Raw genomic sequence first — 57,671 nt, forward strand, 5'->3', positions numbered from 1 at the left:
AAGTTATCGGAAAGCTCCCGGTGGCCAGACACCCGGAACGCCGCCAGAAACTCCCGCATCAGGTGTGCGCCAGTGCTGTCAGTATTGTATCGACCATCCCAGTTGATCAGCGTTTGACACGCCGCCCTCAGGTCAAACTCTGAGTTTTGATAATCCACAGTCGGATAGGTCGTACAACGACTGGTCAATTGATTCTTCCATTCTCCGCCAAACAGTGAGCCGTTGTGGCTCATCACGGTTTTTAACTCTTCCAGAGAGAAACGGCCATCAGCGCCAGCCAGACCAGAATTGCTGCTGTCTGAGATCAGCTGGGCGTTGTAACGGGTACGAGTGCTGCGAATGGTGCCCTCAGGGCCATACATAATACTGAAATCTTCAAGCGGCTCGTCCAGATTGGAAAGCCAGTGGCTGCTGTTGGCGTTGAACACGTAATCACGGCGGGTCTGTTGGGGCGCTTGGGCGAATGGCACAACACCGGGTGATCTGGTGATGCCTGTGTCCACCCATTCAAACACAGCATCATCACCCGGCAACAAGACGCTGCCTGCACCGTCCTGCCAGATCGGCGCCAGCATGGGATCTGCTAATGCGACCTTCCAGTAACCTTCTGCCATCTGCCCCAGATTCGGAACTTGGGTACCATCGACATAGTTGGCTGTGCCTTCGCTATCAATCATCAAAGTATTAACCCAGGGAATGCCTTGATTCTCCTCGAAGGCACTGAAGAAGGCTTCGCGACTGTCCGCTTTACCCATCGCAAGCCACTGGTCCAGCATGCGGGTATTCCCGGCATTGGCATCCCGGAACGCTACGGCTGTGTCGCTATTCCAACCCAGCGCTGGTGACAGAGACGCAAGGTTGACGACCGGTCCGTGGTGGCTGAAGTACACCGGCTGGCTGTAATCGGCAAGACTACCATCAGGCTGTTTGACCTGAATCTGCACCGTTTTAGTCGTCATGTCGCGGAATTCGGTCTGACCATCTGCAAAGTACTCATAACGGGTCGGATCAGAAGGGTCCAACTCGAGCTGGTATAAGGTAAAACGCTTGGACTGCGATACCGTGTGCGTCCACCCAAGGTTCTGGTTAAACCCGATCACAACCGCTGGCACACCGATCATCGTCACGCCATTGATATCCAGCTCGCCCGGAATGGTCAGATGGTTCTGGTAAAACCGTAGCTCGCCGTCCCAGGGGAAGTGTGGATTTCCTAACAGCAAGCTTTTGGTACCGTCCTCGACTTTTTCCTCGCCCAGAGCCCAGCCATTGCTGCCGATACCCTCGGAGGTGAACACCTTAGCGGCATCCAGCTCCAGGTCAAAAGCTGCCATGCTGGCGGTCGGCGGCTGCGCTGCAGCAATGGCACTGATAAAGTTCCGCGCGCTGGCCAAACCTGCCAAATCAAGATGGTAAGCGAGCAAGTCCTCGGCGGTAATAGGTTCGACCCATTCGGCGCCCCGGCAAGGCGACGGGTAATCCATCGGGCCGGCTCGCTCAGCCAGTGAACGGTTGAATCCGGCCGCGTAACCTTTTAAAAGCTCGCTCGACGTTGGCGACAGTTCGCTGAATAATTCCGCGGCCTGTGCCGGATAATCCAGCGCCTTGTAGCCGACATCCGTGAGTATGTTCATGCTCCGTTCGCCGGGCCCAAAAAATCGGGATTTTTGAGACTTCAGTTTCACCAACTGCTCGGAGAGCGTACACAGATTGTTTCTGGCATGATCGTATCCCGCACCGTAACCTAACGAACCGTAGTCACTGGCAATGATGTGCGGAACTCCGAATTCGGTGTAACGTATATCAACCTGATATTCCGGGGTTTGCTCCGAATTTGACCCGCCGCTACAGCCGGCCAGAAGTAAGGGTGTCACAACTGAAAAAGTGATGATTGAGCGCATACCCATGCAAGGTTCCTCTTTTTTGTGGTTGTGCTTTCGGAACCGTCATTACAGCAAGCAGAGTGACGTGAATCGTCCTTGGCGATAGAACCGAACGTGTTTTTAATAAAACCTATAAAACAATAAGTTAAAGGTTCGAACAGATCGATTCGAACTTGGAGAAGCGATGAATTACTGGGTGGGTACTGTTGCGCTGGTTTGTCTGTGTATCGGCGTCATTCTGCTTTTTGCCAGCCTGAGCTGGTTTGTGAACCGGCAGAATGACAGGCTTCCGATGGCGTTCCTACTCGCACTCGTCTGCCTTGTGGTGCTTCAATCCCTGGAGTTTGTGTACCAGGCAAGTGATTGGATGGCACGCTTCCCGTTCTTTTTAAAGCTTGTCGATCCCCTGATCGTAATGATTCCGTTCACGATCTATGGCTATGTTCGGGCGATCCAGGGTGAGAATGCCTTGAATCGGCCGATGCTTTGGTGGTTCCACGCCGCCCCGATGATTCTGGTGACCTTACTCGCCATCCCGTTCTGGAGTATGCCCGGTGAGCTCAAGGTTCACTGGATGCTTCAAGGCAGGATCGCCGAAGCTCTCTGGCAACCACTCGCCCTGCATGGCAACTCCTATCTGGCTGTTATCGCAGCAGCGAGCCTTTTCTATTGGTGGTTACAGCGCCGTCAGGGAATAAGCACCCGAAAACCTGCCATTCGCGATTGGGTTGGCCACTTCCAACTCATACAGCTCATTATTGCTGGCAGCATGTCGGCCAGAATTTTCATTTATCATGTTTTTGGCGAGGCTTTTTCCGTCGCTTATGTATTAGCACCAACCACGGCATACCTTACCTATCTTTTGCTTACACATGCGCACCCGCCCACCCATGTTCCCAGAGCAACTGGGGCCCCAACTGCGCCCAGATCAGTGGCGGATGTGAATAGCCAGCCCGCAGCCGACAGTGTCGATCTTGCGTTGTTTGACCATCTCACTCAGACCATGGAACAAGGGCTATTCAAGGACAACAGCCTGACATTGCGAACCCTTACCGACGCCTGTGGAACAACCACACACCAGGCGTCGGCTGCGATCAATAAGTGCTTTGGCTCCAATTTTTATGATTGGGTAAACCACTATCGAATCAACGAAGCCTGTAACGCTCTCTGCAACACGAGCGATGGAGTATCCCAGATATGCTATGCCGTAGGATTTAATTCGAAATCAACGTTTAACACGGCCTTCCGAAAGCAAGTAGGGTGCACGCCCACGGAGTATCGAAAAAAGAATAAGGCGGCGCTAAATTCGGGTTCACTGATTCAACAACCAAAGCGACAGTAACCACTGACTGACTCCCGGATACTGTTCCAGGTCCAACACAAATTCCTGCCCCCGCGCCGCGCTTTTCAGGCGGCAATATTCCGGGGAATCATCCGGGCGCCAACGCGCCGGATTGTGGTGATAACTCAGGGGTAAGCTATCGGTCCCTGGCATGAACGCGGCCGGCAACCGCCAGTCCGTCACATTGACTGCCTCGGCTGCGGTCAATCGATGCCGGTCATCCGGGGCAGGCACCACACCGGCGCCGGGTAACTCACCAACCAGGCCGGGAATCTGCAGCTTGTCCCCACTGACATACAGGCAGTTGTGGGCGGATCGCCTACCGTGCAGATGTGGATGGTAGCCCGCCCACTCCGGCACGGGCGCCGCTTCGCAGACAGGCCAGACCGCCCCCACCTGCAACCAGCCCCAGATGGCGTGAAACGGCCGGCTTTGCGGCACAAAGCGCCAGCGCCTGCGATACCGCTCCACCTGCCGGAACAAAGCAAAGAACAGAAACAGATCACCAGGCCCCACACCATGGTTGGCGAGGTGCGCCTGGGCCGAGCCGTACTGGCCAAGCACCGGGCGCCAGCCTGGCAGCCGGGGATACGCATTCTCGATCAGGTCCGGGTCCAGGTGGGCGCCTTTGCGGGAGAAGCCGGAACGGCCGGTCAGCTGGGATACCAGGGGGCCAATGCTTTGGCCGTCGTATTGAATCTGGCTATACCGGGTGGGCGACTGATCATCTGGTATCGGAAGTGCCAGAGCGCGTCCGTCCGGAAACACAGGGTTCGGGCAACCACCGGCAGAACTGTCGAAGCCTTTGCGGCTCAGGATAAGTTTCATAGCGGCACATTATGCGTGAATTCCAGCTCCCCGATCCATTCATCCGGCACGTTTGCTCGCAGGTGAGCCATGAACGCCCTCACCCTTCTGGGTAAATGACCGTGAGGATACAGCAGGGTGACTGGCAGCACCGGCCCTCGCCACTCAGGCAGGCACAATCCGAATTGCCCAGGGTGAGCTTCCAGCCGGCGATCGGCCAACCAGTGAGGAATCAAGCCCAGGCCCCGGCCAGCCGCTATGGCATCGCCCTGAACACACGACTGATCAACGGTAAACGTCCGCACAGGCATGGCTAGCGGGTAGGTTCCCAGCTTGGGATGACGCAAAACCAGACCCGGCCCCGCCCCGCCCAGCAGGTCAACCCACTGGTGCCGATCAAGTTCGCCGGGAGACGCCGGCACGCCATATAAATCGAAATAGTCCGGGCTGCCATAGATACCCTGGCTAAGGCTCCCCAAACGCTCCTGTCTCAGAGTGGTTTCTCCAACCTCTCCGAGCCATAAACACACACCATCTTCCAACTCACCGGGAACCTCCTGCTGGGTGCCAATAGCCACCCGCACATCGCCATGCTGTTCTAGAAACGATCGCACCACACCGGAAAACCAACCACGCACGAAGGCTTCATGGCACCTTAGCTCCAGTGTACCGCTGACATCCTCCTTCAGTTCATCCAGCGCCTCCCGGCCCTGGGAAACCAACTCAAGAATCTCAACGCTGTAACGGTAAAACACACGCCCCGCTTCGTTAGGCACAATACGCCGGGACTGCCTCAGCAACAGTGGCTGCCCGACGGCCTGTTCAAGTTGGCGAATTTTCCGGCTGAGCGTCGATTTCGGCAGCCCCAGATCTTTGGTACTGGCCGTCAGGCTGCCTGTTCGCACCACTGAGACAAATGCTTCCAGCTCTGAGAGGTCATACATTTTTCTGTTCCACATTGCGAGACCAATTGCCCCAATCTACTGTTAAAATAACAATGAGAAACATTATCATTATTTTAAGGCATGCTTTGCAAGCAACCCTTTTCGGAGCCAACAGCTAAAAGCCACTTTCAAATACTTTAATGCTCAGGCCGCTTGTTCTGCGGCCTTCTCCCGGGCTACGGCTGCCGGCGCTCCTAATGACAACAAAACCGCACCTACCGAACAGGCCAGCATACTCAGGGTAATAGGCAGCAAAGCCTCCCCACCAAAGGCCGATGACAAGGCACTGATCGCACCGGCCAGAGTGAACTGGGACGCCCCCAGCATAGCCGCGGCCGTACCCCCCATGTGGGGAAAGAATTCAAGGGCGTTGGCCATATTGTTCGGCACAATCCCGCCCTGGCAACCTACCGCAGCGATGATAAATCCGGCTACCGCCCACAAGGGCCCATCCAGCAACACCACCGACACCAGACCCACCAGCATCACGAACTGGATGATGACCTGCACCCTTAACAGCACCACGGAAGAAAAGGTGCGCAGTAGCGGCCGGTTAATCAGGTTGAGCGCTGCCATCACTCCGATATTGGCGGCAAACAGAATGGAAAACGTGCTGTTCGACAGCCCAAACCACTCCTGATAGATGAACGAAGAATGGGTGATAAACAGCATCATGCTGCTGAAACACATCACCTGGATGCTGACAAAACGCATGGTCGTGCGATGCTTGAGCACCAGCACATAGTTGGTCACCAGTGTTTTGACCGGCGTGGTTGCCCGGGGCCGGGGTTTGAGCCGGGGAAACAAAGCCAGTTGCAGGACCACGGCCAGGAAGAACGCGTAGGCCGCCAGAAATACGTAGATCCAGTGCCAGTCACCCAGCGCCAGCATGAGGGCGCCAAGAGACGGAGCCGCCGCAGGGGCGATAAACATGATCAGCCCGATCAAGCCGAACAGCCTGGCCGCTTCCTGACCACCCACCTGATCTCTCACAATCGCGGGCACCGACACCGCACAGAATGCGCCGCCAATACCCTGGACCACCCGCCAGGCAATCATGCTGGCCAGGTTATCCGCCAGCGCGACCATAAGGCTGGCCAGGGCAAACACCGCCAGCCCGATAAACAGGATGTTGCGGCGGCCATAACGGTCCGATAACGGCCCGCCCACCAGTTGAGCCATGCCCAGAGTTGCCACGTAGGCGCTCAGCGTCAGGCCCACATCGGCATGGGGAATAGCAAAATCCCCGGCAATAGCCGGAAATGCGGGCAAGTAAGCATCCAGGGCCAGGGGCCCCAGTGCCACCGTCATACCAAGCAGCAGTGCAAGCTGAAAATGAGACAAGATCTACCTCCAGAGACAAGGTAGATAGCTAACAGTAATTATAGGCAGCTGGCAATCAGAGCTTTCCGAAAACCGCCTAATTCAACACACACTCACGGCTGTACGTCTGGCTCAGTTCCCGGCGCCGCTGCCGCAGACTGTTGCCCCGATCATTGCCATAACCGGCTCGAAGTCTCGCCTGTAAACGGTCCAGTTGCTTGCGGTATTGCTCGCACTGCCGGGTACGGGCTTCCTCCGCTTGCTGAGATTTGGCATAACGATTCTTGCTGTCAGGCGAGAGCAGCTGTTCCAGCTCTTTGCGGTTGCGGGTTACCCGGTCAGACTGCCGGATATTCTCAGCCATCGGCATGGTGGTCGGCGGGCGGACCTGTATCCGGTGATGCTCGTCCAGCATCGGCGGCGTGTCGGAAAAGTGAATGGAGCCGTTGGCATCGGTCCAGCGATAGATTTCCGCCTGAGCCGGCAGCGCGAGGAAAAGACATAGGCAAAACGGCAGGGCCTTGATCCTTGGCATGGGTTCACATCCTGTGAAGTTGTTGATGCTCGAGTGTGCTGGTGCCAGGCAGAAACCTGGCACCGCGTCAGACTATAACCGATGAAGAGCGGTTTTGCAGGAACCGTGTCACCGGTCCAGCAGCTCGATCCAATGCTGAACGGGCACGTCTGAGCGGGATTCCAGATGCAGCTGGCAGCCGATATTGGCAGTCACAATCCGCACCGGGTCATCGATGGTCAACGCTTCCAGCTTGTTACTCAGGAGTTTCTGGCTCATCTCCGGCTGGGTGATCGAATAAGTTCCCGCCGAACCACAGCACAGGTGCGTGTCTTTGGTGGCGGCCAGGTCAATGCCGGCACGGGTCAGCACCTGCTCCACCACGCCGTTCTGCTTCATGGCGTGCTGCAGGGTGCACGGGCAATGGAATGCCACCTTGCCTGCCTGGGCACTGGCTTTCAGGGGTTCCAGATCCTCTTTCAGCAAAAAGGCGCCGAGGTCCGTGCACAGCTCGCTCACTTTCCGGGCCTTGCTGGCATACACCGGGTCGTCCCTGAGCAGATGGCCGTAATCCTGCACCATGGCGCCACAACCAGACGCCGTCATCACGATGGCTTCCGCTCCCGCCTCGATGGCCGGCCACCAGGCATCGATGTTCCGGCGCATCTGCTCCAGGCCGCGCTCGTGCTCGGAGAGGTGATAATTGACCGCGCCGCAACAGCCAGCCTGGGGCGCTTCCACCAGGGTAATGCCGAGTTTATCCAGTACCCGGGCTGTCGCCGCATTGGTGTTGGGGGCCGCCGAGGGCTGCACGCATCCGGCAAGCCCCAGCACAATGCGGTTATGGCTTGAAGCCGGCCAGGGGCTGGCCTGCCGGCGCGGCGGTACCTTGGTACGGAGCTTTTCCGGCAGCATCGGCCGGAATGCCTGCCCGGCCCGCAGCAGCAAGCCGAACAACCGGCGATTGGGCAGCACCCGGGTGAGCGCCCAGCGCAACCATTTTTCCTTGGGCTTGCGGGGCAGTTCCTCCTCCAGCAAACCACGGCTGATATCCACCAGGCGACCATATTGAACACCGGAGGGGCACGTTGTCTCGCAGCTGCGACAGGTCAGGCAGCGGTCCAGGTGCTCCCGGGTCTTTTCCGTCACTTCCCCGCCTTCCAGAAACATCTTCATCAGGTAGATCCGGCCCCGGGGGCCGTCTCGCTCGTCATTCAGTTCCTGGTAAGTGGGGCAGGTTGCGGTACAGAAGCCGCAGTGCACACAGGCCCGGAGGATTTCTTCCGCCTCCTGGCCTTCGGATGTATTGGCAAATTGCTGAACCAGATTCGTTTGCATGATTACAACCAACTATAAAGGCGGCCGGGATTGAACAGGCCGTCGGGGTCAAACGAGTTTTTTACGCGGCGCTGAATGGTTTTCAGCGCTTCTGGTGGCGATTGCATCACCTCGCCCCGGCGGTCGCCGCCCCGGAACAGGCTGACCTGGCCACCCGCTGATCGCGCCAGTTTTTCCATGTCGGCAAGCGGGGCGTCACCAAGATACCAGCGCTGGCCGCCAACCCAGTCCATCAGCCAGGGGCCCGGCAGATCCTCGGTGGGCGCGGTTGATCCCACTGAAAAGCGCCAGAGGGGCGTCTCAGCATCGGAGAAAAACCCATGCTGCATATCCCGGATCTGCTGCCAGAAGCGGTCGCCGTCGTCGAATACATCGCCAGACCATTTGTCGGCGGTGGCCTCTACAGCCGAACGTGCGCCAGACAAACGCAGGTACACCTTGCCATCCACCCAGCAGGCGCCGGTGATGGGTTTGGGCTCACCGGTCCGGCGGTTCATGTAGTGGATCACCTCATCCATGGCCATCTCCTGAACCAGGGTGACAGAGGCCGCCGGTTTCGGCATTACTTTCAGGCTGAGCTCGGTGATCACGCCCAGGGTACCCATGGCGCCCGCCTGCAACCGGGACACATCGTAACCGGCCACGTTCTTCATCACCTGGCCACCAAACCGGAGGTGTTCACCTTTGCCGTTCAGCAGCCGAATGCCCAGTACCTGATCCCTCACCGATCCTGTCCACGGGCGGGCCGGGCCCGACAGGTTGCAGGCCAGCGTGCCGCCAATGGTGGAGGCGTCACTGAATCGAGGCGGTTCAAAGTGCAGGCATTGGCCTTCTGCCGCCAGTGCTTCTTCAATGTCTTTCAAAGGCGTACCTGCCCGCACCGTGAGCACCAGCTCAACCGGGTAATACTCCACAATGCCCGTGTGGCCGGCCAGGCTCAGGGTCTCGGCGTCTGCGCCTGGCTCACGGCCCATGAACGCCTTGCTGCCGCCACCAACAATATTCAGCTTGTTCCCGTTCTGCCGGGCCTGAAGTACCTGCTCCTGCAATTGTTGAATCTGATCAGCCATGGCTGGCACCCGCCTGTTCATGTTTGTGTTGCTTGTGTTCGATAGAGCGATATTCCTGGCAGAACCGCAGCGTCGGTACGCCCTTGCCCGGATTGAGGATGCCAGTGGGGTCAAAGGCGGCTTTCACATCGTGGAACTGCTGCAATTCCTCATCGTTGAACTGCACCGCCATCTGGCGGATTTTCTCAACACCCACGCCATGTTCGCCGGTTATGCACCCGCCCACTTCCACACACAGAGACAGAATGGCACTACCGAACGCCTCGGCACTCTCGAACTCACCGGGCACATTGGCATCAAACAGGATCAACGGGTGCAGGTTGCCGTCGCCAGCGTGGAACACATTGGCTACCCGCAAGCCGAACCGCTCGGACATGGCCTCCATTTCCAGAAGCACTTTGGCCAGGTGTCGGCGCGGAATCGTGCCGTCCATGCAGTAGTAGTCAGGCGAGATTCGACCAACCGCCGGGAATGCTGATTTACGGCCTTTCCACAACAGCGCACGCTCCGCCTCGCTGGAGGACGCACGGATGGACGTGGCGCCCAGTTTCCGGAACACCGCTTCTGCCTCGGCAATGTGTTCGTGCACTTCTTCTTCGGTGCCATCCACTTCGCACAACAGCAGGGCTTTGGCATCTCTCGGGTAGCCCGCCTGGCAAAAGTCATCGGCGGCAATAATGGCGTGACCATCCATCATTTCCAGGCCACCGGGAATGATGCCATGGGCGATAACACCACCGACCGCATCGCCGGCTTTCTCAACACTGTCGAAACCGGCCATGATCACCTGGGCCACTTCCGGCTTGGGCAACAGTTTGACCTTAACTTCCGTGACCACACCCAGAAGCCCTTCGGAACCGGTCAGCAGTGCCAGCAAGTCCATACCACAGCTGTCGAGCCCGTCGCTGCCCACTGTTACCCGGTCACCTTCGGCAGTGACGATTTCGACACTCAGCAGGTTATGGACGGTCAGCCCGTACTTCAGGCAGTGCACGCCGCCAGAGTTTTCCGCCACATTACCGCCGATGGTGCAGGCAATCTGGGATGACGGGTCCGGCCCGTAATAGAGACCATGCTGTGCCGCTTCTTCACTGATGGCCAGGTTACGAACTCCGGGTTGCAGCCGGGCCGTCCGGGCCAGCGGGTCAATTTCCAGAATACGGTTGAACTTGGCCAGCGACAGCACCACGCCCTCCTTGTGGGGCATGGCCCCTGCGCACAAACCTGTACCGGCACCGCGGGCCACCACGGGCACGCCACGTTCGTGGCAGATTCGCATGACCCGCTGCACCTGCTGTACGGTCTCGGGCAGCACCACCAGCATGGGCATTTCCCGGTACATGGCCAGGCCATCGCACTCATAGGGTTTCAGGGTTTCGTCATCGGTGATCACAAACTCCGGGTCGATAAAAGCCCGGAGCTGTTCCGCCAATTCCGTTTTAGTTAACCCCGATTTGGTGGCATGTGATGTGGTTGTCATAACGTTCTCTGATTGTTATCGGCGCTGTTGTTCAAAGTAGTCGATACCCGCCTGGGCACAATCCATGTCCTGCTGCGGGGTGCCTGAACTCAGACCAATCCCGCCAACCACCTCGCCATTCACCAGCACTGGCAAGCCCCCGCCCACCGTGCTTAAACGGCCACCCACTTCGGTATGAATACCGAAGGCCAGATTGCCCGGCACGTTGGCAGCGTTGTATTCGTGGGTGGCTTTGCGCGCGGCGGCGGCCGTAAAGGCTTTGTCCTGGGCGATAATGACGCTGGTGGTTTTGCCACCGTCCATGCGTTCAAACGCCACCAGGTTGCCGGATTCATCCACTACCGCAATGCACATGGGAACACCGATGTCGCGGGCCTTTTCGCTGGCGCCTTTGATCAGGAGCCGGGCATCTTCAATTTCCAGGCGATGGATGGTTAACATGGCTTCAACCTCGCTGACGTACAATTTCAAGTTCTACAAACCTCAGAATACTCGCCATCAGCGCAGAGATCGTCTATCGTTTTAGCAACTGGTCCTACCAGTTTGTTAAATCCCGAAACATGGAATAATTCGTAACCTCCCGCCATTCATGAAGTTTGGCGGTACAGGCAGTCTCAGCAAAAACGGATCCGTACAACCCGAAACTGGTCAGACCAGCAATAAGATCATGGGCATATCCAAAGAAATTTCCTATAAGCTTGAGCACCTGATTCTGGAAGGCGGCCTGGCGCCAGGGCAGAAGATCCCCTCGGAACGGCAGCTATCAACCAAACTCGGGGTATCCCGGTCGGTGGTGCGCGAGGCTCTGCATGAATTGCAGGCCCGGGGCGTCATTGAAACCCGCCATGGCAAGGGCTCGTTTGTTGCCAGCATTGTGCCGGAGTCCGGTGTACGGGGTGCCAATAGCACGTTGATGTACCTCTATCAGGGCCACACCCGCACCCTGTATGACCTGCTGGAAGTGCGGGAGCAGCTGGAAGGTCAGGCCGCTTTTCTGGCCGCGCAGCGGGCCACCAATCTGGACCGGCATCGCCTCACCCGGGCGTTCCGCGCACTGGAAAGCACAGACCCACTGAGCAATGCCCGCCCCGACCACGGCTTTCACCATGCCATCGTGGAGGCATCCCACAATCCGATCCTGGTGCACATTCTGAGCGGCTTGAAAAACATGATGCTGCTGACCGTTCAGGCCTCGGTGTCCAACCTGAACCCGAAGGAAGACATGCGCCGGAAAATCATGGGCCAGCACCGGCAGCTATACGAGGCTATCATGGCCGGCAAACCTGACCAGGCACGCAAGGTAGCCACCGCCCACGTTCGCTTCGTACGGCAAACCATGAAAGAAATGGAGAAAGAAGGCGATGAATTGCTGCGCATCCCCGCCCCGGAAGATCTCGCCGATCTGCTGAACGATTCAGGCTCACCGTAAGGTGTAAAATTGTTTGCATTGATCATTGATTAGGCCAGAATGACCAACAGGCAAGTGCTTCGATTTTCACCAAAATCCAACAAAGCGGTATTGATTTCCACGGCAACAGTCCGTAAAACATTCGCCTTTGTATGACAGCCTCAGGAGTACCCCATGGCGGAATCAGCGCCTCTGATTTGCAGGGACATCCACAAGACCTTTGACAAACTCGAAGTCCTCAAGGGCATTTCCCTGGAAACCCGCAAAGGCGACGTGGTCTCGCTGATCGGCAGTTCAGGCTCTGGCAAGAGTACCTTTCTGCGTTGCATCAACCTGCTCGAAACGCCTACCTCTGGCGACATTATCGTGCACGGTGATCCAATCCGGTTCAAAAACAACCGCAAGGGTGAGCGCATTCCGGCCGATAATCGCCAGGTGGAACTGATCCGCGCGCGGCTGTCCATGGTTTTCCAAAGCTTCAATCTCTGGTCCCACATGACGGTGCTGGAGAACATCATTGAAGCACCGGTAAATGTTCTCAAGATCCCCAAGAAAGAAGCCATTGAGCGGGCCGAGGCCTACCTTAACAAGGTGGGCATCTACGAACGCAAAGATTACTACCCGGCCCAGATGTCCGGCGGCCAGCAGCAGCGCGCAGCCATCGCCCGTGCCTTGGCCATGGAGCCGGAAGTGATGCTGTTTGATGAACCCACCTCGGCGCTGGACCCGGAGCTGGTGGGTGAGGTTTTGAAGGTTATGCAGAGTCTGGCCGAGGAAGGCCGCACCATGATTGTGGTCACCCACGAGATGGCGTTTGCAAGGGATGTGTCAACTCAGGTCCTGTTCTTGCATCAGGGCGTGATTGAGGAGCAGGGTTCGCCGGGCAAGGTCTTTGACCATCCGGAATCCGAACGCATGAAGCAATTTCTTGCTCCCAAGTTCTGAACTCCGGTGCTATCTTGAAACCGGAGACGGAATTGAAACTTCCATAAAGAATAAAGCCCTAACGGCAACTTACTGGAGAAGTGACACATGAAAAAACTGATTGTTGCAGCAAGCTGTGCCCTGGCCATGATCGCTGGCACCGCTCAGGCTCAGGACCGGAACCTGCGCATCGCATTCGATATCCCCTACGAGCCGTTCGAATACCGAGACGAGAACGGCGAGCTGACCGGTTTCGAAGTGGAACTGGCTACCGCCATGTGTGAAGAACTGAACGCCAACTGTGAGTTCGTCATCCAGGCGTGGGACGGCATGATCCCGGGCCTGCTGGCCCGTAAGTTCGACCTGATCATGTCATCCATGTCAATCACCCCTGAGCGCGCCGAGCGTGTACTGTTCTCCGAGCCGTACTACATCACTCCAGGCGGCTGGTTCGGCCCTGACTCCTTCAACACCGACGTAACCGACATGGACGCCATGAAGGGCAAAACCGTGGGCGTTCAGCGCGGTACCACCATGGACACCTACGTAACCGAAAACATGGGCGGCGTGGTTTCCATCAAGCGTTACACCACCGCTGAAGACATGGTTCTGGACCTTGAAGGCCAACGACTGGACGCCGTCTTTGTGGACTACCCGGTAGGCGAGCAGACCATCCTTAACCGCGAAGGTTACAAGGAAGTCGGCGAGTCAGTAAAACTCGGTGACGGTGTAGGCGTAGCCATGCGCAAGCGTGACACCCAGCTGGCCACAGATATCAACGCTGCACTCAAGAAGCTGAAAGAAGATGGTACTTATGATGCCATCATGGAGAAGTACTTCAGCTACGACATCAAGATTTAAACTGACCCCGGGAGCAGCCTGTTGGCTGCTCCCCGCTTTCCGGAATTCCCCATGCTTGATCTGAAAGGCTACGGCCCAGCCCTCGCCGAGGGGGCAGTGGTCACCATTGAGCTGGCCTTCCTCTCGCTCGCTCTCGCAGTCACCCTGGGGTTGCTTGGCGCCTCTGCCAAACTCTCTGGCAACCGGGTACTGACCGGCGTGGCAACCGCTTACACCACCCTGATTCGCGGCGTGCCCGATCTGGTGATGATGCTGTTGTTCTACTATGGCGGCCAGGTGGCGGTGAACGCGCTATCCGATTATTTATGGGAAACCCGGCAAATCGACTTTTTCTTCCAGTTCGATCCGTTCATCTCTGGCGTGGTGACCATCGGGCTGATCTTTGGCGCCTACATGACGGAGACCTTCCGGGGCGCCTTTCTGGCGGTGGATGTTGGCCAAATTGAGGCTGCCAAGGCCTACGGTTTTTCCCGCTGGCACACCTTCCGCCGGGTGATGATTCCCCAGATGCTGCGCCACGCCTTGCCGGGCATTGGCAATAACTGGCAGGTGCTGCTGAAGACCACTGCCCTGGTGTCGATCATCGGCCTGACCGATATGGTGCGGGTAGCGGAAGAAGCCGCCAAGGCCGAGCGCATGCCGTTCCACTTCTTCATTCCCGTGGCAGCGGTTTACCTGGCACTGACGGCAGGCTCTGAGTTGTTCATCAAATGGCTCGACAAGCGGGCCAATGTCGGCGTGGTTCGGGGGAATTGAGGATGCCTGATTTCATTGCCGAATGGTTGAACACGAACGATATCTTCAATGCCATGACCATGATGGAATACTGGGATGGCATGGTGACCACTGTGCAGCTGGTGTTTCTGTCGCTGGTGATTGGCCTGGTGGTTGCAGTTCCCCTGGCGATTCTGCGTACGGTGCGCAATCCGTTTGTCTCTGGCCCAATCTGGCTGTACACCTATTTGTTCCGGGGCACGCCGCTGCTGATTCAGCTATACATTATCTATTACGGTGTGGCGCAGATTCCGGGCATTCACGAGACCTTCTGGTGGACGATTTTCCGGGAGCCTTTCTACCCTGCCCTGCTGGCGTTTACGTTGAATACGGCGGCTTATACCACGGAGATTATCCGGGGGGCGATTGTGGCGACGCCCAATGGCGAGATTGAGGCGGCGAAGGCGTATGGCATGAACTGGCTGTTGCGGATGCGGCGGATTATTCTGCCCAATGCGGCGCGGCGGGCGGTGCAGGCTTACTCGAATGAGGTGATTTTCATGCTTCATGCGAGTGCGATTGCCAGTGTGGTGACGATTGTGGATCTTACGGGGGCGGCGCGGAACATTTATTCGCGGTTTTATGCGCCTTTTGAGGCGTTCATTTTTGTGGCGCTGTTGTATATGGCGCTGACGTTCTTGTTGGTGTTTGCTTTCCGCAAACTTGAGAACTATTTGTTGCGGCATCAGCGGCCGGCTAACTCCTGAGTTCTGGCTTTTGGTGCAGGCCCCGCTAGCGGCGTTTATATTGAATTTTGGTGGATGGTCAGCCGGCGGGGCAGGCTTTCCGGGAAACGCTACAAGCACATCCCTGTGCGCTTCGTTCCGGCCATCCATGGCCTCCAAGATTCCCGGAAAGCCTGCCCCGCCGTCTGACCCCAAACTCATTACGGGGATTCGAGTCTTACCCTTCTTTGCGGGGAGTCTATGAACGTTTCAAACTCACTCTTTGACTTCCACCCGGACTGGCTGGCCCATACCCTGGCCAGCGCCTCCTCCGATTTACCCGAAACCAAACACCAACTCCCGGACGGCACGCAGGTTTCCCGTAAGGCCAATGGTGTGCTGTGGCTGACACCGCCAGAGGGGCGGGAAAACCCGAACAAAGAGGCGTTGATTGTCTCTGCCGGGGTGCACGGTAACGAGACGGCGCCTATTGAGGTGTTGAACGGGTTGGTGTCGGAGTTGTTGGCCGGGCAGTGGACGCTGGCTTGCCCTGCGTTGCTGATGCTGGGGAACCCGGCCGCGATGGTGGCTGGTGAGCGGTTTGTGGATGTGAATATGAACCGACTGTTTAACGGGGCCCACAGCAGGCCGGAGTACAAAGGCCTGCCGGAGGCGGTGCGGGCTCGGTTTCTGGAGGAGATGTGTCGGCAGTTTGCGATGGCGCATCAGGGGCTGGCGTTGAGTCATTATGATTTGCACACGGCGATCCGGCCGTCGAACCGGGAGCGGTTTGCGCTGTATCCGTTTGTGGAGGGTCGGGCGGTACCGGCGGAGCAGTGTGGGTTTTTGCTGGAGGCGGAGGTGGAGACGCTGTTGTTGCAGCATCGGGAGTCCACGGTGTTTTCGTCGTTCACGGCCAGCCTGCTGAATGCAGAGAGTTTTACGGTTGAGCTGGGCAAGGTAGAGCCGTTTGGCAAGAATGATTTGCGGCGGTTCCGGGGGATTGAGCGGAGCCTTCGGCGGCGGTTTTGTGGCCAGCCGGCGCCTGCGGTTCAGGCGCCGTTCGATCATCTGACGGTGTTTGAGGTGGTGCACGAGATCCTTAATACCGGGCCGGCGTTCCGGTTTCATGTACCGGATGATGTGGCGAATTTTACCGAATACCAGCCGGGTACAGTGATCTGGGAAGACGACGAAACCTGTTATCAGGTGGGCACGGCGCCGGAAGCCATTGTGTTTCCAAATCCGGCGGTGCCGGTTGGCCAGCGGGTGGGTTTGATGATTCGGGCTAAGGGTAGTTTCGGAGCCAGGTAGTTCGCTACCCGGCCCCGGTCAGGCCTAGGCCGGGGCGTTTTCCGGTTCGGCCACTGGCAGTTTGATCAGCTTGGTGCACACAGACGGTATCACCAGCAGGGTCAGCACCGTTGAGGCCAGCAGGCCAGAGATGATGGCCCAGGCCATGGGCGGCCACAGGGTGGAACTAGAGAACGCCAGGGGCAGCAAGCCGGCAACGGTAGTGGCTGTGGTCAACAGGATGGGCCGGGTTCGGCGCTCCACGGCGGTGCGAACCGCATCACGGATGGCCCTGCCCCGTTCCAGCTCACGATCCATCACATCCAGCAGTACGATGGCGTTGTTCACCACAATGCCCACCAGGGCAATCACGCCCAACAGTGACTGAAACCCGAAGGGTGAGCCAGACAGCACCAAGCCAGGGAAGATGCCGACGGTTGCCAACGGTACGGTCAGCAGGATGACCCCCACCCGCCGGAACGAATTGAACTGCAGCAGTAGGAAAAACAGCAGCAACAGCATACCAATGGGCGCGGCTTTCAGCAGCGCCGTGTTGGCATTGTCCGACCCTTCTGCATCGCCACCCATTTCCAGCCGTGTGCCGGGGGGCAGTGGCTGTTGTTCCAGAGCCGCGTTCAGTCCATCCAGGGCCTGGCTGAAGCTGTAACCGTCTTCCAGGTTGGCGCTCACGGTGTTCACCCGTACGCCGTTGCGCAGGTACCGGGCAGCCGGCTCCCAGGTGGTTTCCACGGTAGCCACGGCAGACAGCGGCACGGCATCGCCACGGTCGTTGTAGGTGTTGACGGACAACAGCCGGGACAATGACAGCGACGTACCTTCGCGGGAGCGCAACACCATCGGGATCGGGTCATCTTCCTGGCGGTAACGTTCGGCAACCGCCCCGAAACTCTGGCCATAGAGGCTCTGGGCTACGTCTGCACGGCTCAGGCCATAACGGGCGGCGGTTGCGTCATCCACGTTGATGGCAATGCTGGGCACGCCGATATCCAGGTCGTGGCGCACGTCCACACTGCCTTCAATCCGGCGAAGCGCTGCAAACACTTGTTCGGTCGCCCGGGTACGGGTAGCGTCATCCGCATGGTAAACCCGGACTTCCACCGGCGCGGTTCTCGGCGGCCCCTGGCCGAGGATGCCGGCGGAAATGTCCACTTCCGGCATGGTTACCGCCGCCTCATTTCGCACCCAATGAATCAGGTCCGTGGTGTCGGCCAGGGTCGGTGTTCGGATAACCAGCCGGGCCCGGTTAGGGGACTGGGGCGATCGTTGCAGGTTGTAGTAGAACGCCGGGCCGGTGAAGCCAACGAACCGATGAATCTCCAATGCCTCCGGCTGGGTGCGAATGGCCCGCTCCAGGCGTTCGGCGACTTCCGCAGTGCGGGCCTGGTCGGTGCCCTCCGGCATGTACAGTTCAACAATCACCCGGGGCCGATCCGCGTTGGGGAAGAACTGTTGCGCCATGAACGGGGTCGTAGAGAGACTGATCGTCACCAGCGCTGCACCAAGCACAATCAGGCGCCCGGGATACCGGAACACCAGTCCGCCCAGAAAGCGGGCCAATCCGATCAGGCGATCACCCTGCACGTTCTTTCGGGCTTTGAGGAATCGGGCTGCCAGAAGGGGCACCGCCGAGATGGCCAGCAAATAACTGACGGACAGGGTGAGCATGATCATCACCGGCACACCGCGGGTGAAATCCGCCGCACCGCCCTTGGCCATCAGCAAAGGCGCAAAGGCCGCCAGGGTAGTGCCGGTGGAGGCGCCCAGAGGGCCAGCCAGCTCGCTGACGGCTTTTTTCAACGCGTCGAGGCGCCGCATACCTTCGTCCAGATGCCCCTGAATGTTCTCAACAATCACAATGGCGTTGTCGATCAGGATGCCCAGGGAAATCACCATGCCTATAACCGCAATCTGGTGCAGCACACCGCCGCCCAGGTCATACAGGCCCACGCTGATCAGCGCCACCATCGGCAGTATCGAGGCCACGAGCAGCCCCATCCGTATACCCATACCGGTGAAGACCACCGCAACAATGATCAGCACCGACAGCACCAGGCTCCAGGCCAGGTTCACCAGTCGTTCGGCGACTTTGTCTGGCTGGAAGAACATTTCACGGATGTCGTAGGGTTCGAAATCGCTTCGTACCTGCTCCACCCGTTCACGAATCCGCTGTCCAAATCGAATGGCGTCGGTACTGCCCTCTTCCATAATGACCGACAGCAATACGACTCGCTCGCCATCAAACCAGGTTTCCGGTTGCCGGGGCTCCGCCGGGCCTCGCCACACTTCTGCAGCGGCGGCCAGAGGCACCTGAGAGCCGTCCGGCAGCTCAATGGGGGTGGCGCGTATGTCGTCTATGTCGGCGAATTCGGTGTTGGGTAATACCGAAAGCCGCTTTCCATCTACTACGACAAAGCCACCGGGGATGGTCTGGTTGCGCTGGGCCAGGGTATCCAGCACCCGTTTCGGGGAAATACCCAGGCGGAACAGTGCGGCGTCGTCCAGGGCCAGGGTGATCTGCTCGTCCGCGTCCCCCTCCAGCTCAATCCGGGATATGCCGGGGATATCCGACAGGTTCTGCTTGAGGCGTTCGGCGACTTTCGAAAGCTCGGTCACCGAGGGGGAACCTCCCACCGCAATCACCACGGCGGGAATATCAATCAGCCGATCATCCAGGGTCATCTGGCCAACATCGTCCGGAAAATCCTGTCGGGCCCGCTCCATGGCTTGGCGTACCCGGTCCCAGGCCGGGTCGGTGTCGTAGATATGATCCCGGAGCTTGAGACGGGACAGGGCCACACCGGTTCGGGCGGTACCAAAACTGAAATCCAGTTCTTCCACCTGGCGCAGTTCATCGGTCAGTGGCCTCAGCACCAGGCGCTCAACCGCCTCGGCACTGGCGCCGGGGTAGCTGACGGTTATCATGCCGGCGCGGTAGGGAAACGACGGGTCTTCCTGCCGTGGCATGGTGCTGTAGGCGACAATGCCGAGCAGGCACAGCATGGTCACGACCATGCCAAGCAGGCGTTGATAGTTGAGCAGTCGGCGGGCCATCAGCGGATCTCCACCCGGTCACCGTCTACCAGCCGGGTGGTGCCGGCGTAAACTACCTGGTCACCCGCCTGCAATTCGCCCGGGTGCACCATCACCCGCTCACCAATCACTCGGTCGATTTTAACCGGCACCTGCCGCGCAGTGGCGTCATCCACCCGGAACACGCTGGTGCCCGAGTCGTTTCTCACCACGGCCAGCAAAGGCACGGTCATGGCAGAGGCCCGCACCGGTGTGATACCCACCTCGACCGGTTCGCCGGAACCCAAGGACTGGGGCGGCAGGCTCACCAAAACCGGGTGTAGCTCACCCCGGATGGAACTGCCCTGGGCGATCTCAATCACGGTGCCGGTTTCCGCGTCCCGGTTGCGATCCTGCACGGACCAGACCGGCAACTCCTGCCCCACGCGTACGTGGCTGAGCAAATGAGCAGGCACACGCACCTCCACTTCCCGCCCCAGCGGTGACGACAATCGAATTACCGGCTGGCCGGCAGATACAAATTCATCACGCTCCACCAGCAAGGCTTCCACCTGACCGGCAAACGGCGCTTTCAATACGCTTTCTTCCAGCAAGCGGGTGGCTTCCGCCAGTGAGGCTTCCGCTGTAGCCATACTGGCTCTCAGGGAGTCCCGACGGGCGGCGATCTGTTCCAGATTCTGTTCCGACACCACACCACGCTGGTGCAGCCGGCTGGAACGCTCCCACTCCCGCTGAGCCTGATCAAACTGGGTTTTCAGCTCTTCCAACCGTGCAGCGGCAGAATCACGGGCCGGTTCCAGAGCGGGATTGTAGAGGCGTGCCAGCACATCCCCCGGTTTCACATTCTGCCCCAGCTCTACCGGGCGCTCCCGGAGGGTGCCGCTGAGCTGGAACGTGAGGGTGGCCCGTTGGGCAGCCCGGACAATGCCGGAGAACCGTAAGGGGATTTCTTCCACCTGTCCGCCGGTCACCTCCGCCACACGCACAGACACTGCAGCCTCCGAGGGGGCATCGGCAGTACCACCACGGCAACCAGAGAGAACCAGAACCACCAGCGCCAGGCTGGCAAAGGAGAATGGCGCACCGCGCTTGATGAGAGACATGATATTCAGCCCCTTTCCCTGAAAAGATTGATTGTTGGCCTCCGTTCCTTCGGAAACCGCCGATTGTTTTCCGACATCATGTCATTCTTTGACAAATTGTCAATAATCGGTTTCCATTCACTTTCAGGTATCATGCAGCCATCGCACAGGAAGCCGGGAACACCATGAACGAACCCCTGAAGTCACGACGGGAACGGGAAAAACAGGCAAGGTACGACGCCATTCTGAATGCCGCTGAGCTGGTGTTCTCCGAGAAGGGTTATGAGCGCACTTCCATGGACGACATCGCACGTACTGCAAGTCTGAGCCGGGCGCTGCTGTACGTCTATTTCAAGGACAAAGCGGCCATTCAGCGCGGGATCATGCTGCGGGCAGGCCAAAGCCTGGTAACGCGTTTCGAAAACGCACTTGGTTCAGCCGGGACAGGTCTGGCGCAGATCCGCGCCATGGGAGAGGCCTACTATCGCTTTTACCTGGAAGAACCGGATTATTTCTCGGCGCTCACCAAGGCGTCTACCGCCATCGCCGATGCCGACGAAGAGCAGACCCGGGAAATGCTCTGCTCCAAGAACGATCTGATGCAGTTGATGACCGCCGCTATACACACCGGCCTGGAAGACGGCACCATGAGCCGGGAGCGCATCAGCTCACCGGCACAAACGGCCCTGTACCTGCGGGGCGCCCTGCACGGCGTGATCATGCTGTGCCAATCGGAATCCACCCACGCCGGCAGCTTTCCCGCCGATGCCCTGATTCGCCACACCATGGATATGCTGACCCGTTCCATCGCCAGCCAGTAGCGGGCGGGCCACAGCCCCGCTGATTACAGTTGGAAATCGTAAATAGAACCGAGCCCCAGAATACCGGTGAGCTCGTCTAGGGCCTTGCGGACCTCCTCCAGCAGCATCGGGTCTGCCAGATCCTGTTGGTCGAGCTCACTCCGGTAATGGGCGTTCACCCAGGTTACCAGGCGGTCGTAGAGTGCATCGGTCAGGATCACGCCCCGATTGATGGCATGCAACTCCTCATCGTTGAGCACCACCCGCAAACGCAGGCAGGCGGGCCCGCCTCCGTTTCTCATGGACTGTTTCACATCAAACACTTCCACGCTGGTGATGGGGCCATCGCCTTTGACCATCTGATCCAGGTAACCGCTTACCGATGGCACTTCCCGGCACTCACCGGGCACCGCCAGCAGCATACCGTCCGGGGTATTCAGCAGCTGGCTGTTGAACAGGTACGAGGCCACGGCATCTTCGATGGGCACCTCATTGGCAGACACCCGAACGGCCTCCAGCGCAGCCCCGGTCAGCCGTTCGCTCAGTTCCGCCAGCACCCGATCTTCCTCCAGAAACGCCAGTTCGTGGTAGAACAGGCAGTTGCCGTTGCCCACCGCAATCACATCGTTGTGGAACACGCCGGCATCAATGGCGGCTGGGTTCTGCTGTGCAAACACCGCGTGGCGGTCACTCAGCCCATGTAGCCGGGCAATAGCCCTGGAGGCTTCCAGGGTTTGTCTCGCCGGGTATTTGACCGGCGCCGGGGCCTGCTCGTTGAAGGCTATCTGGCCATACACAAACAATTCCACACCGGGTTCACCATAACGGCTGCACAACCGGGTATGGTTGGCCGCCCCCTCATCCCCGAAGTGGCTGACCGAGGGCAAGGCCGGGTGGTGGGCAAAGTAGCTTTCGTCAGTAAAAATGGCTTTCAGGGCGCGGCCGGTCACCAGGTGCTCGATGGACCGGTGAAACTTGGCGCTCAGGTTAGCCGGAGTGAAATGTACCCGATGGTCTTTGGTATCGGCACTGGGGGACACCGTCGCCGCATTCGCGGTCCACATGGCAGACGCCGACGACACCGCAGCCAGAATGGAGGGGTCTGTACTCGCGGCCTGCTCCAGCACCTGCCGGTCATTACCGGTAAACCCGAGGGCGCGCAGTGTCGGCAAGTGTGGCCGCTCATGGGGCGGCAACACGCCCTGAACGAAGCCCCGATCGGCCAACTGCTTCATCTTGGCCAACCCTTGCAAGGCAGCTTCTCTGGGATTGGCCACCGAGTTCACGTTGGATTTCGACGCCACATTCCCCCAGGACAACCCTGCGTAGTTATGGGTGGGCCCCACCAGCCCGTCAAAATTCGCTTCAACCGCGTGTTTCACCATAGCAGGCTTCCTGTCAGTCAAATGTCAGGCCGGGCGCCAGGGTATCTGGCATTTCACTCTTGCCAGACTCCAGCGAGGCCATGGGCCAGGCGCAGTAGTCCGCCGCGTAATAGGCACTGGCGCGATGGTTGCCGCTGGCGCCCACTCCACCAAACGGTGCCGCACTGCTGGCACCGGTCAGCGGCCGGTTCCAGTTCACGATGCCGGCGCGCACCTCTTCCACCAGCCGGTTATACAGCTTGCGGTCGTCACTCAGAATGCCCGCCGACAGCCCGAAACGGGTGTTGTTGGCCAGCTCCAGGGCGTCGTCAAAACTCTTGTAGCGGTAGACCGTCAGCAGCGGGCCAAAGAATTCCTGATCCTTCAGCTCCACCTTCGTGGCATCGACAATACCTGGTGACAACAAGCCTGTGCCAGGCTTCAGCTGTTTCATCTCCAACAGGGAACTGGCGCCCTTCTCCAGCATATCGGCCTGGGCCTGCAGCAGCATCTCAGCCGCCTGGGCCGAGATGACCGAGCCCATAAACGGCTGGGGCTCGGCATCAAAATCGCCCACCTGAACACGGGAGGCAACGTCTACAAGGCGGGCCAGGAACTCATCCCCTTTCTTGCCTTTGGGAACCAGCAGACGGCGTGCGCAGGTGCAGCGCTGGCCGGCCGACAAAAACGCAGACTGGATGGTGTGATGAACTGCACCGTCTACATCCGCCACGTTCTGCACAATCAGCGGGTTGTTTCCGCCCATTTCCAGCGCCAGGATTTTCTCCGGCTGGCCGCCAAACTGTTCGTGCAGCAGATGACCAACATTGGAGCTGCCGGTGAAGAACAGACCGTCGATCATCGGGTGGCGGGCCAGGCATATGCCGGTATCAGCCCCGCCCTGCACCAGGTTAATCACGCCATCCGGCAGGCCCGCCTTTTCCCAGAAACGCACGGTCATTTCGGCAACGCCCGGTGTCAGCTCACTGGGCTTGAACACCACGGTGTTGCCTGCCAGCAGGGCCGGCACAATATGGCCGTTCGGCAAATGGCCAGGAAAGTTATAAGGGCCGAACACCGCCAACACGCCATGGGGCCGGTGTCGCAGTACCGCATGTCCTCCGGCCACATCTGACTCTGAGTGCCCGGTCCGTTCGTTGTACGCCCTGATGGAAATGGGCACCTTGCCGATCATGGCCGCCACCTCTGTGCGGGATTCCCACAGCGGCTTGCCGGTCTCCAGGCCAATCTGGTGCGCCAGGGCCTCTTTATTGGCCTCCAGCTGCTGGGCAAACGCCTCCACCACCGCCTGGCGCTCGGCAAAACTCTTCCGGCGCCAGGCTGCAAATGCAGCCCGGGCCTCACGAACGGCGGCGTCCACATCTTCGAGGTTAGCGCCGTTGCCATCCCAGACAGTCTCACCCGTGACCGGCTGTAACGATTCAAATGGCTGCCCGTGGCCCTGAATCCACAGCCCGTCTATAAAAAGATTGCCTGACAGGTTTGCCATTGTTCCTCACCTCCAATTAGGGAATTTGTCAGCGGCTTCAGCGCTAATCCTGACCATGCCGGTTACGATAATGGCGTACCCGGTCGAGAATTTTCTCGTCCTCACTTTCCTGGCCCTTCAGTGTATGAATGGGTGACAAAGCGCTTTCCTTCAAGGGCGCAAGGCGAACCGGATCTCCGGACTCGATCAGCAGAGCTTCCGCCACGTCGCGGGGAATGCTCACGGTATCTGGCCCGATACATTCCATGGGCAGGGTGGTGACCCTGAAGTCCCGAAACGCTCGGTTTGAAATCATCACGCGCTGTTCCGGTGGCACGTCCAGGTTCATGGGTTTATTGACCACCATGGCATGGCGATTGATGGATTCCCGAACGGTTCGGATGTTGTTCACGAACGCCTCCACCGCCGGCCCGCCATCAAAAATATCCACCATGCCGTTAAAGTTGAAACCTTCTGCCTGCAACATTTTCAATGCCGGCCGGGTATTATCATGCACCATGCCAATGACCGCCCGCGCCTCTTCCGGCAGCATCGGCAGGTAGATCGGGTACTTGGGCATCAGCTCGGCAATAAAGGACTTGTTGCCAAGGCCAGAGAGCATGTCCGCCTGGCTGAATTCCATGTCAAAGAACTTGCTGCCAAGGGCATCCCAAAGCGGGCTGCGACCGTCTTTATCAGACACGCCACGCATCTCGGCAAAGACTTTTTCCGAGAAGTGCTTGCGGAAGTCATCGAGGAACATGAACCGGCAGCGGGATAACAACAAGCCATTGCCTCCTCCCTGATAACCTCCGGCCAACAACAGCGAACAGATTTCGGTGGTGTCCGTCATATCGTTGGAAAGGTGCAAGGTGGGTGTACGCACATGCACGCCCAGCTCCCGCGAGGCATTCACCGTAACGCTCAGCCGGTAATTGTAGAACACCTCTTCCAGGCCCACGCGGGCTTCAATGCCGCTGATGCCAACCGTTTTTCGGCTTTGGGTCTCTTCCAGGGCAAACAGGTACAGCCCGGCTTCCGGGGCACAACGCTGGTTAAAGGATTCCCGGGTGCGCTCGATCTTGCGTTGCAGCAGTTCCCGGTCTGCCGGCAGGGTGGTCAGCCCTTTGCCGGCGTTCTGGGCCATGCCATAAAGATCATCAAGATCGTTTTCCTGCAACGGGCGAATCAAAAGCATGTTACGCCCTCCCCTGAGCTGGATTGATCATAATGACGAGATCCTTACCCGGTCCCCGGCGCTCCGGCCCAATGCATGCCAGGTGCTGACCGGTACCTTTACGTCGTCCGCCAGTGTCTCAGACACCGGAGTCAGCAGGCAGCGGAAGTCTTGCCCTTCTCCGGCTGACATCAGGCAGGTTTCCCCATCCAGACCTTCACTGCCATGAAGCGTTTTCGGTTGGCTGGTCACAACGGTTTTCAGTGTGTCGGTTCGGGCTTCCAGCACCGGGCCGCCATCAAAGATATCCACGTAGCAACCGGGCAGGAAACCTTCCCTTTGCAGCAGGTCGTAATTGGGTTTGGTCAGCGGGTGAGGTTCGCCCAGTGCTTGTTGAGCCGCCTCACTCAGCAGCGTGACATAGATGGGGTTCGGGGGCATGAGTTCGGCAATGAAGGTTTTGCTGAGCTGGCCGGAGTGCTGGTCGGCGGTTTCGAAATCCATGTTAAAGAAGTGGCGGCCAAGGCTGTCCCAGAAGGGCACATCGCCGTTTTGGTGCTGTATACCCTGGATCTCCACCACGGTGCGATTGGTGAACCATTCCAGGTGGCTGGCGATGAACATCATGCGGGCGCGGGAAAGCAGCTCAAAGGCCGGGGTGTTTCGCAGGTCCGGTTTGAGGGTGAAGGCACACAGCAGGGTGAGGTCGGTGAGGGCGTGGCTGGGGTACAGCACTTCTACGCGCCGGGAGACGTTGAGTTCGTGGGAGGCGTGGATAAGGTAATCGCGGCGGTAGTTGTAGAACGGTTGGCCGTTGCCTGCCTGGGTGTCTATGCCGGCGGTGCCGGCGAGTTGGCCGGTTTCTGTGTCTTCCAGTACGAAGAGGAGTCGGCGTGGGGTGTCGGTTTTGTTGGCGAAGCTGGCCTGTGACTGTTCGAGTTTTTTGGTCAGGGCGGCTTGGGTATTGGGCAGGGTGGACGACAGCCGGCCGATCTGGGCGTTGGTCAGGTCCAGAATCTGTTGCAGGTCATCCAGTTTGGCTGGTCTGACTCGCCACATAGTCATTACTCCCGGGGTCTGATCGCGACTTTTGAGTTTGCCGGCCGGGGGCAAGCTGTTTACTCCTTCCGGGAAACGCTACGAGCACATCCCTGTGCGCTTCGTTCCGGCCATCCATGGCCTCCAAGATTCCCGGAAGGAGTAAACAGCCCGCCCCCTGCTTTGGGTTATGCCGTCATGTTATGCCGTCAGTTTTTTCACTGCCGCCTCAAACCGCTCCAGCGCTTCATCAATATCCGACTCCGGAATGATCAACGAAGGCGCCAAACGAACCACGTTAGCGCCTGCGATCAGTACCATCACGCCCTCATCCAGGCCGGCGTTGAGGAAGTCTTTGGCTTTGCCCTGCCATTTTTCGGTCAGCACACACCCCAAGAGTAGACCAGCGCCGCGCACTTCGGAAAACACGCCGTAGCGTTCGCCGATGTCCATCATGCCTTTGCGCAGTTTGTCGGAGCGGGCTTTGACGCCTTTCAGGATTTCCGGCTGGCTGACGGTGTCGATCACTTTCTGGGCCACTGCGCAGGCCAGGGCGTTGCCGCCATAGGTGCTGCCGTGGGTGCCTACGCCGAGGCTTTTGGCGGCTTCGGCGGTGGTGAGCATGGCGGCGACCGGGAAGCCACCGCCCAGGCCTTTGGCGCTGGTGAGGATGTCGGGCACGACGTTGTACATTTCATAGGCGTACAGGTGGCCGGTGCGGCCGACGCCGCTTTGTACTTCGTCGAACACCAGCAGGGCGTTGTTGTCGTCGCAGAGCTGGCGCAGGCCTTTGAGGAATTCAGGGTCGGCGGGCATAACGCCACCTTCGCCCTGGATGGGCTCAACCACGATGGCGCAGGTTTTTTCTTTGGAGACCAGCGCCTTTACCGAGTCCAGGTTATTGAATTCGGCGTGGTGGATACCTCCCGGGGCCGGTTCGAAGCCTTCCAGGTATTTGGGCTGGCCACCCACGCTTACGGTAAACAGGGTGCGGCCGTGGAAGGAGTTGGTGAAGGAGATGATTTCGTTTTTCTCCGGGCCGTAGTGTTCCCAGGCGTAGCGACGGGCCAGTTTGAAGGCGGCTTCGTTGGCTTCGGCACCGGAGTTGGCGAAGAACACCCGTTCTGCGAAGGTCTGGTCGCACAGGGTTTTGGCCAGGCGCAACGCGGGTTCGTTGGTCATCACGTTGGACAGGTGCCAGATTTTTTCGGCCTGTTCCTGTAACACGCCCACCAGGCCCGGGTGGCAATGGCCAAGGCTGGTGACCGCAATGCCGCCCTGTAGGTCCACAAACTCTCGCCCTTCCTGGTCCCACACGCGGGAGCCCTCGCCTCGCACCGGGATGATATTACCGGGGGCGTAGTTGGGCACCATTACTTCATCAAACAGTTCGCGGGAGACAGGTTCTCTGTTCATGGATCTCTCTCAGTGACTCATTGCTAAGTGACAGGGTGAATGCCCCCATAATACGCCACTCACGGCATAAGAACAGCCGGTTGCGTCAAAGGTGGTAGTTCGATGATTCGATACGGCTTTTTATCGCGGCCCAGCAGGGCTTTGACCAGCAGTTTGTAGGAGTCGAGATCAAAGGTGACGGGGTCAGACCCCGGTTCAAAGTCGTTCAGTTCCTCCTCGCTGTGCAGGGTGGCGATGTGCACCCAGTTGTAGACAACCAGAATATCGGTGCGGTCGGTGTCGCGGTTCTCTTCCACCAGGGCGACGGGCCCGGGCCAGGGCCAGGTTTTCAGGCGCAGGCTGTGGAAGGCGATCTGCATTCTCAGGTTGTATCGGGTACTGTCTTCTGCGCCCTCGCAGGCGCCTTTGCATCTACCCAGGCTGCGTTGGAAGCATGGGCCGGCACCGCCTGGTTCCAACCCGAGCAGTTTGCCGCACAGGTCGTTCTTGCCGGCAATGCCGCGAATGGCGCCCAGCGCATCGCGTTTGCTGCGGAACAATCCGAAGTAATCCCCGAGCTGGTCCGGCACCACTTTTCGCGCCAGTTCCGCCTGCAGATAGCCCTCTTTATTAGTCGTCAGTGCGATGCTGACCAGGTTCTTGGCGGCACGGGAGCGGCGGTTGTAGAGCGGGTTCAGGCTTTTGATCTGTTTCAGTTCCAGCAACAAGGCGCCCAGCTCACCGGCGGTTTCCGTAAACTCCACCCGGCGCAGGCTTTCGGACATGCGTAACCCTCGGGTGGACTGGTGATCACCAGCGAAATGCGACGCCACCCTCTGGGCAATGTTGGTGCTTTTGCCTACATACAGCAGCACATCGTTATCGCCGTAGAACCGGTAAACACCCGGCCCCTGTGGCAACTCCGCTAAGATCTCTGGCGGCACGTTAGAAGGCGTGCTCTGGCGCTGAAGCAGTCGCTGGATGGCCTGGTTCACTGTGTCGGTGTCATGCTCAACCAGAGCATGCTCGAAGAACGCCAGCATGGCGGAAACGTCGCCCATGGCCCGATGACGCTCCACCTGCGGCAGGTTGTGGCGGTTGATCAAGGCATCCATATTGTGGCGACTGTGTTCCGGATAGAGCGCCCGGGACAGCCTGACCGTGCACAACACCCGGGCGCTGAATGCTCGCCCCAGCTTACGGAACTCAGACTTAATAAAGCCGTAATCGAAGCGGGCGTTATGGGCAACAAAGATCACGCCAGCCAACTGACTTTCCAGCTCATCGGCAATATCTGAAAACAGCGGGGCATCCTTCACCAACTCGTTGCTGATGCCCGTCAGTCTTTCAATAAAACCGGAGATCCGCGTTTCCGGGTTCAGCAGGGTTTGCCATTCCCCCACCACGTCACCGGCCCGCCAGAACCGGATACCGATCTCGGTAATCCTGTCCCGCTGCGGATTGCCACCGGTGGTTTCGATATCAAGGAAAGCAAATGTTTCGTTACTGAGAAGATCAGGTTTCTTTGTCATCTGAGGTATTACGACCATTTGGCAGGGCCGGATGGCAGCATTGCCGCACCAACGAGCTATAGACATTCGTCTAAATAACCACCAATTATGTTTGAATTGTCACAGATTCGTAACTACCTTGTTTTCGGGTCCAACAACAATAAACGTGTGGAGACAACAACGATGCAAAGCAACAAGTTAAGAATGGCTATTCGTGCAACGGCGGCAGTCGCTGTGTTTGGCGTAGCTGGCCAGGCAAGTGCTGTTAGCTTCAGTGCGGGTGATTACGACGTAAGCGTTTACGGTTACGCTCGTATGAATGCCAGCTACGATGTGGATAGTGATCAGGCCCTGAGCACTCGCTCAGGCTCTTATGCTGGTCTCGCCGGCAACGATAATGCAGCAGATGGCCATTTCGGCGCTGACGCTGTGCAAAGCCGCCTAGGTTTCAAAACAGTATCACCGGAAGGTGTGAGCGTTACCGTTGAGGGTGACTTCCGCCCGGGTAACCTTCGCCTGCGCCACGCGTTTGGTGAATACAATGGCGTGTTGATGGGCCAAACCTGGTCTAACTTCAACAGCTTCGTTGGTAATACCTCGACTCTGGACTTTGACTCTCTGCCAGGTTTGGCAGGCCTGCAAGGCCGTGTTGCCCAGGCTCGCTATACGACAGGTCCTTTCTCTGTATCATTAGAGGATCCGCAAGCCTCCTTGATTGGAGCAACTGCTCTCACCAGCGCCGGGACACCAATCTTTGACGAAAACGGAGATCCTGCCCTCAACGCTGATGGCGATCCAGTTTTCCTCGGCCGCACAACAGCGAGCACCCAGAAAGACAGCATGCCCGCGCTGACCGCCAGAATGGAAGACTCTGCGGGCGGTCTGTCATACTCAGCGGCTGTTCTGGCTCATCAGATTGGCTTTGATGATGGTACCAATGATGATAGCGCCTTCGGGTTCGCAACCTTTGTTGCGGCCAAGATGGCTCTCACCGATATGATCACCCTTCAGGGTACGCTGACCTACACTGATGGCGCCAACAGCTACCTGTATCGCTCTGGTGAAAACTTCGGCGCCGCCAGCGGCTACGTAAACGGCAACAGCCTTGAGACATTATCTGGCTATGGCGGTTCCGTTGGTGCCGGCCTAAACTTGGGTGGTGGGCGCAGCATCAACATCGGCTACGGCTATGTTGAAGTTGACTGGGATGATGCAGTAAGTGATCTCGGCGCGGCCGAAGTTGCTGATCAAAGCGAAAGCAACCAGGCTATTATGGCCAACTACCAGTGGACACCGGTCAAAAACGTCATGATGGGCGTTGAGTACCAGTTCCTGAAGCGTGAAAACGTTGATGGTACAGACGGCGATGCTAACCGCATCCTGTTCGCTGCGCAGTACAACTTCTAACCCTTCCTGTTAGAAGTTAACTCAGAATGACCCCGGCTTCGGCCGGGGTTTTTCGTTCCAGGTTGGTGCAGTTTGCACCGCCATGCATCACTGCACTCACTCGCCCCGAATTGCGCGTCACACCAACCCTGAAAACTCAACAAGTTAGCTGTTTCCGCACCTTTGGCACGACTGATGCAATGTTCTGATTGCAAAGCCGGCCTCCGCAACGTTGCCCGGCCTCTTCTGTCGCAACCCGATGAGGTGACACCATGAAAATAGCCAAAGACCAGTCCGTTCTGTTCGAGCTTACCCAGCCTTCTGAAGCCATTGCCATGCAGGATCTGCACAACTATTTCGATTGGATGTTTTTTGCGAACTGATCCGATCAGCAGCAGACCAGGGGCTCTGGCCTGCTGCTGAGTTACTTTACTCCCCCGCCCGCAATCGGGTGCGAACACCCCGGGTGGTCATCACACCCAGCACCTCCATTAGCGACAGAATGCCCCGGTCATGCTGTTTCGGTGCCTTGCCACGGGCAATGCGGCCGATCTGACGGGTGTACCAACTCACTTCCATCAGGGCCATATCATCAATCAGGCGGATGCCGGTTTTGATGGGTTTTACCGCACTGGTTACCTGATTGCCCGCCATGATCCGATTCGGCAGATCCGGTTCGACCACCAACGGCCGGGCCAGGCCCACCAGGTCCGTCGCGCCGGAGGCGATGGCCTGGGCCATGCCGGTTTCGGTGCGGAAACCTCCGGTGACCATCAAGGGCACGTCGGTCAGCTCACGCACTTTCTCGGCGAATTCGAGGAAGTAGGCCTCCCGCGCCAGGGTGCTGGCCTTTACCTCGCCGTCTTCCGCACCCTTGGCCATGGCCGGGTTCTCGTAGTTACCGCCGGAGATTTCCACCAGGTCAATCCCCTCCGCTACCAGTGCCTTAATCACCGCCAACGATTCGTCCTCAGTAAAACCTCCGCGCTGGAAGTCTGCGGAGTTCAGTTTGATGCCGATATTGAAATCGTCACCACAGGCTTTCCGGATAGCCCGGTATACCGCCAGCACAAAGCGCCGACGTTTCTCGGCAGAACCGCCCCACTCGTCTGTGCGTTGGTTGTGGTGCGGCGACAAAAACTGACTGACCAGGTAACCATGGGCACCGTGAATCTGCACACCGTCGAAACCGGCCTTCTGGGCGATGGCGGCGGCATGGGCAAAGCGCTGGATGATGTCTTCTATTTCCGGCCCAGTCAGGGCTCGGGGGGTGGCGAACATGCTGCGGAGTTCCTTCTTGAAAGGAATCGCGCTGGGTGAGACCGGGTCTTTGTTCAGCATTTTTGGGCTTTGCTTGCCGGGATGGTTCAGCTGCATCCAAATCTGCTTGCCACCCTGTTGCCCGGCCTTGGCCCAGGCGGTCAGAAGTTCCAGGTCGGTTTCGTCCTCGATAACCACATTCTGGGGCTCCCCGATGTGCCTGCGATCAATCATCACATTCCCGGTGATCGACAGCCCGGTTCCGCCCTCTGCCCAGGCACGATACAGGGTTGCCAGCTCTTTGGTGGGGTGGTTATCAATGGTGCCCAGGGTCTCGCTCATAGCGGACTTTGCAAAGCGGTTGGGGATGACGGAGCCGTTTCGCAGCTTAAGCGGGGTGGAGAGCAGTTTTGCCGGATTCATGGAAGCCTCATGTCATTGTTCTCAATGTTCATGAGGCTGATAGTGGATGGCTGGCATCGGTTCGGCATTGGCCGAGGCGACAGGCTCAGAAGAAAGCCTGAATCCCTGTCTGGGCCCGGCCAAGAATCAACGCGTGGACATCGTGGGTGCCCTCGTAGGTGTTCACCACCTCCAGGTTCACCAGGTGGCGGGCGATACCAAATTCGTCGCTGATGCCGTTACCACCGAGCATGTCCCGGGCGAGCCGCGCCACGTCCAGCGCCTTGCCGCAGGAGTTGCGTTTCATGATGGAGGTTATCTCCACCGCCGCCGTCCCTTCGTCTTTCATCCGGCCCAGGCGCAGGCTGCCCTGCAGGGCCAGGGTGATGTCCGTTTGCATGTCCGCCAGCTTTTTCTGGATCAGCTGGTTTGCCGCCAGAGGCCGGCCGAACTGTTGGCGATCCAGCACATACTGGCGGGCTGTGTGCCAGCAGTCTTCCGCCGCACCCAGGGCGCCCCATGCGATGCCATAGCGGGCGGAATCCAGGCAGGTAAACGGACCTTTGAGGCCGCGCACATCGGGGAAGGCGTTTTCTTCCGGCACGAAGACGTTATCCATCACGATTTCACCGGTGATGGACGCCCGCAGGCCCACCTTGCCATGAATGACCGGGGCGCTCAGGCCCTGCCAGTCCTTCTCCAGCACAAAGCCCCGAATCTTGTCGTCATCATCCTTGGCCCAGACCACAAAGACATCCGCAATCGGGCTGTTGGTGATCCACATCTTGCTGCCGGTCAGGCGATAGCCGCCATCCACTTTGCGGGCCCGGGTAATCATGGCACCAGGGTCTGAGCCATAGTCTGGCTCGGTCAGGCCAAAGCAGCCAATCCATTCGCCGGAGGCCAGTTTGGGCAGGTATTTCTGGCGGGTTGCTTCGTTGCCAAACTCGTAGATGGGCACCATGACCAGGGACGACTGCACGCTCATCATGGAGCGATAGCCGGAATCCACTCGCTCTATCTCACGTGCAATCAGGCCATAGCTCACATAGTTAAGCCCGCTACCGCCGTATTGCTCGGGCAGGGTCGCACCCAGCAAGCCGTTCTCGCCCATTTCGCGGAAGATAGCAGGATCGGTGTGTTCGTTACGGAAGGCCTCCACCACACGGGGGCGGAGTTTCTTTTCAGCAAACTGCCGGGCGCTGTCGCGCACCATGCGTTCGTCTTCGGTGAGCTGCTGGTCGAGCAGCAGGGGATCTTCCCAGTTGAAGCTTGGTTTGTTGGCCATGGATAATGTCACTTTAACGGTATTGTTACGCCCACTATCGCTTTAGCCCGGCCGGGTTTCAAGCCGCGGGGAGGCCCGCTACACATCACAAATTCCGGAACCGACGGGCGCAGCAATGTGACATCATCATCTGGGCCATATAAAATTTCGAATCATTGAAGCAAGAAGCTTCTCTCAGCCATTGATAAGGAACGTCAACCATGAGCAATCTGGCCCATAGCCGCCTTTCCGACGGCCCTCCCTGCACCTTCTGTGATTTCATCGTTGCTGTGCTTGGCAGCAAGCACAGCCAGGAACAGCGCCCGGTGGTTTTTCAGACGGCAGAAGCCCCGTTCCCCGGGGTTGAACGGCGCCTGCCGGATGGTATCCAGAAAAGTTATCTTAGAGCGGTCGACAACAGTGAATCCGCCCTGCACATTTGGCCTTGGCGCAACCAGCCCGCCAGCCGTGCGGTACTGGAAGTAGATGCAGAATCCGGCGCGCCGATTCACCTTCCGCTCACGGATGCTCCGGCACCCGAAAGCATCCATTCTGAAACTACCGCCAACATCCTGATGCCAACCGTGCCCATGGCCTGGGTGCGGGGAATGAATCACGAAGGCAAGCACCTGACCTGGCCAGCGCTCGCCCGCCCCGGGTTCCTTTATCTATTCCGGAACGGCACACTCTGGCGAGAGCTGCAAATCGCCTGGGAAGGCAACCGGCCGCAATTCCGCGACGTGAGGCTGGCGGACCACCGCACCGAAGACGGCCAATTTACCGAAGACCGTCGCCCCGCCGTGGGCAAACCGCTGACAGATGTCTGGGTACCCATTCGCCTTGATGGGCAGGACCAGTCCCTTGAAGCCGCCTTCAGTGAATCTCCGCTCTCCGCCGCAAGGCTGAATTGCCTGCAGAGCGATTCCGGGCTTCGACATTACCGATGCAGCCAGTTCCGGGACTTGTACCCGGCAGATCAACCCCAGATGGGCTTCGCCCGCTGGCCGGATGCCGCCAAACGAACCGTGTTCCGATTAGACAAAGTTGAAGCGCAAAGGCCCAGGGTACCGGCCAAAGAGTGGCAGTTTGAGCGGCCCTGGGAATACCTGGCCGATACCACCGGAACCTACGCCGGCAAAGAGCTGGATATAGCTGCCAGCCTTTATGAAGAATGGAATGCCGGTGAGCGTACCGAGCCCCTGGCCCCCTTCGAACACCCCGAGCCGGCCGCGCTCGGCATTGCAATTCAAAAGGATCTGGACCGGTCCGGTGAAACCCCACCGCAACGGCCGTTCAGCTACGATGAATGGCGAACCGGCGATTGCCAGACAGACGCCCTTGACGATTTGAGAAATCGGGGCGTGTGCGGCCTGCGAGTTGAAGATCATTTTTACGAGATGCGGCACCAGCAGGCACGCATCAACACCGCACGTCATCTGTTGAACCTGTGTGCCGAAAAAGCCCGCAAAAATCCGCAGCTGGAAAATGCCCTCCTGGTAAACCAGATCATCCTGCCGGGCCGGATCGGTCGCCAGAAGAACCCCCTGTTCAAATACAGCCTGGCGTTACCCTCCAGTGGCCGGCAAAAGATTCGCCGGGTGCTGATGACCGAAGAGCGCACCCTGGGCCAACACTACCTGACCCTGGCCCAGGCGGAACTGCTGCAATGCCTGAAACGCCAGCCCTATCAACAAGCCCTGGCTGACCTGTTTAGCGCCGAGGGTTTCGACTACGCCGGTGCTTTCCGCTGCGCCGGACACTTTATAAGCGACACCCTGGAACCCGCCTGCAAGCAAGACCCACTGGACCCGGAACACAGCCAGCCCAGTCCGGACAGCGACGGCAAAATCTGGGTAAGATCGCTTTGTACCGAACAGGCAGCCGCCAGTGCCTCGCGAGAGGAAGTCTCTCTCGCCCGCATGTTGTGGCCGCAAACCACACCAAACAGCCAAACCGAACCCTACCAACCCCCGGAAACGCCCGAACCCAACGATGGCACGGGTGTATTCCGGGGTGCCGCCCTCGCCGCCCTGGAAAAGCTGGATTTGCCGGAGGATTTGAGCGAAATACTGACGGTGGAAGGACTGCGTTTGGCTGATGACATTCAAAGCGGCGCAATGACCACACTGATGCTCGCGGGCATGAACTCCGGCATGAAGGCGTTGGACAGCTCACACAGTGAATTGCACCAGTCCATCCGTTCCGCCATGGCCGCGCTGGAGAACAACGACCGACAACTCCAGAACCTGACCGACGAACAAACCCGCCTGGCCCAGCGCCGCGCAGCCCTGAAAGCAGAACACGACGCGGCCAGCCAGGAATGGATGAAGCGCAACAGCGATGAAGCATTCAGGAAAGAACAGGCCGCCTCCAAAGCCCTCAAAGACTTTGACGAAGCCAGCGCACGCCTGGAACAACAACAGGCAGAAACCCGGCAGGCCATCCAGCAGCGCCTGATGGCCCAGCGCATTGCCACCATGGCGAACCCGATGGAAGGCATACGCCAGGCCATGCCTGAAATGCTGCCGGATTTGCGGCAAATGACATTGAGCGACGCCATTGCCCAAGGCAAATACGTGCTTGGCCTGGAAGACCTGGGGCCAGACGGCGCACGCTATAACCCGGAAACGCCCGCCGCAGGCAAGGCACTGGTTTGGGTACTGAGCCGGGACAAGCCCACCACCCAGGCTATCCAGGCACTCACTCGGGCCGAGAATAACCTGACCCTGGCACGCCGGGCCCTGGCCGAAGCCAACGGCAACCACGACGAGCTCCGGGCGAAGTTGCAGGCAGCCCAGAGCCGGTACAATCAGGTGGTCGACGAACTGAAGCAGACCGGCGGCCGGATTCGGGATATCAATGCGGATATTCGCAAGCTGGAGGGCGAAGCGAAGGCGAACCGGGTGGACCTTAACGCTGCCGAGCGAAGCCGGTTGCACCGGGTGCTGAATACACCGGCTTTGCCGTTGGTGGTGTTGGCTGTTGAGGCGGTTAATGTGGCGAATGCCCTAACTAACGAAGACCGGATTTCGAGGGAGCGTGGGCGCCTGAGAGCAATCTCAGGAACAATTAGCTCTTCATATGGTGCTGGATTAGCATTGATTCTGCTCTCAGAGCGGTTTGCTAATGAAGCCCTCAAAAGAAAAATATCCGCTGTTCTGAGTCACGAATTCGAACATCAGGCCGCTACAGCTATCGCAAAATTCTTCGGCGCAAAAGCGTTGACCGTAAAAATGCTGCTTGGTGGCATCGGAGGTCTCGCCCTTACAGGCGTCAGCTTGTCTGACACCATCTACGCCATAAACACTGGCGACCAGGCAGCTCTCGGTCACGGCGTCGTTACTGTGGGTGGCGTGGTGACAACACTCTCCGCGATGGTACCCGCCCAACTCACTCTACTTGGCATGGGACCTCTGGGGTGGGCCGGCCTATGCCTGATCCTTGGGGGTGCGGTACTTGTCGCACTCTATGAAGACGAACCTATAGAGAACTGGCTGAAGAACGGTCCTTTCGGCGAACATGACGGATTGCCTCATCTGAAAGGTGACAACAACGCCTTGGAAGCCTGGTACCGGCTAGTCTACCTGCTCTCTCAGGTGCAGGTATCAATATACCCGATTCCGGAAATCACCCGAGTAGCGCTGAAACGCCAGGGGCTGGACAATCATGATCTCGCCCAGGCAACCCACCTCATACGGCTTCGGAGCAATCTGTCAGGCATGACCGGCTTCACGGAACAACAAATGACGTTCAAGCTTCAACTACTCAGCCACCGAGTTAAACAGGATAGCAACCACTCGGTTCCATTGGCCTCTCAGCCGGTTCCAGACACCGAAATGCACAGATACATTCTCCGGGAGGGCGCCACGCCGGATGGTTATGAGTACATCGTTAGGACACCCTCGCCCCATACGGAAACGACCAAGTTTCTTCGCATACCGCTCAGCACTCACAATGTGAGCTACTCCTGGCATCCAAAAGCCCAGGTTCGCCTGGAAACCGGCATCCGGGGACTCGCTTTTCCGGCACCGCCACCCAAGGATTCAACTATTTTCGACGTCAAAGATAATGAACATACGGAACCGGACTTCAGTAACAAAAAACAGCTTTTCTGGATCAATGAATTCAGCAGCCCGGGAGCAACGGGATGACAACGGATAAACCTGCATCGGGATACTACGGCCCGAAGGCCTATGATTCCGAACACATCCCCCGCCAAAAGCGCCCGGCACCGGGCGCTAATCCGGCACAGCCCTGGTTTAACCAAAAAGCGGACCAGAAATTGCCTTGGGGCCACACAGAGGATGTCGTGCCGCAGATCATTCGACGGCGAAATCGTCCCGAAATGCTCCGGAAGTTCGAGAAAAACCCACTGCCGTTCGGAGATCTGCAGACTCATCAGCGCATTGACCATGAATGCTATCGGCATGCGACAACGGCACTGAGGACCCGTATTCTTCTGTTTTTCAATGCCTTCGGTAACCCTTTCGTCATCGCATTTATGATGCTGCCGGTAACAATTGGTTTTTTCTCCCACTGGAGACTCAGCCCACCAGACGAAACCTTTGGCCAGATGTTGATAGCTTTTATCCCAATTCTGGCGATTTTTGTAGGGCCCCTTATAGCCTGCAACCTCATCCCCACTGCCCTGTTCAAACTCTTCCCCCGGCAGCTCATCAAGCCCGACAAGGGCCCTCTGTGGGAACTCAATCGCCGCACGGGCCTGGTAACGGTGTATCACTACGACAAAAAAGGCACCTGGGGCAAAACCGGCCAGCCGGAAGAAGAAACGGCCCCGTTCTACGAGTTCGATGCCTACACCTCCAACGAACTGATCCACGGCGGCGGGGTGGTGCACACCCTGTACCTGGCTCACCGGTACCGCAACATCCTGATCCCCATCGGCACCCTGATCGGCAAAACCAATCCCGAGGAGTGCTACGCCCTGTGGGACATGTTCCAGAACTTCATGGACACCAGCCGGCCACTGCCAGATATTCCCCTCTGGGAAGAGCATCGCCCCAACGACCCGGTCACCGCCGAACACGACCGGCGAACAAACCGGCCGCCCCGTCACTGGCGGGATATGGATAACGATACCTGGAAACAAAAGAACGACGAGATGGCGCTTCAGGTGCTGCGGCTGAGCACCCCAGGGCGGCTGGATATTATGCGGAATAGTTGGGAGTATTCACCAAGGACACGCCGGCAGCGTGCGGCTTCAGCAGAGTAGATACCTTACGCCAGCCACAAACGGCGGCCCGACCAGGGCATCCGGTGGAGGCCGAAGGCAGGAACGAATCTGATGCAGCAAATTGGTATAGGTTTGGCCAGGCTCAACGCAAAGACGAGAAAGCCGCCCCGCCACTAAGAAGCTACGGAGCGGCCCTCAATTCAGGACTACAGCAGCAGGGTACGAATATCTCCCAACAGCTGCGCCAGCAGGTTGGTAAACCGGGCGGCATCCGCCCCGTTCACCGCACGGTGGTCGTAAGACAACGACAGCGGCAGCATCAGCCTCGGCTGGAATGCCTTGCCGTCCCACACCGGCTTCATGGATGCCTTGGAGACACCCAGGATGGCCACTTCCGGCGTGTTCACGATGGGTGTGAACGCGGTGCCGCCAATGCCGCCCAGGCTGGTGATGGTAAAGCAGGCGCCCTGCATTTCTGCCGGCTTCAGCTGCTTGTCCCTCGCCTTCTGGGCCAGTTCGGCGCTTTCGGCGGCCAGTTCCCACAGGCCTTTCTGGTCAACGTCCCGGATGACCGGCACCATCAGGCCGTGGGGTGTATCCACGGCAATGCCGATGTGGATGTACTTCTTGCGCACCACCTCTTTGCGTTCCATGTCCAGGGACACGTTGAACTGAGGCAGTTCCGCCAACGCGGCGGCGCAGGCCTTGAGCAGGAACGGCAGTGGGGTCATCTTCACGCCACGCTTTTCGCCGGCCGTTTTCTGGGCCTTGCGGAAGTCTTCCATCTCGGTGATGTCGGCATCGTCGAACTGGGTTACGTGGGGTACGTTCAACCAGCTACGCTGCATGTTGGTGGCGGTGGCCGCCATCATGCGGGACATGCCTTCGCGCTCCACTTCACCAAACTGGCTGAAATCCGGCAGCTTCACGCCGGGAATGCCGGAGCCTGTGGCGACACCGGTGCCCTGCTGGACCTGCTGCAGCTGGCTCTTCACATAGGCGTGCACGTCGTCTTTCAGGATTCGGTTTTTCGGGCCGGACCCCTTCACCCGTGTGAGATCTGCCCCCAGTTCCCGGGCCAATTTGCGCACGGCGGGGCCGGCGTGCACCTTAGTGCCCGGTGCCGGTGGCTCGTAGGTAGAACCCTGTGGCTGGGGCGCGGCTTCCTGCTTATCGGCTTTTGCTTCGGGTTTGGCCTCCTGGTTTTCTGCCTTGGCGCTTTCCCCGGAATCTGACGCTTCTTCCTCGTCGCCACCATCCTCTTCGATGGTCATTTCCAGCAGGTCAACACCCTCGGAAAGCTTGTCACCTTCCTTCACCAGAATCTTGCCAATCTTGCCGGCGTAGGGCGACGGAATTTCCATGGTGGCCTTATCGGATTCCACCGTCACCAGCGGATCATCTTCGCCAACGGTGTCGCCCTCGGCCACGTTGATTTCGATCACCGGCACATCGTCAAAGCCATCCAGTGACGGCACCTTCACCACTTCGGTGCGTGAGCCGCCGGACTTTTTCTTCGGCACCGGTTTGCTGTCTTCCGCTTTCGCCTCGGTTTTACTTTCTGCTTTCGGTTCGGGCTCGTCCGCTTTGTCACTACCGGCATCTTCGGAGCCGCCAGCACCACCTTCCATCATGCCGATAACGTCGCCTTCCTTAACCTTATCACCCACCTTGACGGTGATCTTGGTGATCTTGCCGGCGGCGGGCGCCGGCAGTTCCACAGAGGCTTTGTCGGATTCTACGGTCAGAATCGGATCTTCTTCTTCAACGGAGTCCCCTGCACTGACGATGATTTCGATGACCTCGACTTCATCAGCACCGCCGAGATCGGGAACCTTGATTTCCTGTTCACTCATGGCGGTCTCCTTAGCTCAGCACCGGGTTCGTTTTATTGCGATCGATTCCGTACTTGCGCATGGCTTCGAGAACCTGTTCAAGCTTGATCTCACCATCTTTGGCCAGGGCAGACAGGGCGGTGACGGTGATGTAGTAGCGGTCCACCTCAAAGAAGCTACGCAGCTTCTCGCGGGTATCGCTACGGCCGAAACCGTCTGTGCCCAAAGTCATAAAGGTTTTCGGGATAAAGGCCCGCAACTGCTCGGAGTGCAGCTTGATGTAGTCGGTGGCAGACACCACCGGCCCCTGGGCCTTCTCCAGGCACTGGGTAACGTAAGCCTGGCGCGGCTTGTCGTCCGGGTGCAGGTGGTTCCAGCGCTCTACGTGCTGACCGTCACGGGCCAGTTCGTTAAAGCTGGTCACGCTCCACACGTCGGAGGCTACGCCCCAGTCGTCTTTCAGCATCTGGGCGGCTTCGCGCACTTCGTTCATGATCGCGCCGGCACCCAGCAGCTGAACCCTCGGGCTCTTCTTGCGGCCCTTGGTTTCCACCGATTCATACTTGTACATGCCCTTGATGATGCCGTCTTCGCAGTCTTTCGGCATGGCAGGCTGTTCGTAGTTTTCGTTTTCGATGGTCAGGTAGTAGAAGACGTTTTTGTTGTCTTCGAACATTTCTTTCATGCCGTGGCGAATCACCACGGCCATTTCGTAACCGTAGGCCGGGTCGTAGGCCTTGCAGTTCGGAATGGTGTTGGCCAGTACGTGGCTGTGGCCATCCTGATGCTGCAGGCCTTCACCGTTCAGGGTGGTTCGGCCGGCGGTACCGCCAATCAGGAAGCCGCGGGCCTGCATGTCGCCGGAGGCCCAGGCCAGGTCGCCCACACGCTGGAAGCCGAACATGGAATAGAACACATAGAACGGAATCAGCGGGTAGCTGTTGGTGCTGTAGGAAGTGGCAGCGGCCATCCAGGTAGCCATGGCACCGGCTTCGTTGATGCCCTCCTGCATGATCTGGCCTTTCTTGTCTTCCCGGTAGTACATGATCTGGTCACGATCTTGGGGCACGTACTTCTGGCCTTCGGAGGTGTAGATACCGAGTTGACGGAACATACCTTCCATACCAAAGGTGCGAGCTTCGTCCGGAACGATAGGCACCACACGCTTGCCGATGCGCTTGTCTTTCACCAAGGCACTCAGAATGCGCACAAACGCCATGGTGGTTGAGATAGCACGGCCGTCAGAGCCTTCCAATACTTGCTTGAAGATATCCAGCTCCGGAATCTGCAGTGGCTGGCAATCCTTGTTGCGCTTCGGATAGAAGCCGCCGAGATCCTGCCGGCGCTTTTTCATGTACACCAGTTCCGGGCTGTCTGGCGCCGGGCGGTAGTAGGGCACCTCTTCCAGCTCGTCGTCTTTCAGGGGCACGCCGAAACGGTCCCGGAATTCCTTCAGGGTGTCGATGTCCAGTTTCTTAAGGGAGTGGGCGGTGTTCTGGGCTTCGCCCGCCGCACCAAAGCCGTAGCCCTTGATGGTGTGAGCCAGAATGACCGTCGGCTTGCCGTTGGCCTGGTTCACCGCCTTGTGGTAGGCGGCATAGACTTTGTAGGGATCATGGCCGCCGCGGTTGAGCTTGCTGATCTCTTCATCGGACATGTCCTCAACCAGCTTCGCCAGTTCCGGATAACGACCGAAGAATTCCTTACGAGTGTAAGCTGGGCCCTTGAAGCTGAAGTTCTGCAGGTCGCCGTCGCAGATTTCATCCATGGCACGCTGCATGGCGCCATTTTCGTCTTTGGCGTAGAGCGGGTCCCAATGGCGGCCCCACACGACTTTGATCACGTTCCAGCCGGCACCACGGAACACGCCTTCAAGCTCCTGGATGATTTTGCCGTTACCACGCACCGGCCCGTCCAGCCGCTGCAGGTTGCAGTTCACCACGAAGATCAGGTTATCCAGGTTCTCACGACCGGCCTTGGAAATAGAACCGAGGGTTTCCGGCTCGTCGCACTCGCCGTCACCGATAAACGCCCACACCTTGCGGTTGTCCATATCGGTCAGCTCACGGCTGTGCAGGTACTTCATTACGTGAGCCTGATAGATCGCCTGGATTGGCCCCAAACCCATAGACACCGTGGGGAACTGCCAGTAATCCGGCATCAGCCAGGGGTGTGGATAGGAGGACAGGCCTTCGCCGTCTACCTCTTCCCGGTATTTATCGAGCTGTTCTTCCGTAAAGCGGCCTTCCAGGAAGGAGCGCGCGTAGATACCTGGCGCTGCGTGGCCCTGGAAGTACACCAGGTCAGATTCCCGCTTGTCGTCGCCACCGTGGAAGAAATAGTTGAAGCCCACGTCATACAATGTGGCGGCAGAAGAGAAGGTGGAAATATGCCCGCCCAAATCACCCGGGCGTTTGTTGGCTCGCACCACCATGGCCATGGCGTTCCAGCGGATCAGCGAGCGAATTCGGCGCTCCATAAACAGGTCACCCGGCATCTGGGCCTGTTTGGCCACCGGAATGCTGTTGCGGAACGGTGTAGTGATGGAATACGGCAGTGCTGTGCCATCTCTGCTGGCGCGCTCAGACAAACGCTCCAGAATGTATTTGGCCCGATCAACGCCTTCGTTCTCGATCAGAGATTCCAGCGCATCAAGCCATTCACTGGTTTCAATGGGATCATCATCCTGGTACATCAAACCCTCCCCTTGGACTCAAAAGGTGCCACGTGGGCCACGATCAGCAGCCTGTCACGGTGCAAACTTGAAATGCTGCGATTAACTGCAGTTTTATTGTGGATACATCAGCTTGCGAGAAATGCTTAGTAGCGCGTTTGACCTCCCTCAAGCATAGAACAGCTTTCACATATTTCCTGCAGCGCCGGTCAGCTTCGGGCGGAGCTTTTGGCCCCGTACTTCCCGACAGCGGCTGTACTGGGCGCGCCGCACGTCAAAACTTTCGTACTTTTACTACAAAATTAGCCAAAAAAACAAACAAACAGCCGTTTGAAATGCCAAAGCAGCGACTTTATTTAGATTAGTTACGCAATAATGTCCGGTTTCGATGACTTTCACAACCAGGCATCAGACCAATGTATGAGCGCATTGGTACTTACAAATTGCATCGCCATACTAAACACCTTAAACCCAAACAAATCTGCGATTTTCGCGCCATTTCGCTTTAAATTAGCGATATTCGGTGATTTTAGGCAATGAACTCAGCCGCCAAACCCTGAATTATTAATTAGACCTGAAAATGAATTTCGATTTATGTATACTTGCCTGCCCGTTTTTTAACCAGTGAAGGAGGTAACCACCCCTCCTTTTATCTTTGGCACCTAATCAGAGGGCGATCTATGAACTCCATCGTCACCTTTCCGAACCGCATCCCGGTTCAGGAATTCGAGGAACGCCGGTTCAAGGTTTTTACCGACCGCCAGCTCGATAAAATTGAGGCGATCCAGAATCTCCCCGAAGAGACCCTGTTCGAAATGAAAGTGGTGGCCAGCGTGCTGCCATTCCGGGTCAACGAATATGTGATCAACGAACTGATCAACTGGGACAAGGTACCGAACGATCCAATCTATCAGCTCGTATTCCCTCAAAAGGGTATGCTCAAGGACGAACATTACGAAAGAATGGCGGCACTGCATCGCGAGGGTGCCGACAAGAAGGACATTCAGGCCGTGGCCAAGGAAATCCGGGACGAATTGAACCCACACCCGGCCGGCCAGATGGAAATGAACATGCCGGAGCTGGACGGCGAAGTGCTGGACGGCGTGCAGCACAAGTACCGCGAAACCGTGCTGTTCTTCCCGTCCCAGGGCCAGACCTGCCACAGCTACTGCACCTTCTGCTTCCGCTGGGCGCAGTTTGTCGGTGACAAAGACCTGAAAATGGCCAGCACCGATGCTGAGAAACTGCACGGCTACCTGCAGGAGCACACCGAAGTGACCGACCTGCTGGTGACCGGTGGCGACCCCATGGTCATGAAGACCAAGAACCTGGTTCAGTACCTGGAGCCTCTGCTGCAGTCGGAGTTCGACCACATCCAGACCATCCGCATCGGCACCAAGGCGCTAACCTTCTGGCCGTACCGTTTCGTGACCGACAAGGACGCCGACGAGCTGATCGAACTGTTCGCCAAACTGGTTGATGGCGGCAAGCACGTGGCCATCATGGCCCACTACAACCACTGGCAGGAGATCACCACCGACATCGCGGAAGAGGCCATCCGCCGCATCCGCGCCACCGGTGCCGAGATCCGCGCCCAGGGCCCACTGATCAAACACGTGAACGACGATGCCGACGCCTGGGCCAAGCTGTGGAAGAAAGAAGTGAAGCTGGGCATCATCCCCTACTACATGTTTGTAGAACGGGATACCGGCGCCAAGAACTACTTCGAAGTACCCCTGGCAGAGGCCTACCACATCTACCGCGAGGCCATGAAAAAGGTCAGCGGCCTGGCACGCACCGCCCGCGGCCCCAGCATGAGCGCCGGCCCCGGCAAGGTGGAAGTACAGGGCATTACCGAAATCAAAGGCGAAAAAGTGTTCGTACTGCGCTTCCTGCAGGGCCGCAACCCGGACTGGGTACAGCGCCCGTTCTTCGCCAAGTACAGCGAAACCGCCACCTGGCTGCACGAGCTTGAGCCTGCCTTCGGGGAAGAGAAGTTCTTCTTTGAGGATGAGTTTGAGGCGATGAAGCAGGGGAAGGCGTAACCCCCTGATAACAGGCCCGCTGCGGCGGGCTTGTTCATCTCCCCCTCTTCGGCACAAACCCCGCAGGCTTATCCCGAATCCATTCCACAAACGCCCTCACCTCCTCCATTTCCAGCAGCTGTTCCCGCGTGTTGAAGTGCAACCCCAACTCATGCTCCGAACGCGCCCGATGAATGGCATTGTGGCATGGCCGGCACACCCACAAGGTGCGGGTGATCAGGTCCTCTTTACTGAACAGCTTCTGAAACCGTTTTTTGCGGTGCAGATGTTTGGGTATAAGGTGATGGCGAGTGAGGCTGGGCACGGCGCGTTCGCACAGTTCACAGTTGTCAGGCTGGGGCGGGAGTTTTAGCATGTTACTCTGTTCGTTGCGGTAAAACGGTTGCGCTGCCTTGCGCTTTTTTAAACCAGAATACGTTGTTTGGGGGATTCGGGATGTATCAGTGGTTCAAGCCTTGTCGAGTGCAGGCCCTGCTGTCCACCTTCCTGTTTACCTGCAGCCTCCAGGCGGGCGAACTGGTGCGCATCGCGGCTGCCTCGGATTTGCGCTATGCCCTGGACGACATCATTGAGCTGTATCGCGAAGCCAACCCCGACTCCAATGTGCAGGTGGTATACGGTTCCTCCGGAAAGATGACCACGCAAATCATGAACGGTGCGCCCTACGATATCTTTTTCTCAGCAGACATTGCGTTTCCCAAGCGGCTCGAGCAGGAAGGGCTGACGGCTACCCCGCCCGCGGCCTACGCCATTGGCCGGATAGTTCTCTGGAGCAACACCCTGGACGCCGGCAGCCTGACCCTGAATGACCTTACTTCGGATTCCATTACCCGCATCGCCATCGCCCAGCCGGCCCATGCACCTTATGGACTGCGCGCCAAGGAAGCCATGCAGGCGGCCGGCGTATGGGCGTCGGTGCAACCCAAACTGGTGTTCGGTGAGAACATTGCCCACGCAGCGCAGATGACCGCGTCTGGTGCCGCTCAGGTGGGTGTGATTGCACTGTCCCTGGCGAAGTTTCCGGAGCTCGCCGCCCACAGTCACCACCTGATTGACGACAGCCTTCACAACCCGCTGACTCAGGGTTATGTGGTTACCCGCCGCGGAGGCAATAAACCCGAGGTCATGCGTTTTGCCGATTTCAAGGCCTCGGAGCAGGCAATCGCTATAATGGAGCAATATGGATTTGTAATGCCCTGACCGGCGCACGGCCAACCGGCATCTTCACCTGAAAGGACCCCAATGTTTCAACTCGGCCCCGCAGAGTGGCAGGCCATTGAAGTCACCTTCAAGCTCTGCCTGTATACCACCATCATTCTGTTATTGCTGGCCGCACCTTTGTCCTGGTGGCTGGCGCAAGGGCGCACCCAGTTCCGTACCGTAGTGCAGGCCATTGTGGCGCTGCCACTGGTGCTGCCGCCCACCGTGCTGGGGTTCTATCTGCTGATCACTCTGGGGCCCCGGGGCGTGGTTGGGCAAACCCTGGAGGCGTGGGGCTTCCAGCACCTGGCGTTTTCCTTTGAGGGCATCCTGATTGCGTCGATTATCTATTCCATGCCGTTTGCCGTGCAGCCGCTGACGGAAGCCTTTCGCAACCTAGGCCGGCGCCCGGTCGAGGTTGCCAGCAGTCTGGGCGCCGGCGCCTGGGACCGGTTCCGAACGGTGATATTTCCCCTCAGCCGGGGCGGTTTTGTGGTGGCAGCTACACTGACCTTCGCTCACACCCTGGGAGAGTTCGGCGTTATTTTAATGCTCGGCGGCAGCATTCCGGGTGAAACCAAGGTGCTGTCGGTTTTGATCTACGATCACGCCGAGGCCATGAATTACGACGCCGCCCATAGCCTGTCACTGATGCTGCTGATCTTCGCCTTTGTCACCTTGTTTGTGGTGTACAGCATTAACCGCCGGTTCGAGGTCGCCAAGCTATGACCCTGTACCTGCAGGCACATCTTCGCCACGGCAAGGACTTCGAACTCAAGGTCAACCATGAGCTACCGCTAGAAGGTGTCACCGCGCTGTTTGGCCGCTCCGGTTGTGGCAAAACCACCCTGCTGCGCATTATCGCCGGCCTGGAACGGCCACGGGGTGCGGTGGTGCGCTTTGGCGGGCAGCACTGGCAACGGGGCCGGCAGTTTCTGCCCCTGCACAAGCGCAGGATTGGCCTGGTGTTTCAGGAACACAGCCTGCTCCCTCACCTGTCCGCTCGGGAAAACCTGCTTTACGGATACCAACGAACAGCGCCGGAGCAACGTCGGCTTCACCCGGATGAAGTAACCGCCATGCTGGGAATTGAGCACCTGCTGGACCGGCGGATTGATCAACTCTCCGGGGGCCAGCGCCAGCGATTCTCCCTTGGCCGCGCGTTGTTGATCAGCCCCCAGTTGCTGCTACTGGACGAACCCATGGCGGCGCTGGATACCCAGACCAAACGGGAAATCATGCCGTTTCTGGCGCGCATGGCAGCGGAATCCGGGGTGCCGATTGTCATGGTTAGTCATTCCCCGGATGAGGTCACCCGCCTGGCAGACCGGGTGGTGTTCATGCAGAACGGCCAGATTCAGAACGTGGAAACCTTGCGGGAGGCCCTGGCCCGGACAGACTCACCGTTGTTCGATGATGCGGGTGCGGCTTCAGTTCTGGAAGGTACTTTGGGTGAAGCGGGAGAAGATAACGCCCGGCCTTTTGGTCCGCCGGAGGCTCGCCTGTGGTTAACGAGTTCTGCGCTAGCAGCCGGGATGAACAGAACCCGGATTAGCATTCTTGCCCGGGACGTCAGTTTGTCTCTGGTAGACCCTCAACACATCAGCATTCAGAACCACCTGCCGGTGACCATTGAACGCATAGACCCGCCCAGGGACAACCGGTGCGTGGTAGCCTGCCGAACGGCGGACGGTCAACTGCTGTTGGCGGAAATCACCGCCCGGGCCGTCCAGCAACTGGGGCTGGCAACGGGCAAGCAGGTGTACGCGCTGATCAAATCGGTGGCGTTGCTGGCCTGACGTTGACAGCCAGGCCAGCCACCCGTTGTCAGTGCATCAGGGTGTAGAGTTTACGGCGGTAGGTACGCACATCCGGATTGTTGTTACCCAGCTTCTCGAACAGCTCCACCAGCGTGGTCTTGGCGATACCGTCTTTGTAGGTGCTATCTGATTGCATCAGGCGAATCAGCAAATCCATGGCTTCGGCGTTTTTGTCCTGCAAAACCATGTGCAGGGACAACTGGTGCAGGGCCTCTGGATCTTTCGGATTGGCATCCAGTTTGGCTTCCAGTTCTGCCTGCGGCGGCAGCTCGCCGGACTGCTTCAAAAACTTCACCCGCGCCGCCAGCTGTTTGGCCTTGTGCTGCAGTTTCTCTTCTGGCGGCAAGCTGTTGAGTACCTGCTCGGCGGTGTCGAGATCGCCCTGCTCGGCTTTCAGCTGGGCCAGGTCAATCAGCACATCCAGGTTTTCAGGGTCTTTCTGGTTCATCTCGGTGAGGATGGCCAGGGCACCGTCCACATCACCGGCTTCCCAAAGGGCGTGGGCTTTCTCGTAGGGGTCTTCAGACGGCGCGTCGATGTGCTTTTCCAGCACCTTGCGGATCTCGCTTTCCGGCAGGGCACCGTTAAAACCGTCCACCGCCTGGCCGTTTTTCACCAGAATCACCGTGGGCAGGCTGCGCACACCCAGGGAAGCCGTCAGCTCCTGCTGTTCGTCTGCATTCACCTTGGCGAGCTGGAAATTCCCCTGATACTCCTCCGCCAGCTTCTGCAGAATCGGCATCAGCTGCTTACAAGGCGCGCACCATTCGGCCCACACATCCACCAAAATAGGTGTAGTGGCGGAGGCTTCCATCACCTTTTGCTGAAAGTTGTCGGCGGTGGCGTCAAAGATGTACGGCGAGGCGGTCATATATTTACCTGGTTAATAAAACATGGATTACGATCGGTAATGGGGTCGGGCAACGAAAATTCAAGCCGGGCGCGCACGGCTCATGGCTGCTGGCCCGCCACACGTTGTTTCAGGTAGTCCCGAGGCGAACACCCTGCCCAGCGCCGGAAGGCCCGGCTGAAGTTGGTAACGTCAGAATAGCCCAGCAAGTCAGACACCTCTCCAATACTTTTCTGATTGAGCAACAACAGCCGCTCCGCATGGTGCTGGCGAATGCTCTCCACCAGCTGGCGAAAAGCCACGCCTTCAGCCTGCAAACGGCGCTGCAGCGTGCGCGGGGTGATATTCAGTTTCTCCGCCACCTCTTCCATAGACGCGAAACCCAACTCTTCGTCAAACACCAGGTCTCGCACCTGCTGAACCAGGGAACGCCCCCCACCCAACCGGCCCAGCTCTTCCTTGCACTGCTCCCGGGCAATCCGGGCGGCGACAGGGTCTGACATCACCAATGGATACTCAAGAATCGACGCATCAAAGATAAAACCGTTGAAGGCTCCGTCGAAATGAAGCTTGCCGGCAACCAGATGGTCATAGCGTTCCATGAAGGAAGGGCGGGGGAACCGGATCACGCCCTCGCCTTTAAGCTTGCGGCCGGTCAGGGCTTCCGCCATGGCGGCAAACCCGGTCAGCAGAAACTGTGCGCCGACTTCGCTCAGCCGATAGCGTTCATCTCGTTCCCCCAGGCTAAGCCGTACCATGTCGCCTTCATGCCCTGCCTCACGCTCAATGCGCAACTGAAGGTCCGAAGAGGGCATATCAAAGTAGGCCCTGGCAATCTCCAAAGCCTCTCCCAGGGTGCGCGCGACCATCGCAGCCTGGCCAATGATCCCGTGGCAAGACACCCGCATCTGCAGGCCGAGCAAAAATCCGATACCCGGCTCCCCCGTCAGGCTGACCGCCCGCTCTATCAAGTTGGCGAAGCTGTCTCTGGGCAACCGGAAACCACTGCGCAAACAGTCTTCCGGCTGCAGGCCTTCCCCCGCCAGCAGTCTGTCTGCCGATATGCTCCAACGTTCGGCCACATCGATCAGCAGCAGTACGTAGGTTCCCGGAACGGTCGGTTGGCTGGAAACGATAGAAACTGTTGTCATTGTAGTTGTCGTCTAATGATCGTTTTTTGTCGTCTGATCATACCCGGTTCGGGCACCACCTCGCCCACAATAACAACTGAAGATGCCAGGATCAGGTACCTGGATGCCGATAACCCCCGTTAAAAGGGTCAAACCATGTCTTTAGATCCAAGCACCATGACCGATGCCGAGAAAACCGATCACATTCGCAAGACTGTGCTAGAGGAGGGCCGCGCCCTACGCCGCCGGCACCCCTGGCTTGAGAAGCATCAGAATCTGATTGGTGCCTCCATTATGGTGGTATCGCTACTGGGTATGATTGCCAGCGGCACGCTGTATGTTATGGACATCATTCCCTGGTGGCTGTGCGTTCCCGTGACCGCCATTTTCGCTTCCTTTATCCATGAGCTGGAACACGATCTGATCCACCTCATGTACTTCAAAAACCGCCCCTGGGCAAACCATCTGATGCTGGCCGTTGGCTGGCTGGCACGGGCAAGCACCGTCAGCCCGTTCGTACGCCGCAATCTGCACCTGCACCACCACAAGTACAGTGGTACCGAAAGCGATCTGGAGGAGCGAGGCATCACCAACGGTGAGCGCTGGGGACTGCGACGGCTACTGATGACCGGTGACAACATGATGGCGGTGCTGCTGCGCCCACGGACCACAGTGCGTGCAGTGAAAGACTATATCCGCTCCCAGAAGCCCGAATCCAGGGGCGAGATTCAGAAAATGCGACTCCAGCAACTGCTTGCCTATGCGCCCCTGGGCAACCTCTACTACCTGTTGTTTCATGGCTGGATTGCCATCCATGTGGTGCTGTTCTCGGCACAAGCGCTGGGCTCGCCGATTACCCTGACCAGCGAATTCGCCAACGTACTGGGGGTTCTGAATACCTTTGCCGTGGTCTACATGCTGCCATCGTTCCTGCGCACCTTCTGCCTGCACTTCATCAGCTCCAACATCCACTACTATGGAGATGTTGAAGCCCGCAACGTGATGCAGCAATGCCAGGTTCTGAACCCCTGGTGGCTGGTTCCGATGCAGCTGTTCTGCTTCAACTTTGGCAGCACCCATGCCATTCACCATTTCGCCGTACGGGAGCCGTTTTACATCCGCCAGTGGACTGCACCGACGGCCCATAAAGTGATGAAAGAAATGGGTGTGCGATTTAACGACTACGGTACGTTTTTCCGGGGCAATCGCTTCTACAAACAGAGCGTCAGCAGCGAAACCCGCGCGGCCTGATCGTCGAAAACCGATAGTTTTAACGCATCTTGAAAATCTCGCCAATGCCGTCACATAGGTCTTTAACCACTCAGCCTTGAGAGCAGCACGGTATGAATGACGAGAACCGAAAAGACTCCCTGGAAGACTTTGAAGAAGACGTTACCGAGTACATTGGCAAAGATGAGAACAGCACGGGCCTGGTTTTGCCCCAGCAGGCCCGGCCGCGGCGCATGTATGTGTTACCGGTGTCGAACCGGCCGTTTTTTCCGGCCCAGGTGCAGCCGGTGGTGGTCAACCAGGACCCATGGCAGGAAACCCTGAAGCGGGTGGGCGAAACCGACCATAAAGTTTTGGGCATTTGCTTTGTGGAGAACCCGGAATCCGACACCGGCATTCCCGCCAGCGATGAACTGGAAACCATGGGTTGTGCGGTGAAGGTTCACCATGCCCAGGGCGAGGGTGGCAAGGTTCAATTTATTGCCCAGGGCATGCAGCGGTTCAAAATCGTTCAGTGGCTGCGCCGGCGCCCACCCTACCTGGTGGAAGTGGAATACCCGGAGGAGCCGGAAGAACCGGCCGATGAGCTCAAAGCCTATACCCTGGCCATCATTGCGGCCATCAAGGAACTGCTGCGCACCAACCCGCTGTACGGGGAAGAGGTAAAACAGTACCTGTCCCGGTTTGGCCCGGAAGACAGCTCGCCCCTGGCGGATTTCGGCGCCTCCATGACCAGCGCCCCGGGCCGCGAGTTGCAGGATGTTCTGGATACCGTGCCCCTGCTCCGGCGCATGGAGAGAGTGCTGCTACTGATGCGCAAGGAGCAGGAGGTGGCTCGCCTGCAATCAGAGATCAACGAGGAAGTGAACGAGAAGGTGCAGAAGCACCAGCGCGAATTCTTCCTGCGCGAACAACTGAAAGTCATCCAGCGAGAGCTTGGCATTGCCAAGGACGACAAAACCGCGGATTTGGAGCGCTTTGAAGCGCGCATGGCAAAACTGAATCCGCCGGAAGCCGTGCAGGAGCGGTTCAAAGATGAAATCCAGAAGCTGCAGGTGCTGGAACAGGGCTCACCGGAATACGGCGTTACCCGCAACTACCTGGACTGGATTACCCAGGTGCCCTGGGGCGTGCATTCTGAGGACCATTTCGACCTGGCCGAGGCCCGTCGCATCCTGGACCGGGACCACGACGGCCTGGCCGATGTGAAAGACCGCATCATTGAGTTTCTGGCCGAGGGCACCTTCAAGGGCGAAGTAAGTGGTTCCATACTGCTTCTGGTAGGCCCGCCGGGGGTGGGCAAAACCTCCATTGGCCACTCAGTGGCCGATGCCCTGGGCCGGGAGTTTTACCGGTTCAGCGTGGGCGGTATGCGCGATGAAGCTGAAATCAAGGGCCACCGCCGCACCTACATCGGCGCCATGCCCGGCAAGTTCGTACAGGCCTTGAAAGACTGCAAGGTCGCCAACCCGGTGATCATGCTGGATGAGATCGACAAGATCGGCTCGTCTTATCAGGGCGACCCGGCCTCGGCCCTGCTGGAAACCCTGGACCCGGAACAGAACCGGGAATTCCTGGACCACTACCTGGATGTGCGCATGGACCTGTCCAAGGTGCTGTTCGTGTGCACCGCCAACCAGCTGGACACCATCCCGCGCCCGCTGCTGGACCGGATGGATGTGATTCGCCTGTCCGGATACATTGGTGAAGAGAAGCTGGCCATCGCCAAGCACCACCTGGTGCCTCGACTGTTGAAGCGGGCAGGGCTTCTGAAGAAGCAACTGAATATTACCGATGCGGCAATCCGCCAGGTGATCGAAGGTTACGCCCGGGAAGCCGGCGTGCGGAACCTGGAAAAACTGCTGCACAAGATCATCCGCAAGGGCATCGTGAAGCTGCTGGAAAACCCGGACCAGCCGGTCAAGGTGGGCGTTGCCGATTTGCCGGACTACCTGGGCCAGCCGGCATTCAGGAAAGAAAAATCCCTGAAAGGCACCGGTGTAGTCACCGGCCTGGCCTGGACCGCCATGGGTGGCGCCACCCTGAGTATTGAAGCCTCCCGCATCCACAGCAGCCAGCGAGGTTTCAAGCTCACCGGGCAGCTGGGGGATGTCATGAAAGAGTCGGCGGAAATAGCCTACAGTTTTGTGTCATCCAACCTGAAGCGCTTCAAAGGCGACCCGACCTTCTTTGATAAATCCTTCGTGCATCTGCACGTACCCGAAGGCGCCACCCCAAAAGATGGGCCCAGTGCCGGCGTCACCATGGCCACCGCCCTGCTCTCCATCGCCCGCAAGGAAGCGCCACAGCAGAACATTGCGATGACCGGCGAACTGACACTAACCGGGCAGGTGCTGCCCGTGGGCGGTATTCGGGAAAAGGTGATTGCGGCGCGGCGGCAGAAAATCAATAACCTGATACTGCCGGAGGCCAACCGCGGAGATTACGAGGAGCTGCCGGAGTATCTCAAGGAAGGCATCTCGGTGAATTTTGCGAAGCACTACAACGATGTGTTTCAGGTATGTTTTGGGAATAAGCCCAGGCAGGGGTCTAGTGTGCACTAGTAATAGGGTCTGTCCCAGGGGTCTGTCCCCGAATGGGGACTGACCCATTTTGGAACCCATGGGTTTGAGTTTGGTGGTATAGACGGGCAAAAGTGGGTCAGTCCCCATTCGGGGACAGACCCCTAAAGACCCCGGTCAGGCTTTTTCCTTCCAGCCGTCATCCTTGAGCACAGAACCCACCGTCAGCACCGGCGACGCATCAATATCGTCGGCATCCATCATGTTCGCTACCCGCTGCAAGGAGGCCAGAATCATGGTTTGCTCCCATTCGGCCAGGCTCTGGAACTTGGCGATGAAGTCTTCCTGCAGCGGGTTTGGCGCGCGGGCGAGTATCTCGGCGCCCTCTTCGGTCAGGTGCGCGTGTACTTTGCGCTTATCCTGTGTGCTGCGCACCCGGTACACCAGTTTGCGCAGCTCCAGGCGATCCAGGATGGTGGTTACGGTAGCCTGGCTAAGGCTGACATTTTCGGCGATGGTGCCAATCGTCACCTCCCCGAGATCCCGGATAGTGCGCATGATCAACAGCTGTGGCCCTGTCAGCCCGGCGTGCTTGCTCAACCGTTTGGAATGAAGATCGGTCGCCCGGATAACCCGCCGAAGCGCCACCAACACCTGCTCGTAATTGTTCACACCACTGCTCCAGAATCAACGAGTTGTTTATACCTCTAATAATTAGAGGTCTTTGCACTGGTAATTGCAAGTGGGCAGTATTACCTAGCTTGCTTCCGAAGCGAACTTGCACGCACCTACCACCAATGCGGCATTATTTCCGCCCGCCACTATGCTAAGGTCAGCAGCCTGCCACTCACACACAATACGGAAACGGTTGATGATCAGGTTTTACCTCGCATTCGCTCTTGCCATTACCTTCACCAGCGCTATTCAAGCCCAGCAAGTGACGGACGAAGACGTTGAAGAGCGCATCGGTGAACTGGAAAGCCCCCTGTACAATCCATTCGTGGAGCGCTATCTGCTGGATGAAGTGAAAGCGTTGCGGCAGGAGATGCAGAACACCCGGGCCGAGTTAATTGAAAAAGTGGTCGACAAGGAATTGTCGGTTGCCGACAAAACCATGTCCTACGCCACTGATACCGTCACCTACTTCTTTTACCTGATTGCCGGCGCCACCTCCATTCTGGTGGTGATTGGCTGGAACTCGATCCGCGACATGCGCAACCAGCTCACCAGCCTGGCCGAGAAACGGGTGAATGAACTGGTGGTGGAGTACGAGAAGCGCCTGAAATCCATTGAAGAACAGCTGCAGCAGAAATCCGAGATCATTCATCAAAACCAGGCAGAGATCGAACGCACTAACGAGGTGCACGCGCTCTGGTTGAAGGCAAGCCAGGAGACCTCCCAGCAAAACAAGATCTCCGCCTACGACCAGATTCTGGACCTGCGCCCTGATGATGTGGAAGCTCTGAGCTACAAAGCCGATGCCGTGCTGGAAATGCGCGAACCTCTCTGGGCCATCAGCTTGTGCCAACGGGCACTGAAGCTGGCTCCGGATAACGGCCATGCCCATTACCAGCTGGCCTGCGCCTACGCCGAGATTGGCCGCTGGGAAGACGCCGTCAGCACCCTGGAAAAGGCCATCGACATCTCAGAAGCCTACCGGGACGATGCCTCCGTCGACCCCAGTTTCGAGCCACTGCACGATCACGAAAGTTACAGGACTCTGGTCTTTACCGATCAGGACGACAGCACGGACGCATAACATCACAGAGACCGGCACAGAGCTTGCTAATCCAAACGGAGAAAGCGACGCTGTGTTCCAGAGCAAACCCTGGCCCGATCTGCTTGACAAGCAGCTGGCTGTGGTGTTTGTTTAAGTCTCTGAGAACATAACAATAACCCTGACAAACAGGAACATCACGATGAAAATGTCCGTTAAGGAACTCGCTACCGCTGTAGGCGCTTCTGTTGCTCTGATGGCCGCCGGCCAGGCCGCCGCTGAAATCCGAATTGGTATTGCCGGCCCGATGACCGGCCCCGTTGCCCAGTATGGTGATATGCAGTTTTCTGGCGCCCGCATGGCCATTGAACGCATCAACGCTGCCGGCGGTGTTATGGGCGAACAACTGGTAGGCGTAGAGGTAGATGACGTGTGTGACCCCAAGCAGGCCGTCACCGTTGCCAACCGCCTGGTCAACCAGGGCGTTCAATACGTGGTGGGTCACCTGTGTTCCAGCTCTACCCAGCCGGCGTCTGATATCTATGAAGACGAAGGCATACTGATGATTACCCCGGCCTCGACCAGCCCGGAAATTACCCAGCGTGGTTATGAGTTGGTGTTCCGTACCATCGGCCTGGACAGCATGCAGGGACCGGTCGCCGGTGAGTACATCGTCAGCCAGAACCCGAATAAGGTCGCCGTCATCCACGACAAACAGCAGTATGGTGAGGGCATTGCTACTGCGGTACGAGACACCCTGCGCAATGCCGGTGTGGAAGTGGCCATGTTTGAAGGCATCACCGCCGGTGACAAAGACTTCTCGTCACTGGTTACCAAAATCAAACAGGCCAACGTGGATTTCGTCTACTACGGCGGCTACCACCCGGAGCTTGGTTTGATCCTTCGCCAGGCACGCCAGGCAGACGTGGACGCGAAGTTCATGGGGCCTGAAGGCGTTGGCAACAAAGACATCAATACTATTGCCGGCGAAGCCGCCGAAGGCCTGCTGGTTACCCTGCCGCCCAGCTTTGACGAGAAAGAAGAGAACCAGGATCTGGTAGCCGCCTTCGCTGACAAGGGTGAAGACCCATCCGGCCCATTTGTTCTCACCTCCTATACCGCTGTTCAGCTGGTTGCCGACGGCATCGAACAGGCCGGCACCAAAGATCCGTTTGAAGTGGCCAAGGCCCTGCGCTCCGGCACTTTCGAAACGCCCATCGGTACCGTTCAGTACAACCAGGCGGGCGATATGGAGTCCTTCGAGTTTGTCGTCTACGAATGGCACTCTGACGGCAGCAAGACTCCGGTCAACTGAGCCAACATCGTTTACAGACGGTCATTATGAGAACACCTTCCCGCCGCGACCCGGGGGAAGGTGTTTTTCTGGGCTTCTGCTGACCCGCTTTGCGACCAGACGGCCAACCCGTCAAAGGGACAAGGAGTGCGGGCAGCAGGCATTCGGAGTTCCACACAGATGCAAGACCTCCTTTATTTCTCACAGCAGCTCATTAACGGGCTGACGATCGGCAGCACCTATGCCCTGATCGCCATCGGCTATACGATGGTTTACGGCATCATCGGCATGATCAACTTCGCCCATGGTGAGATC

The 57,671-nt window shown here is 58.2% G+C and carries 45 protein-coding genes (2 of these 45 cut by a window edge); 20 read left to right on the forward strand and 25 right to left on the reverse strand.

Translation table 11 applies throughout. The features are described 5' to 3' along the window. On the reverse strand, positions 1-1,904 hold the 5' portion of the coding sequence (locus ACTZWX_RS08230) for a penicillin acylase family protein (RefSeq protein WP_444713523.1). It extends 589 nt beyond the left edge of the window; 1,904 of the gene's 2,493 nt are visible here — the first part of the coding sequence; its start codon is at positions 1,902-1,904; its stop codon lies off the left edge, out of view. Between the two features lie 160 nt (positions 1,905-2,064). Here ACTZWX_RS08230 and ACTZWX_RS08235 point away from each other — a divergent pair, with 160 nt between their 5' ends. After that, positions 2,065-3,222 carry a helix-turn-helix domain-containing protein gene (locus ACTZWX_RS08235; RefSeq protein WP_444713524.1) on the forward strand — a complete coding sequence of 386 codons (1,158 nt, stop codon included), beginning with the start codon at positions 2,065-2,067 and terminating at the stop codon, positions 3,220-3,222. On the opposite strand, the gene ACTZWX_RS08240 is transcribed toward ACTZWX_RS08235, so the two are convergent. The 8 genes from ACTZWX_RS08240 to ACTZWX_RS08275 form a co-directional block, all read right to left on the reverse strand. Next, entirely contained in the window at positions 3,193-4,050 is an 858-nt protein-coding gene (locus tag ACTZWX_RS08240; RefSeq protein ID WP_444713525.1) for an Nmad3 family putative nucleotide modification protein, read from the reverse strand. The genes ACTZWX_RS08235 and ACTZWX_RS08240 overlap by 30 nt on opposite strands. Then, entirely contained in the window at positions 4,047-4,973 is a 927-nt protein-coding gene (locus ACTZWX_RS08245) for a LysR family transcriptional regulator (RefSeq protein WP_444713526.1), read from the reverse strand. The genes ACTZWX_RS08240 and ACTZWX_RS08245 overlap by 4 nt, the downstream gene beginning before the upstream one ends. 144 nt (positions 4,974-5,117) lie before the next feature. After that, the gene (locus ACTZWX_RS08250) at positions 5,118-6,317 is read right to left on the reverse strand and encodes a multidrug effflux MFS transporter (RefSeq protein WP_444713527.1); all 1,200 of its coding nucleotides are present in this window, start codon (positions 6,315-6,317) and stop codon (positions 5,118-5,120) included. A 76-nt stretch (positions 6,318-6,393) separates the two neighbouring features. Further along, complete coding sequence (locus tag ACTZWX_RS08255) at positions 6,394-6,831, reverse strand: DUF4124 domain-containing protein (protein ID WP_444713528.1); 438 nt, start codon at positions 6,829-6,831, stop codon at positions 6,394-6,396. 108 nt (positions 6,832-6,939) lie between these two features. Next, positions 6,940-8,148, reverse strand: coding sequence for a glycolate oxidase subunit GlcF (gene glcF / locus ACTZWX_RS08260; RefSeq protein ID WP_444713529.1), 1,209 nt, complete (start codon positions 8,146-8,148; stop codon positions 6,940-6,942). 2 nt (positions 8,149-8,150) lie between these two features. Then, positions 8,151-9,218: a glycolate oxidase subunit GlcE gene (gene glcE, locus ACTZWX_RS08265; protein ID WP_444713530.1), complete on the reverse strand. Its 1,068-nt coding sequence runs from the start codon at positions 9,216-9,218 to the stop codon at positions 8,151-8,153. Then, positions 9,211-10,698 carry an FAD-linked oxidase C-terminal domain-containing protein gene (locus tag ACTZWX_RS08270; protein WP_444713531.1) on the reverse strand — a complete coding sequence of 496 codons (1,488 nt, stop codon included), beginning with the start codon at positions 10,696-10,698 and terminating at the stop codon, positions 9,211-9,213. The genes glcE and ACTZWX_RS08270 overlap by 8 nt, the downstream gene beginning before the upstream one ends. Before the next feature lie 15 nt (positions 10,699-10,713). Then, the gene (locus ACTZWX_RS08275) at positions 10,714-11,139 is read right to left on the reverse strand and encodes a GlcG/HbpS family heme-binding protein (protein ID WP_444713850.1); all 426 of its coding nucleotides are present in this window, start codon (positions 11,137-11,139) and stop codon (positions 10,714-10,716) included. 226 nt (positions 11,140-11,365) lie between these two features. Between ACTZWX_RS08275 and ACTZWX_RS08280 the strand changes: the two genes are divergently transcribed. The 6 genes from ACTZWX_RS08280 to ACTZWX_RS08305 all read left to right on the forward strand — a co-directional run bounded on the left by ACTZWX_RS08280 (position 11,366) and on the right by ACTZWX_RS08305 (position 16,644). Further along, the gene (locus tag ACTZWX_RS08280; RefSeq protein WP_444713532.1) at positions 11,366-12,127 is read left to right on the forward strand and encodes an FCD domain-containing protein; all 762 of its coding nucleotides are present in this window, start codon (positions 11,366-11,368) and stop codon (positions 12,125-12,127) included. A 153-nt stretch (positions 12,128-12,280) separates the two neighbouring features. Then, positions 12,281-13,051, forward strand: coding sequence for an ABC transporter ATP-binding protein (locus ACTZWX_RS08285; protein ID WP_444713533.1), 771 nt, complete (start codon positions 12,281-12,283; stop codon positions 13,049-13,051). Between the two features lie 87 nt (positions 13,052-13,138). Further along, entirely contained in the window at positions 13,139-13,891 is a 753-nt protein-coding gene (locus tag ACTZWX_RS08290) for a transporter substrate-binding domain-containing protein (protein ID WP_342631156.1), read from the forward strand. Positions 13,892-13,942: 51 nt separating this feature from the next. After that, a complete protein-coding gene (locus ACTZWX_RS08295) occupies positions 13,943-14,647 on the forward strand; it encodes an ABC transporter permease (protein WP_444713534.1) in 705 nt (234 codons plus the stop codon). 2 nt (positions 14,648-14,649) lie between these two features. Further along, entirely contained in the window at positions 14,650-15,372 is a 723-nt protein-coding gene (locus ACTZWX_RS08300) for an ABC transporter permease (protein WP_342631158.1), read from the forward strand. A 219-nt stretch (positions 15,373-15,591) separates the two neighbouring features. Beyond that, positions 15,592-16,644, forward strand: coding sequence for a succinylglutamate desuccinylase (locus ACTZWX_RS08305; RefSeq protein ID WP_444713535.1), 1,053 nt, complete (start codon positions 15,592-15,594; stop codon positions 16,642-16,644). Positions 16,645-16,668: 24 nt separating this feature from the next. On the opposite strand, the gene ACTZWX_RS08310 is transcribed toward ACTZWX_RS08305, so the two are convergent. Continuing rightward, positions 16,669-19,695, reverse strand: a complete 3,027-nt coding sequence (locus ACTZWX_RS08310) for an efflux RND transporter permease subunit (protein ID WP_444713536.1) — start codon at positions 19,693-19,695, stop codon at positions 16,669-16,671. Continuing rightward, a complete protein-coding gene (locus tag ACTZWX_RS08315; RefSeq protein ID WP_072678127.1) occupies positions 19,695-20,777 on the reverse strand; it encodes an efflux RND transporter periplasmic adaptor subunit in 1,083 nt (360 codons plus the stop codon). The genes ACTZWX_RS08310 and ACTZWX_RS08315 overlap by 1 nt, the downstream gene beginning before the upstream one ends. Before the next feature lie 164 nt (positions 20,778-20,941). Here ACTZWX_RS08315 and ACTZWX_RS08320 point away from each other — a divergent pair, with 164 nt between their 5' ends. Next, a complete protein-coding gene (locus ACTZWX_RS08320) occupies positions 20,942-21,577 on the forward strand; it encodes a TetR/AcrR family transcriptional regulator (RefSeq protein WP_444713537.1) in 636 nt (211 codons plus the stop codon). A gap of 23 nt (positions 21,578-21,600) precedes the next feature. Here the strand turns inward: ACTZWX_RS08320 and astB are convergent, their stop codons facing one another. From astB to ACTZWX_RS08350, 6 genes are all read right to left on the reverse strand, one after another. Then, positions 21,601-22,941 (reverse strand): N-succinylarginine dihydrolase, encoded by a 1,341-nt coding sequence (gene astB, locus ACTZWX_RS08325; RefSeq protein WP_444713538.1) that lies wholly within the window; start codon positions 22,939-22,941, stop codon positions 21,601-21,603. A gap of 13 nt (positions 22,942-22,954) precedes the next feature. Further along, positions 22,955-24,430 (reverse strand): succinylglutamate-semialdehyde dehydrogenase, encoded by a 1,476-nt coding sequence (gene astD / locus ACTZWX_RS08330; RefSeq protein ID WP_444713539.1) that lies wholly within the window; start codon positions 24,428-24,430, stop codon positions 22,955-22,957. 43 nt (positions 24,431-24,473) lie between these two features. Beyond that, on the reverse strand, positions 24,474-25,607 hold the full coding sequence (gene astA, locus ACTZWX_RS08335; RefSeq protein WP_444713540.1) for an arginine N-succinyltransferase: 1,134 nt from the start codon (positions 25,605-25,607) through the stop codon (positions 24,474-24,476). A gap of 27 nt (positions 25,608-25,634) precedes the next feature. Next, on the reverse strand, positions 25,635-26,645 hold the full coding sequence (locus tag ACTZWX_RS08340) for an arginine N-succinyltransferase (RefSeq protein WP_444713541.1): 1,011 nt from the start codon (positions 26,643-26,645) through the stop codon (positions 25,635-25,637). Between the two features lie 180 nt (positions 26,646-26,825). Then, the gene (locus ACTZWX_RS08345; protein ID WP_286251857.1) at positions 26,826-28,040 is read right to left on the reverse strand and encodes an aspartate aminotransferase family protein; all 1,215 of its coding nucleotides are present in this window, start codon (positions 28,038-28,040) and stop codon (positions 26,826-26,828) included. Between the two features lie 59 nt (positions 28,041-28,099). Then, on the reverse strand, positions 28,100-29,551 hold the full coding sequence (locus tag ACTZWX_RS08350; RefSeq protein WP_444713542.1) for an exonuclease domain-containing protein: 1,452 nt from the start codon (positions 29,549-29,551) through the stop codon (positions 28,100-28,102). An 87-nt stretch (positions 29,552-29,638) separates the two neighbouring features. Between ACTZWX_RS08350 and ACTZWX_RS08355 the strand changes: the two genes are divergently transcribed. Further along, positions 29,639-30,937 (forward strand): hypothetical protein, encoded by a 1,299-nt coding sequence (locus tag ACTZWX_RS08355; protein ID WP_444713543.1) that lies wholly within the window; start codon positions 29,639-29,641, stop codon positions 30,935-30,937. A 408-nt stretch (positions 30,938-31,345) separates the two neighbouring features. On the opposite strand, the gene ACTZWX_RS08360 is transcribed toward ACTZWX_RS08355, so the two are convergent. Beyond that, positions 31,346-32,599, reverse strand: coding sequence for an NADH:flavin oxidoreductase/NADH oxidase family protein (locus ACTZWX_RS08360; protein ID WP_444713544.1), 1,254 nt, complete (start codon positions 32,597-32,599; stop codon positions 31,346-31,348). A gap of 85 nt (positions 32,600-32,684) precedes the next feature. Further along, positions 32,685-33,866 carry an acyl-CoA dehydrogenase gene (locus ACTZWX_RS08365; RefSeq protein WP_444713545.1) on the reverse strand — a complete coding sequence of 394 codons (1,182 nt, stop codon included), beginning with the start codon at positions 33,864-33,866 and terminating at the stop codon, positions 32,685-32,687. Positions 33,867-34,066: 200 nt separating this feature from the next. Between ACTZWX_RS08365 and ACTZWX_RS08370 the strand changes: the two genes are divergently transcribed. Together ACTZWX_RS08370 and ACTZWX_RS08375 are read left to right on the forward strand one after the other, a co-directional pair. After that, entirely contained in the window at positions 34,067-37,996 is a 3,930-nt protein-coding gene (locus ACTZWX_RS08370) for an ABC transporter permease (protein WP_444713546.1), read from the forward strand. Next, the gene (locus ACTZWX_RS08375; RefSeq protein WP_444713547.1) at positions 37,993-39,078 is read left to right on the forward strand and encodes a hypothetical protein; all 1,086 of its coding nucleotides are present in this window, start codon (positions 37,993-37,995) and stop codon (positions 39,076-39,078) included. The genes ACTZWX_RS08370 and ACTZWX_RS08375 overlap by 4 nt, the downstream gene beginning before the upstream one ends. A gap of 167 nt (positions 39,079-39,245) precedes the next feature. On the opposite strand, the gene aceF is transcribed toward ACTZWX_RS08375, so the two are convergent. Together aceF and aceE are read right to left on the reverse strand one after the other, a co-directional pair. Beyond that, entirely contained in the window at positions 39,246-40,895 is a 1,650-nt protein-coding gene (aceF, locus tag ACTZWX_RS08380; protein ID WP_444713548.1) for a dihydrolipoyllysine-residue acetyltransferase, read from the reverse strand. Between the two features lie 10 nt (positions 40,896-40,905). Further along, positions 40,906-43,569: a pyruvate dehydrogenase (acetyl-transferring), homodimeric type gene (gene aceE, locus ACTZWX_RS08385; protein WP_444713549.1), complete on the reverse strand. Its 2,664-nt coding sequence runs from the start codon at positions 43,567-43,569 to the stop codon at positions 40,906-40,908. 659 nt (positions 43,570-44,228) lie between these two features. Here aceE and ACTZWX_RS08390 point away from each other — a divergent pair. Continuing rightward, a complete protein-coding gene (locus ACTZWX_RS08390) occupies positions 44,229-45,593 on the forward strand; it encodes a KamA family radical SAM protein (protein WP_444713550.1) in 1,365 nt (454 codons plus the stop codon). Between the two features lie 34 nt (positions 45,594-45,627). Here ACTZWX_RS08390 and ACTZWX_RS08395 read toward each other — a convergent pair whose 3' ends face one another. Further along, positions 45,628-45,948, reverse strand: a complete 321-nt coding sequence (locus tag ACTZWX_RS08395) for a hypothetical protein (protein ID WP_444713551.1) — start codon at positions 45,946-45,948, stop codon at positions 45,628-45,630. An 80-nt stretch (positions 45,949-46,028) separates the two neighbouring features. Here ACTZWX_RS08395 and modA point away from each other — a divergent pair, with 80 nt between their 5' ends. The 3 genes from modA to modC are packed head-to-tail and all read left to right on the forward strand — an operon-like array spanning position 46,029 to position 48,592. Further along, positions 46,029-46,793 (forward strand): molybdate ABC transporter substrate-binding protein, encoded by a 765-nt coding sequence (gene modA, locus ACTZWX_RS08400; RefSeq protein ID WP_444713552.1) that lies wholly within the window; start codon positions 46,029-46,031, stop codon positions 46,791-46,793. Between the two features lie 42 nt (positions 46,794-46,835). Continuing rightward, positions 46,836-47,522: a molybdate ABC transporter permease subunit gene (gene modB, locus ACTZWX_RS08405; RefSeq protein ID WP_444713553.1), complete on the forward strand. Its 687-nt coding sequence runs from the start codon at positions 46,836-46,838 to the stop codon at positions 47,520-47,522. Continuing rightward, on the forward strand, positions 47,519-48,592 hold the full coding sequence (gene modC, locus ACTZWX_RS08410) for a molybdenum ABC transporter ATP-binding protein (protein WP_444713554.1): 1,074 nt from the start codon (positions 47,519-47,521) through the stop codon (positions 48,590-48,592). Before modB ends, modC begins: the two co-directional genes overlap by 4 nt. A gap of 28 nt (positions 48,593-48,620) precedes the next feature. Here the strand turns inward: modC and trxA are convergent, their stop codons facing one another. Then, positions 48,621-49,484, reverse strand: coding sequence for a thioredoxin (gene trxA / locus ACTZWX_RS08415; RefSeq protein ID WP_420194562.1), 864 nt, complete (start codon positions 49,482-49,484; stop codon positions 48,621-48,623). An 80-nt stretch (positions 49,485-49,564) separates the two neighbouring features. After that, a complete protein-coding gene (locus tag ACTZWX_RS08420) occupies positions 49,565-50,614 on the reverse strand; it encodes an AraC family transcriptional regulator (protein ID WP_444713555.1) in 1,050 nt (349 codons plus the stop codon). 135 nt (positions 50,615-50,749) lie between these two features. Between ACTZWX_RS08420 and ACTZWX_RS08425 the strand changes: the two genes are divergently transcribed. Then, on the forward strand, positions 50,750-51,844 hold the full coding sequence (locus ACTZWX_RS08425; protein ID WP_444713556.1) for a fatty acid desaturase: 1,095 nt from the start codon (positions 50,750-50,752) through the stop codon (positions 51,842-51,844). A gap of 92 nt (positions 51,845-51,936) precedes the next feature. Next, positions 51,937-54,387, forward strand: coding sequence for an endopeptidase La (gene lon, locus ACTZWX_RS08430; protein ID WP_444713557.1), 2,451 nt, complete (start codon positions 51,937-51,939; stop codon positions 54,385-54,387). Positions 54,388-54,522: 135 nt separating this feature from the next. Here lon and ACTZWX_RS08435 read toward each other — a convergent pair whose 3' ends face one another. Further along, positions 54,523-55,017, reverse strand: a complete 495-nt coding sequence (locus ACTZWX_RS08435; RefSeq protein WP_106694135.1) for a MarR family winged helix-turn-helix transcriptional regulator — start codon at positions 55,015-55,017, stop codon at positions 54,523-54,525. A 199-nt stretch (positions 55,018-55,216) separates the two neighbouring features. Here ACTZWX_RS08435 and ACTZWX_RS08440 point away from each other — a divergent pair, with 199 nt between their 5' ends. The 3 genes from ACTZWX_RS08440 to livH form a co-directional block, all read left to right on the forward strand. Next, positions 55,217-56,104 carry a TPR end-of-group domain-containing protein gene (locus ACTZWX_RS08440; protein ID WP_354446144.1) on the forward strand — a complete coding sequence of 296 codons (888 nt, stop codon included), beginning with the start codon at positions 55,217-55,219 and terminating at the stop codon, positions 56,102-56,104. A gap of 160 nt (positions 56,105-56,264) precedes the next feature. Then, complete coding sequence (locus ACTZWX_RS08445; RefSeq protein WP_444713558.1) at positions 56,265-57,377, forward strand: branched-chain amino acid ABC transporter substrate-binding protein; 1,113 nt, start codon at positions 56,265-56,267, stop codon at positions 57,375-57,377. 159 nt (positions 57,378-57,536) lie between these two features. Then, positions 57,537-57,671 carry the 5' end (the start) of a high-affinity branched-chain amino acid ABC transporter permease LivH gene (livH, locus tag ACTZWX_RS08450; protein ID WP_072678122.1) on the forward strand. 789 nt of this gene lie beyond the right edge of the window, so the window shows 135 of its 924 coding nt (coding positions 1-135); it begins with the start codon at positions 57,537-57,539; its stop codon lies beyond the right edge, outside the window.

Origin of the sequence: Marinobacter sp. NSM (assembly GCF_052380025.1) — a bacterium.
Taxonomy (GTDB): Bacteria; Pseudomonadota; Gammaproteobacteria; order Pseudomonadales; family Oleiphilaceae; genus Marinobacter.

Bases quoted from the DNA above. Each gene is read 5' to 3' on its own strand.
- ACTZWX_RS08235 (WP_444713524.1), top strand. From the start codon at position 2,065: ATGAATTACTGGGTGGGTACTGTTGCGCTGGTTTGTCTGTGTATCGGC.
- ACTZWX_RS08240 (WP_444713525.1), bottom strand. From the start codon at position 4,050: ATGAAACTTATCCTGAGCCGCAAAGGCTTCGACAGTTCTGCCGGTGGT.
- ACTZWX_RS08245 (WP_444713526.1), bottom strand. From the start codon at position 4,973: ATGTATGACCTCTCAGAGCTGGAAGCATTTGTCTCAGTGGTGCGAACA.
- ACTZWX_RS08255 (WP_444713528.1), bottom strand. From the start codon at position 6,831: ATGCCAAGGATCAAGGCCCTGCCGTTTTGCCTATGTCTTTTCCTCGCG.
- glcF (WP_444713529.1), bottom strand. From the start codon at position 8,148: ATGCAAACGAATCTGGTTCAGCAATTTGCCAATACATCCGAAGGCCAG.
- glcE (WP_444713530.1), bottom strand. From the start codon at position 9,218: ATGGCTGATCAGATTCAACAATTGCAGGAGCAGGTACTTCAGGCCCGG.
- ACTZWX_RS08270 (WP_444713531.1), bottom strand. From the start codon at position 10,698: ATGACAACCACATCACATGCCACCAAATCGGGGTTAACTAAAACGGAA.
- ACTZWX_RS08275 (WP_444713850.1), bottom strand. From the start codon at position 11,139: ATGTTAACCATCCATCGCCTGGAAATTGAAGATGCCCGGCTCCTGATC.
- ACTZWX_RS08280 (WP_444713532.1), top strand. From the start codon at position 11,366: ATGGGCATATCCAAAGAAATTTCCTATAAGCTTGAGCACCTGATTCTG.
- ACTZWX_RS08285 (WP_444713533.1), top strand. From the start codon at position 12,281: ATGGCGGAATCAGCGCCTCTGATTTGCAGGGACATCCACAAGACCTTT.
- ACTZWX_RS08290 (WP_342631156.1), top strand. From the start codon at position 13,139: ATGAAAAAACTGATTGTTGCAGCAAGCTGTGCCCTGGCCATGATCGCT.
- ACTZWX_RS08295 (WP_444713534.1), top strand. From the start codon at position 13,943: ATGCTTGATCTGAAAGGCTACGGCCCAGCCCTCGCCGAGGGGGCAGTG.
- ACTZWX_RS08300 (WP_342631158.1), top strand. From the start codon at position 14,650: ATGCCTGATTTCATTGCCGAATGGTTGAACACGAACGATATCTTCAAT.
- ACTZWX_RS08305 (WP_444713535.1), top strand. From the start codon at position 15,592: ATGAACGTTTCAAACTCACTCTTTGACTTCCACCCGGACTGGCTGGCC.
- ACTZWX_RS08310 (WP_444713536.1), bottom strand. From the start codon at position 19,695: ATGGCCCGCCGACTGCTCAACTATCAACGCCTGCTTGGCATGGTCGTG.
- ACTZWX_RS08315 (WP_072678127.1), bottom strand. From the start codon at position 20,777: ATGTCTCTCATCAAGCGCGGTGCGCCATTCTCCTTTGCCAGCCTGGCG.
- ACTZWX_RS08320 (WP_444713537.1), top strand. From the start codon at position 20,942: ATGAACGAACCCCTGAAGTCACGACGGGAACGGGAAAAACAGGCAAGG.
- astB (WP_444713538.1), bottom strand. From the start codon at position 22,941: ATGGTGAAACACGCGGTTGAAGCGAATTTTGACGGGCTGGTGGGGCCC.
- astD (WP_444713539.1), bottom strand. From the start codon at position 24,430: ATGGCAAACCTGTCAGGCAATCTTTTTATAGACGGGCTGTGGATTCAG.
- astA (WP_444713540.1), bottom strand. From the start codon at position 25,607: ATGCTTTTGATTCGCCCGTTGCAGGAAAACGATCTTGATGATCTTTAT.
- ACTZWX_RS08340 (WP_444713541.1), bottom strand. From the start codon at position 26,645: ATGTGGCGAGTCAGACCAGCCAAACTGGATGACCTGCAACAGATTCTG.
- ACTZWX_RS08345 (WP_286251857.1), bottom strand. From the start codon at position 28,040: ATGAACAGAGAACCTGTCTCCCGCGAACTGTTTGATGAAGTAATGGTG.
- ACTZWX_RS08350 (WP_444713542.1), bottom strand. From the start codon at position 29,551: ATGACAAAGAAACCTGATCTTCTCAGTAACGAAACATTTGCTTTCCTT.
- ACTZWX_RS08355 (WP_444713543.1), top strand. From the start codon at position 29,639: ATGTTTGAATTGTCACAGATTCGTAACTACCTTGTTTTCGGGTCCAAC.
- ACTZWX_RS08360 (WP_444713544.1), bottom strand. From the start codon at position 32,599: ATGAATCCGGCAAAACTGCTCTCCACCCCGCTTAAGCTGCGAAACGGC.
- ACTZWX_RS08365 (WP_444713545.1), bottom strand. From the start codon at position 33,866: ATGGCCAACAAACCAAGCTTCAACTGGGAAGATCCCCTGCTGCTCGAC.
- ACTZWX_RS08370 (WP_444713546.1), top strand. From the start codon at position 34,067: ATGAGCAATCTGGCCCATAGCCGCCTTTCCGACGGCCCTCCCTGCACC.
- ACTZWX_RS08375 (WP_444713547.1), top strand. From the start codon at position 37,993: ATGACAACGGATAAACCTGCATCGGGATACTACGGCCCGAAGGCCTAT.
- aceF (WP_444713548.1), bottom strand. From the start codon at position 40,895: ATGAGTGAACAGGAAATCAAGGTTCCCGATCTCGGCGGTGCTGATGAA.
- aceE (WP_444713549.1), bottom strand. From the start codon at position 43,569: ATGTACCAGGATGATGATCCCATTGAAACCAGTGAATGGCTTGATGCG.
- ACTZWX_RS08390 (WP_444713550.1), top strand. From the start codon at position 44,229: ATGAACTCCATCGTCACCTTTCCGAACCGCATCCCGGTTCAGGAATTC.
- ACTZWX_RS08395 (WP_444713551.1), bottom strand. From the start codon at position 45,948: ATGCTAAAACTCCCGCCCCAGCCTGACAACTGTGAACTGTGCGAACGC.
- modA (WP_444713552.1), top strand. From the start codon at position 46,029: ATGTATCAGTGGTTCAAGCCTTGTCGAGTGCAGGCCCTGCTGTCCACC.
- modB (WP_444713553.1), top strand. From the start codon at position 46,836: ATGTTTCAACTCGGCCCCGCAGAGTGGCAGGCCATTGAAGTCACCTTC.
- modC (WP_444713554.1), top strand. From the start codon at position 47,519: ATGACCCTGTACCTGCAGGCACATCTTCGCCACGGCAAGGACTTCGAA.
- trxA (WP_420194562.1), bottom strand. From the start codon at position 49,484: ATGACCGCCTCGCCGTACATCTTTGACGCCACCGCCGACAACTTTCAG.
- ACTZWX_RS08420 (WP_444713555.1), bottom strand. From the start codon at position 50,614: ATGACAACAGTTTCTATCGTTTCCAGCCAACCGACCGTTCCGGGAACC.
- ACTZWX_RS08425 (WP_444713556.1), top strand. From the start codon at position 50,750: ATGTCTTTAGATCCAAGCACCATGACCGATGCCGAGAAAACCGATCAC.
- lon (WP_444713557.1), top strand. From the start codon at position 51,937: ATGAATGACGAGAACCGAAAAGACTCCCTGGAAGACTTTGAAGAAGAC.
- ACTZWX_RS08440 (WP_354446144.1), top strand. From the start codon at position 55,217: ATGATCAGGTTTTACCTCGCATTCGCTCTTGCCATTACCTTCACCAGC.
- ACTZWX_RS08445 (WP_444713558.1), top strand. From the start codon at position 56,265: ATGAAAATGTCCGTTAAGGAACTCGCTACCGCTGTAGGCGCTTCTGTT.